Annotated in this window: 60 protein-coding genes and 2 pseudogenes (1 of these 62 cut by a window edge); 30 read left to right on the forward strand and 32 right to left on the reverse strand. The window is 62.8% G+C overall.

The genetic code is table 11. From position 1 onward, the window contains the following. A partial coding sequence (gene istA, locus K2F54_RS15465; protein WP_220606753.1) for an IS21 family transposase occupies window positions 1-1,174 on the reverse strand: 1,174 nt, incomplete at its 3' end. A gap of 174 nt (window positions 1,175-1,348) precedes the next feature. Here istA and K2F54_RS15470 point away from each other — a divergent pair. The 5 genes from K2F54_RS15470 to K2F54_RS15490 all read left to right on the forward strand — a co-directional run bounded on the left by K2F54_RS15470 (window position 1,349) and on the right by K2F54_RS15490 (window position 4,036). Next, complete coding sequence (locus K2F54_RS15470) at window positions 1,349-1,579, forward strand: hypothetical protein (RefSeq protein ID WP_220606754.1); 231 nt, start codon at window positions 1,349-1,351, stop codon at window positions 1,577-1,579. A 10-nt stretch (window positions 1,580-1,589) separates the two neighbouring features. Next, window positions 1,590-2,204: a DUF488 domain-containing protein gene (locus K2F54_RS15475; RefSeq protein WP_308287694.1), complete on the forward strand. Its 615-nt coding sequence runs from the start codon at window positions 1,590-1,592 to the stop codon at window positions 2,202-2,204. A 285-nt stretch (window positions 2,205-2,489) separates the two neighbouring features. Beyond that, window positions 2,490-2,924 carry a hypothetical protein gene (locus K2F54_RS15480; RefSeq protein ID WP_220606755.1) on the forward strand — a complete coding sequence of 145 codons (435 nt, stop codon included), beginning with the start codon at window positions 2,490-2,492 and terminating at the stop codon, window positions 2,922-2,924. Then, the gene (locus K2F54_RS15485; RefSeq protein ID WP_220606756.1) at window positions 2,921-3,214 is read left to right on the forward strand and encodes a transcriptional regulator; all 294 of its coding nucleotides are present in this window, start codon (window positions 2,921-2,923) and stop codon (window positions 3,212-3,214) included. Before K2F54_RS15480 ends, K2F54_RS15485 begins: the two co-directional genes overlap by 4 nt. Before the next feature lie 255 nt (window positions 3,215-3,469). Next, the gene (locus tag K2F54_RS15490) at window positions 3,470-4,036 is read left to right on the forward strand and encodes a TetR/AcrR family transcriptional regulator (protein WP_220606757.1); all 567 of its coding nucleotides are present in this window, start codon (window positions 3,470-3,472) and stop codon (window positions 4,034-4,036) included. 527 nt (window positions 4,037-4,563) lie between these two features. Here K2F54_RS15490 and K2F54_RS15495 read toward each other — a convergent pair. The 4 genes from K2F54_RS15495 to trxB form a co-directional block, all read right to left on the reverse strand. Continuing rightward, complete coding sequence (locus K2F54_RS15495; RefSeq protein WP_220606758.1) at window positions 4,564-5,148, reverse strand: hypothetical protein; 585 nt, start codon at window positions 5,146-5,148, stop codon at window positions 4,564-4,566. After that, window positions 5,148-5,723: a helix-turn-helix domain-containing protein gene (locus K2F54_RS15500; protein WP_255577191.1), complete on the reverse strand. Its 576-nt coding sequence runs from the start codon at window positions 5,721-5,723 to the stop codon at window positions 5,148-5,150. The genes K2F54_RS15495 and K2F54_RS15500 overlap by 1 nt, the downstream gene beginning before the upstream one ends. Window positions 5,724-5,814: 91 nt before the next feature. Continuing rightward, window positions 5,815-6,570 carry an arsenite methyltransferase gene (gene arsM / locus K2F54_RS15505; RefSeq protein ID WP_220606760.1) on the reverse strand — a complete coding sequence of 252 codons (756 nt, stop codon included), beginning with the start codon at window positions 6,568-6,570 and terminating at the stop codon, window positions 5,815-5,817. Window positions 6,571-6,621: 51 nt separating this feature from the next. Next, complete coding sequence (gene trxB, locus K2F54_RS15510; RefSeq protein WP_220606761.1) at window positions 6,622-7,665, reverse strand: thioredoxin-disulfide reductase; 1,044 nt, start codon at window positions 7,663-7,665, stop codon at window positions 6,622-6,624. Window positions 7,666-7,757: 92 nt separating this feature from the next. On the opposite strand from trxB, the gene K2F54_RS15515 reads away from it, so the two are divergent. Further along, window positions 7,758-8,102, forward strand: a complete 345-nt coding sequence (locus K2F54_RS15515; protein WP_220606817.1) for an ArsR/SmtB family transcription factor — start codon at window positions 7,758-7,760, stop codon at window positions 8,100-8,102. Between the two features lie 21 nt (window positions 8,103-8,123). On the opposite strand, the gene K2F54_RS15520 is transcribed toward K2F54_RS15515, so the two are convergent. The 4 genes from K2F54_RS15520 to K2F54_RS15535 all read right to left on the reverse strand — a co-directional run bounded on the left by K2F54_RS15520 (window position 8,124) and on the right by K2F54_RS15535 (window position 11,771). Further along, entirely contained in the window at window positions 8,124-9,497 is a 1,374-nt protein-coding gene (locus K2F54_RS15520) for an arsenic transporter (RefSeq protein WP_220606762.1), read from the reverse strand. Between the two features lie 190 nt (window positions 9,498-9,687). Then, window positions 9,688-10,356, reverse strand: a complete 669-nt coding sequence (locus tag K2F54_RS15525) for an arsenate reductase/protein-tyrosine-phosphatase family protein (protein ID WP_220606763.1) — start codon at window positions 10,354-10,356, stop codon at window positions 9,688-9,690. Window positions 10,357-10,384: 28 nt separating this feature from the next. Then, entirely contained in the window at window positions 10,385-10,795 is a 411-nt protein-coding gene (locus K2F54_RS15530) for an arsenate reductase ArsC (RefSeq protein WP_220606764.1), read from the reverse strand. Window positions 10,796-10,871: 76 nt separating this feature from the next. Then, window positions 10,872-11,771, reverse strand: coding sequence for a metalloregulator ArsR/SmtB family transcription factor (locus K2F54_RS15535; protein ID WP_220606765.1), 900 nt, complete (start codon window positions 11,769-11,771; stop codon window positions 10,872-10,874). Window positions 11,772-11,908: 137 nt separating this feature from the next. On the opposite strand from K2F54_RS15535, the gene arsD reads away from it, so the two are divergent. Both arsD and arsA read left to right on the forward strand, forming a co-directional pair. After that, window positions 11,909-12,319 carry an arsenite efflux transporter metallochaperone ArsD gene (gene arsD / locus K2F54_RS15540; RefSeq protein ID WP_220606766.1) on the forward strand — a complete coding sequence of 137 codons (411 nt, stop codon included), beginning with the start codon at window positions 11,909-11,911 and terminating at the stop codon, window positions 12,317-12,319. Beyond that, the gene (gene arsA / locus K2F54_RS15545) at window positions 12,319-14,175 is read left to right on the forward strand and encodes an arsenical pump-driving ATPase (RefSeq protein WP_220606767.1); all 1,857 of its coding nucleotides are present in this window, start codon (window positions 12,319-12,321) and stop codon (window positions 14,173-14,175) included. The genes arsD and arsA overlap by 1 nt, the downstream gene beginning before the upstream one ends. Here the strand turns inward: arsA and K2F54_RS15550 are convergent. Further along, on the reverse strand, window positions 14,172-14,582 hold the full coding sequence (locus tag K2F54_RS15550; protein WP_220606768.1) for an arsenate-mycothiol transferase ArsC: 411 nt from the start codon (window positions 14,580-14,582) through the stop codon (window positions 14,172-14,174). The genes arsA and K2F54_RS15550 overlap by 4 nt on opposite strands. Window positions 14,583-14,696: 114 nt before the next feature. Between K2F54_RS15550 and K2F54_RS19635 the strand changes: the two are divergent. The 4 genes and pseudogenes from K2F54_RS19635 to K2F54_RS15570 all read left to right on the forward strand — a co-directional run bounded on the left by K2F54_RS19635 (window position 14,697) and on the right by K2F54_RS15570 (window position 16,779). Then, window positions 14,697-15,149, forward strand: a pseudogene (locus tag K2F54_RS19635) (Chromate resistance protein ChrB). Window positions 15,150-15,158: 9 nt separating this feature from the next. Next, complete coding sequence (locus K2F54_RS15560; RefSeq protein WP_220606770.1) at window positions 15,159-15,581, forward strand: YkvA family protein; 423 nt, start codon at window positions 15,159-15,161, stop codon at window positions 15,579-15,581. A 149-nt stretch (window positions 15,582-15,730) separates the two neighbouring features. Then, the gene (gene cmtR / locus K2F54_RS15565) at window positions 15,731-16,087 is read left to right on the forward strand and encodes a Cd(II)/Pb(II)-sensing metalloregulatory transcriptional regulator CmtR (RefSeq protein WP_220606771.1); all 357 of its coding nucleotides are present in this window, start codon (window positions 15,731-15,733) and stop codon (window positions 16,085-16,087) included. Beyond that, on the forward strand, window positions 16,084-16,779 hold the full coding sequence (locus K2F54_RS15570; RefSeq protein ID WP_220606772.1) for a cation efflux transmembrane domain-containing protein: 696 nt from the start codon (window positions 16,084-16,086) through the stop codon (window positions 16,777-16,779). Before cmtR (K2F54_RS15565) ends, K2F54_RS15570 begins: the two co-directional genes overlap by 4 nt. 171 nt (window positions 16,780-16,950) lie before the next feature. On the opposite strand, the pseudogene K2F54_RS15575 reads toward K2F54_RS15570, so the two are convergent. Further along, window positions 16,951-17,097 (reverse strand): annotated as a pseudogene (locus tag K2F54_RS15575) (Cd(II)/Pb(II)-sensing metalloregulatory transcriptional regulator CmtR); the annotation flags it as partial. An 898-nt stretch (window positions 17,098-17,995) separates the two neighbouring features. Between K2F54_RS15575 and resB the strand changes: the two are divergent. After that, complete coding sequence (resB, locus tag K2F54_RS15580) at window positions 17,996-19,687, forward strand: cytochrome c biogenesis protein ResB (protein WP_220606773.1); 1,692 nt, start codon at window positions 17,996-17,998, stop codon at window positions 19,685-19,687. Further along, window positions 19,674-20,669, forward strand: a complete 996-nt coding sequence (gene ccsB / locus K2F54_RS15585) for a c-type cytochrome biogenesis protein CcsB (RefSeq protein WP_066600598.1) — start codon at window positions 19,674-19,676, stop codon at window positions 20,667-20,669. The genes resB and ccsB overlap by 14 nt, the downstream gene beginning before the upstream one ends. Window positions 20,670-20,890: 221 nt before the next feature. Here the strand turns inward: ccsB and K2F54_RS15590 are convergent, their stop codons facing one another. From K2F54_RS15590 to K2F54_RS15600, 3 genes are all read right to left on the reverse strand, one after another. Beyond that, window positions 20,891-21,355, reverse strand: a complete 465-nt coding sequence (locus tag K2F54_RS15590; RefSeq protein WP_084021480.1) for a DUF3093 domain-containing protein — start codon at window positions 21,353-21,355, stop codon at window positions 20,891-20,893. Window positions 21,356-21,465: 110 nt separating this feature from the next. Beyond that, the gene (locus K2F54_RS15595; protein WP_220606774.1) at window positions 21,466-21,648 is read right to left on the reverse strand and encodes a hypothetical protein; all 183 of its coding nucleotides are present in this window, start codon (window positions 21,646-21,648) and stop codon (window positions 21,466-21,468) included. 8 nt (window positions 21,649-21,656) lie between these two features. Beyond that, complete coding sequence (locus K2F54_RS15600) at window positions 21,657-21,947, reverse strand: TFIIB-type zinc ribbon-containing protein (RefSeq protein WP_220606775.1); 291 nt, start codon at window positions 21,945-21,947, stop codon at window positions 21,657-21,659. A gap of 123 nt (window positions 21,948-22,070) precedes the next feature. On the opposite strand from K2F54_RS15600, the gene K2F54_RS15605 reads away from it, so the two are divergent. Next, the gene (locus tag K2F54_RS15605) at window positions 22,071-22,427 is read left to right on the forward strand and encodes a DUF6804 family protein (protein ID WP_220606776.1); all 357 of its coding nucleotides are present in this window, start codon (window positions 22,071-22,073) and stop codon (window positions 22,425-22,427) included. Window positions 22,428-22,831: 404 nt separating this feature from the next. After that, on the forward strand, window positions 22,832-24,373 hold the full coding sequence (lnt, locus tag K2F54_RS15610; protein ID WP_308287701.1) for an apolipoprotein N-acyltransferase: 1,542 nt from the start codon (window positions 22,832-22,834) through the stop codon (window positions 24,371-24,373). Window positions 24,374-24,398: 25 nt separating this feature from the next. Here lnt and K2F54_RS15615 read toward each other — a convergent pair whose 3' ends face one another. Further along, window positions 24,399-26,855: a transglutaminase TgpA family protein gene (locus K2F54_RS15615; RefSeq protein ID WP_308287695.1), complete on the reverse strand. Its 2,457-nt coding sequence runs from the start codon at window positions 26,853-26,855 to the stop codon at window positions 24,399-24,401. Window positions 26,856-26,960: 105 nt separating this feature from the next. Here K2F54_RS15615 and K2F54_RS19640 point away from each other — a divergent pair, with 105 nt between their 5' ends. The 3 genes from K2F54_RS19640 to K2F54_RS15630 all read left to right on the forward strand — a co-directional run bounded on the left by K2F54_RS19640 (window position 26,961) and on the right by K2F54_RS15630 (window position 29,061). Beyond that, complete coding sequence (locus K2F54_RS19640; RefSeq protein WP_220606778.1) at window positions 26,961-27,605, forward strand: hypothetical protein; 645 nt, start codon at window positions 26,961-26,963, stop codon at window positions 27,603-27,605. Window positions 27,606-27,787: 182 nt separating this feature from the next. Then, window positions 27,788-28,444, forward strand: a complete 657-nt coding sequence (locus K2F54_RS19645; protein WP_220606779.1) for a YcnI family copper-binding membrane protein — start codon at window positions 27,788-27,790, stop codon at window positions 28,442-28,444. Then, the gene (locus tag K2F54_RS15630) at window positions 28,441-29,061 is read left to right on the forward strand and encodes a copper resistance CopC family protein (RefSeq protein ID WP_220606780.1); all 621 of its coding nucleotides are present in this window, start codon (window positions 28,441-28,443) and stop codon (window positions 29,059-29,061) included. Before K2F54_RS19645 ends, K2F54_RS15630 begins: the two co-directional genes overlap by 4 nt. A gap of 84 nt (window positions 29,062-29,145) precedes the next feature. On the opposite strand, the gene K2F54_RS15635 is transcribed toward K2F54_RS15630, so the two are convergent. Continuing rightward, window positions 29,146-29,379, reverse strand: a complete 234-nt coding sequence (locus K2F54_RS15635) for a hypothetical protein (RefSeq protein ID WP_220606781.1) — start codon at window positions 29,377-29,379, stop codon at window positions 29,146-29,148. 165 nt (window positions 29,380-29,544) lie between these two features. Here K2F54_RS15635 and K2F54_RS15640 point away from each other — a divergent pair, with 165 nt between their 5' ends. Continuing rightward, window positions 29,545-30,447, forward strand: a complete 903-nt coding sequence (locus tag K2F54_RS15640; protein ID WP_220606782.1) for a cation diffusion facilitator family transporter — start codon at window positions 29,545-29,547, stop codon at window positions 30,445-30,447. Between the two features lie 19 nt (window positions 30,448-30,466). After that, window positions 30,467-30,952: an ArsR/SmtB family transcription factor gene (locus K2F54_RS15645; RefSeq protein WP_308287696.1), complete on the forward strand. Its 486-nt coding sequence runs from the start codon at window positions 30,467-30,469 to the stop codon at window positions 30,950-30,952. A gap of 22 nt (window positions 30,953-30,974) precedes the next feature. On the opposite strand, the gene K2F54_RS15650 is transcribed toward K2F54_RS15645, so the two are convergent. The 10 genes from K2F54_RS15650 to K2F54_RS15695 form a co-directional block, all read right to left on the reverse strand. Next, window positions 30,975-31,892 carry a cytochrome c oxidase assembly protein gene (locus tag K2F54_RS15650; protein WP_308287697.1) on the reverse strand — a complete coding sequence of 306 codons (918 nt, stop codon included), beginning with the start codon at window positions 31,890-31,892 and terminating at the stop codon, window positions 30,975-30,977. Window positions 31,893-31,911: 19 nt separating this feature from the next. Further along, window positions 31,912-33,804: a bifunctional copper resistance protein CopD/cytochrome c oxidase assembly protein gene (locus tag K2F54_RS15655; protein WP_220606784.1), complete on the reverse strand. Its 1,893-nt coding sequence runs from the start codon at window positions 33,802-33,804 to the stop codon at window positions 31,912-31,914. A gap of 78 nt (window positions 33,805-33,882) precedes the next feature. After that, window positions 33,883-35,055 carry a M23 family metallopeptidase gene (locus K2F54_RS15660; RefSeq protein WP_220606785.1) on the reverse strand — a complete coding sequence of 391 codons (1,173 nt, stop codon included), beginning with the start codon at window positions 35,053-35,055 and terminating at the stop codon, window positions 33,883-33,885. A gap of 86 nt (window positions 35,056-35,141) precedes the next feature. Further along, entirely contained in the window at window positions 35,142-35,810 is a 669-nt protein-coding gene (locus tag K2F54_RS15665) for a DsbA family protein (RefSeq protein ID WP_220606786.1), read from the reverse strand. Window positions 35,811-35,835: 25 nt separating this feature from the next. Beyond that, window positions 35,836-36,696 carry a M23 family metallopeptidase gene (locus tag K2F54_RS15670; protein ID WP_220606787.1) on the reverse strand — a complete coding sequence of 287 codons (861 nt, stop codon included), beginning with the start codon at window positions 36,694-36,696 and terminating at the stop codon, window positions 35,836-35,838. A gap of 90 nt (window positions 36,697-36,786) precedes the next feature. Next, window positions 36,787-37,215 (reverse strand): hypothetical protein, encoded by a 429-nt coding sequence (locus K2F54_RS15675; protein ID WP_220606788.1) that lies wholly within the window; start codon window positions 37,213-37,215, stop codon window positions 36,787-36,789. 143 nt (window positions 37,216-37,358) lie between these two features. Continuing rightward, entirely contained in the window at window positions 37,359-38,093 is a 735-nt protein-coding gene (locus tag K2F54_RS15680) for a cytochrome c biogenesis CcdA family protein (protein ID WP_220606789.1), read from the reverse strand. Further along, complete coding sequence (locus tag K2F54_RS15685; protein WP_220606790.1) at window positions 38,090-38,641, reverse strand: TlpA family protein disulfide reductase; 552 nt, start codon at window positions 38,639-38,641, stop codon at window positions 38,090-38,092. Before K2F54_RS15685 ends, K2F54_RS15680 begins: the two co-directional genes overlap by 4 nt. 53 nt (window positions 38,642-38,694) lie before the next feature. Continuing rightward, window positions 38,695-39,348 (reverse strand): DsbA family protein, encoded by a 654-nt coding sequence (locus tag K2F54_RS15690; protein ID WP_220606791.1) that lies wholly within the window; start codon window positions 39,346-39,348, stop codon window positions 38,695-38,697. A 66-nt stretch (window positions 39,349-39,414) separates the two neighbouring features. Then, complete coding sequence (locus K2F54_RS15695; protein WP_374107303.1) at window positions 39,415-41,244, reverse strand: heavy metal translocating P-type ATPase; 1,830 nt, start codon at window positions 41,242-41,244, stop codon at window positions 39,415-39,417. A 24-nt stretch (window positions 41,245-41,268) separates the two neighbouring features. On the opposite strand from K2F54_RS15695, the gene K2F54_RS19360 reads away from it, so the two are divergent. After that, window positions 41,269-41,403 carry a hypothetical protein gene (locus K2F54_RS19360; RefSeq protein ID WP_255577184.1) on the forward strand — a complete coding sequence of 45 codons (135 nt, stop codon included), beginning with the start codon at window positions 41,269-41,271 and terminating at the stop codon, window positions 41,401-41,403. Between the two features lie 122 nt (window positions 41,404-41,525). Here the strand turns inward: K2F54_RS19360 and cmtR (K2F54_RS15700) are convergent, their stop codons facing one another. Beyond that, complete coding sequence (gene cmtR, locus K2F54_RS15700) at window positions 41,526-41,879, reverse strand: Cd(II)/Pb(II)-sensing metalloregulatory transcriptional regulator CmtR (protein ID WP_220606793.1); 354 nt, start codon at window positions 41,877-41,879, stop codon at window positions 41,526-41,528. Window positions 41,880-41,965: 86 nt separating this feature from the next. Between cmtR (K2F54_RS15700) and K2F54_RS15705 the strand changes: the two genes are divergently transcribed. Then, window positions 41,966-42,955, forward strand: coding sequence for an arsenic resistance protein (locus K2F54_RS15705; protein WP_220606794.1), 990 nt, complete (start codon window positions 41,966-41,968; stop codon window positions 42,953-42,955). A 58-nt stretch (window positions 42,956-43,013) separates the two neighbouring features. On the opposite strand, the gene K2F54_RS15710 is transcribed toward K2F54_RS15705, so the two are convergent. Together K2F54_RS15710 and K2F54_RS15715 are read right to left on the reverse strand one after the other, a co-directional pair. Next, the gene (locus K2F54_RS15710) at window positions 43,014-44,030 is read right to left on the reverse strand and encodes a DMT family transporter (RefSeq protein WP_308287698.1); all 1,017 of its coding nucleotides are present in this window, start codon (window positions 44,028-44,030) and stop codon (window positions 43,014-43,016) included. A gap of 35 nt (window positions 44,031-44,065) precedes the next feature. Continuing rightward, window positions 44,066-44,434, reverse strand: a complete 369-nt coding sequence (locus K2F54_RS15715; RefSeq protein ID WP_220606796.1) for an ArsR/SmtB family transcription factor — start codon at window positions 44,432-44,434, stop codon at window positions 44,066-44,068. Window positions 44,435-44,583: 149 nt separating this feature from the next. Between K2F54_RS15715 and K2F54_RS15720 the strand changes: the two genes are divergently transcribed. Continuing rightward, window positions 44,584-44,895: a thioredoxin family protein gene (locus tag K2F54_RS15720; RefSeq protein ID WP_220606797.1), complete on the forward strand. Its 312-nt coding sequence runs from the start codon at window positions 44,584-44,586 to the stop codon at window positions 44,893-44,895. 196 nt (window positions 44,896-45,091) lie between these two features. On the opposite strand, the gene K2F54_RS15725 is transcribed toward K2F54_RS15720, so the two are convergent. From K2F54_RS15725 to K2F54_RS15735, 3 genes are all read right to left on the reverse strand, one after another. Then, window positions 45,092-46,132, reverse strand: a complete 1,041-nt coding sequence (locus tag K2F54_RS15725) for a HAMP domain-containing sensor histidine kinase (RefSeq protein ID WP_308287699.1) — start codon at window positions 46,130-46,132, stop codon at window positions 45,092-45,094. Between the two features lie 83 nt (window positions 46,133-46,215). Continuing rightward, complete coding sequence (locus tag K2F54_RS15730) at window positions 46,216-46,896, reverse strand: winged helix-turn-helix domain-containing protein (protein ID WP_308287700.1); 681 nt, start codon at window positions 46,894-46,896, stop codon at window positions 46,216-46,218. A gap of 145 nt (window positions 46,897-47,041) precedes the next feature. Further along, the gene (locus K2F54_RS15735; RefSeq protein WP_220606799.1) at window positions 47,042-49,474 is read right to left on the reverse strand and encodes a heavy metal translocating P-type ATPase; all 2,433 of its coding nucleotides are present in this window, start codon (window positions 49,472-49,474) and stop codon (window positions 47,042-47,044) included. A 514-nt stretch (window positions 49,475-49,988) separates the two neighbouring features. Here K2F54_RS15735 and K2F54_RS15740 point away from each other — a divergent pair. From K2F54_RS15740 to K2F54_RS15765, 6 genes are all read left to right on the forward strand, one after another. Then, complete coding sequence (locus K2F54_RS15740) at window positions 49,989-51,233, forward strand: IS256 family transposase (protein WP_220606800.1); 1,245 nt, start codon at window positions 49,989-49,991, stop codon at window positions 51,231-51,233. A 70-nt stretch (window positions 51,234-51,303) separates the two neighbouring features. After that, window positions 51,304-51,471: a heavy metal transporter gene (locus K2F54_RS15745; RefSeq protein ID WP_255577186.1), complete on the forward strand. Its 168-nt coding sequence runs from the start codon at window positions 51,304-51,306 to the stop codon at window positions 51,469-51,471. Beyond that, a complete protein-coding gene (locus K2F54_RS15750; protein ID WP_220606802.1) occupies window positions 51,468-53,780 on the forward strand; it encodes a heavy metal translocating P-type ATPase in 2,313 nt (770 codons plus the stop codon). Before K2F54_RS15745 ends, K2F54_RS15750 begins: the two co-directional genes overlap by 4 nt. A 184-nt stretch (window positions 53,781-53,964) precedes the next feature. Then, complete coding sequence (locus K2F54_RS15755) at window positions 53,965-54,357, forward strand: hypothetical protein (RefSeq protein WP_220606803.1); 393 nt, start codon at window positions 53,965-53,967, stop codon at window positions 54,355-54,357. A 91-nt stretch (window positions 54,358-54,448) separates the two neighbouring features. Beyond that, window positions 54,449-55,060, forward strand: a complete 612-nt coding sequence (locus K2F54_RS15760) for a DUF305 domain-containing protein (protein ID WP_220606804.1) — start codon at window positions 54,449-54,451, stop codon at window positions 55,058-55,060. A 129-nt stretch (window positions 55,061-55,189) separates the two neighbouring features. Further along, window positions 55,190-55,756, forward strand: the 5' portion of a protein-coding gene (locus K2F54_RS15765; RefSeq protein ID WP_220606805.1) for a M23 family metallopeptidase. Its footprint extends 276 nt past the window's final position; the window shows 567 of its 843 coding nt (coding positions 1-567); the start codon lies at window positions 55,190-55,192; the stop codon falls past the right edge of the window.

A 55,756-nucleotide genomic window follows, 5' to 3' on the forward strand; every position in this document is an offset into this window, starting at 1 on the left:
CGTTCACGACATGCTCGCCAAACAACAGATGGCTGGTGAGCCGCTCGTGGTTGCGATAGACCTCCAGCAGCCGGGAGGTGACGCGCAGGTCCACGGCCTGTCCGATATGCGCGTAGGGGACAGAGTAGAAGTTCTTCTCCCAGACCACATGCCCGTTCTTCTGCACCCGGCGCCCCATGATCCACCGGCTGATCTCGAAAGGCGCCGACGGCAGCGGACGCAGCAGCGCCTTCTCCTCCGTCTGGAACACGCTCAGGCGGGAGCCGGCGCGTTTCTGGAACGGCTCCCGGTTGTAAGCATCCATCCGCTCCCGGATCGCGACCCGCAGTTCGGGCAGCGTCCCGAAGCTCCGATGACGCAATCCCGCGATCACCCAAGTAGCAACATGAGAAACCGTATTTTCCACGGACGCCTTGTCTTTGGGTGCCCGAGGTCGGCCCGGCAGTACCGCCGCGGAGTAGTGCGCCGCCATTTCGCGGTAGGCGTCGTTCAACACGACCTCACCCTCGCGCGGGTGCTTGATCACGCCGGTCTTTAAGTTGTCGGGCACGATCCTAGGAACCGTTCCGCCGAACCACTCAAACATCGCCACGTTCGCCAACAGCCAGGTGTCTTGCCGCATATCCAGCGCCGGCTCGACGAACGCATACCGAGAAAACGGCAGGCACGCGACGAACAAATACACCCGAGACATCTCCCCGGTGACCGGGTCAGTGAGCTGCATCGTCGGCCCCGACCAATCGACCTCGACCGTCCGCCCGGCCTTGTGGCCCACCCGGGACGCCGCCCCCGTGACCAACGCATGGGCTGCGTAGGACTTGCAGAATCGGTCGTAACCCATCGCCGGCTGCCCCGTCACTGTGCACCGGTCGACGTACTCACCATGGAGCAGCTTCAGCGTCACCCCGACCTTGGCGAGCTCTTTGTGCACCGCCTCCCAATCAGGCTGCACGAACACACTCTCGTGTTCGCCCCGACCCGGGAACAGCAGCGCATACACCTCGGCCTCGCTGCGGCCGGCAAGACCGTCACTGCCAATGCCGGCCTTCGCGGCGGCATCGAACACCGCCAGCACACTCTTGCGCGACATGCCCTGCGCGATCGCGATCGCGCGCCCCGTCCTGCCTTCAGCGCGGAGTTGAAGCACGAGCTTCGCGTTGATCCTTCGTACCATTGTTGATTACTCCTTCTGCCGCGTGCCTATACACGCGGCGGAAGGAGCTAAGCAGATGGCCCCCAACAGCAATATTCAGTGGCCCCCAAGCACGCTACCGGCCAAACCGCCCGGTGGCCCCCAAAGGCAATAACGGTGGCCCCCAGGCGCGCTAATACTCAAGTGTTGCACCGGATGTGTGACGCGATCGGTGACCGTATCCACCGTCACCTCGAACAACGCTGCGGAACCTACGTCATCCTCACCATCCTGCTCGTCACCGGCTGCGACGACCCGCCCCTCCTCGCACACCGCACGTGCGACCGCGCGTTACAGCCTCAGGGCATCGACGCGATCAGTACACTCACCTGGAGGGAAATTGCGCAGAGCCCGATCGGATACACCGCCGCGAGCTATTACGGCTGAAACACGCACCGTGGAGAAGGGACACGATCATGCGAAAAAACCACGGAAAGCCATCGCAATGCGTCCTCGGATGATGAGTAGCCAAGGAGCAGGTCGGACGTTGCGGATATTTACGATCGGCCATTCCACACGGAGCTTCAACGAGGTGCTTGAGCTACTTGATTCGAACGGTGTAAATGAATTAGTTGACGTGCGTTCCTATCCGTCCTCACGGAAGTTTCCCCAGTGGGACCAGGCAGCGATCGAAGAAGCGTTGCCTGGCAACATCGGCTATCGGTGGATCCGGGACGTGGGCGGACGCAGACATTCGCCGAAGGGGTTCAACAGCCCGAACAACGGGTGGAGAGTCAAGGCATTTCGAGACTACGCCGACTACATGGCCACCGAACAGTTCCAAACCGGACTCGCCGAGCTGATGCAGGTGGCAAACGAGTCCGTCCCGGTGATCATGTGCAGCGAAGCTGTTCCGTGGCGGTGCCACAGACGGCTAATAACCGACGCACTCATCGTCGCCGGGGTGAGTGTTTTCAACATCATGTCAGCGACCTCGACTCAACGAGCGGAGATGACCCCGTTCGCGAAAGTTCAGAACGGGAACATCATCTATCCCGAACCCGAAGCATGAGAGGCCGGGCTTCAGCTTCGAGCTGATCAAAAGAACCCGGGCAGGAGCAATCGCGATCCAGTCCAGCCGTGTGAGGATCAACGGTTGATTGGGTACGTGGTGAGTACTCCTCGTCGACAGGTGGGACGAGGCGACAGCGCCGCTGGGCCAGCGGTACCTCATGGTGGCGAATCGAGCCAATGGTGTCAGGCCAATGCAAGTTGCGCACAATGCATCTACTTGCGTAAATGCCAAGTAGTTGCGACACTTGCAATTACCACATCCGCACTGGCAAGGAAGCGACGCATGAGTTCCCATGAAGTACATCCGCAGGACGCCGCCACAATACTCGCGGAAACCGCACGGCTCGCGGCAAAAATGAGCAAGGACGTCTACGCGATGCGTGTCGCAATGGTGGGCTTGGCCGCCGCAACTGTCTTCGGGCTGCTCATCATCGGGCTGGTCCCGTCGATCGGGGCGATTATCGCCAGTACAGTCGCGATCGTGGCCGCATCCATTCCAGTTTCGCTCGTCGGAGCAACCGCACGAGCACGCGACCGGGCGTTCTCTCACCGGTACCTCCTCACCATCGGCTGCTGGGCGTTGCTCTTTGCCGTGACGATCGTTATCGGCATGTTTCTCTTCCTTCAGGTGTGGGGCTTCTGGATCCCCGCCGCAATCCTGTGTGCAATCCCGCCGGTCGTTTTCGTCATCACAGGAAGTCGAGCGGTCCGCCCATGACACATCCACGTTCCGAGCTGGATAAGGAGCTCCTCTCGCCCCTCCGCCTCTCCGTCCTCGCCGCTCTATCTCGCGTAGGTGAGGCCGAGTTCGCCGCCATTCGGGATGCAATCGAGACGAACGATGCCGAGCTTTCGCGACAACTCACCAGACTGTCGGAGGTCGGCTACCTCCTTATCGAGAAACAGCGCTCCGGCCGCTACATGAAGACATGGCTCTCGCTCACAAAGGCGGGTCGCGCCGCCCTCACTGCACATATCGCGGCGCTCAAGCGGATCACCGACAGCTAAGACTTCAAACTTGTTTAGCCACGCCCGGTGAGGTTTTTCTGGCCGGCTTCGACGCCGCCACCGAGTGATCCCGGAAAACCGTCACTGTGGAGTTGATTGCTTTCTGGCGGTGTTCTGTGATCGCTTCTTGACGCCCTTGGCTGCAGTCGGTCTTCGAGGGACTCGCGCTACAACGGCGCTTCTCTGCCGGCATCCAATATTTACCAATCTGTTCGTTTTTCTACCGTTATGGTTGATTTGGGTTATGGTGGTCGCATGCCCCGTCAAACAACAGCTGAGATCGACGCTGAGATCGTCGACCGCGCCGCCGCCCTTTTCGCCCGTCATGACGTCAGTCGCACTTCGCTGCAGCAGATAGCCGACTCGGTGGGCTACACCAAAGCGGGGCTGCTGCACCACTTCCCCAGCAAGCAGGCGATCTATGATGCGGTTGCTGTGGCCGTCAGCGACCTGACAGCTGGTCTCGTCTCGTCGGTCGAAGAAATGAGCCGGGGCGCGGAACGTGATCGCGCCGTTGTCACGTCACTCGTCGCCCTCTCCGAGCGATGGCCCGGGATCTCCGAGTTCACCACTGTGCTGGCTAACGACGGCCGGGCCACGCAACCCGAGCTCGAGCAGGCGGGGCTTGCGGTCTTGCGCGCCTTTGGGGAGGACCTCGAATCGCTACAGGACGAGCGACTCATCCGCATCGCGGGAGCAGCTTCGGCCCTGAACACAACAGTTCTGCAGGCAATCCGAGCCAACCTGACTCACGAGTGGCGAGGAGCCATCGTCGAGATGACCATGAATGCACTCGGCCACCCGGCCGCCCCCTCCCGCTGAGCTCGCCACCAAAACCTGCGTTGTCACGTCCATGCCCAGAAGGTGTGCGGGCTCTACCGTGAGTCGCCCGCGTGGGCCGGGATAGACCCGTATTCGTCGGGACAGTGTGGGGTTCCGATACCCGCAAATGGAGTATCTGGTGTCTTATCTGGTAATTCGACCCGTTTCGGGCCTATTCGGGAGGAGGGGCGATGGGCTGTTTCGCCGCGGAATCCTGCGCCTGTTACTGCTGGGGTACCTGGACTCGAACCAAGAACAAATGATAGGCGTCTCGGCCGTGCCACTCCCCCGCAGCTGGGGCGGAATCCCGCGGATTTCCGCGGTTTTCATGGGTCTAGTGTACGCGCTGGCACGGACTGATACGGGCTCATTCTGGTCACGGAGCGAGGTATCTGGTTCGTTTCTGGTCACAGAATCGAGACCATTTGGTTGACCAGGGCAGCCGCTCGCGGCGCCCGGCTAACCTGCACTCTTCGTCGCTGGCGTTGTCGAGTGACGAAGACGCTCGCTCCGAGCATCGGCCCGGATCAGATGTTGATCGGACCGGGCGAATCCGGCGCTGTCGTGGGTTCGCCGTCGAGAATGGCGTTCACGATCTTCTCGGCACGTGGCGTGAGAATGTCGCCGGGGTAGAACTGCTCGTAGAGATCGCCCGCGTCCTCGAGCGTGTGGACCTCACACAGGGCGAGGAGGAGTCGGATATCGCGGGTGTCGCGCCCGGGGCGGTTCGCTCGGAGTTTCATCACCAGCATCGCCTCCTTGGACGCCACCTCAATGACGATGCCGCCCCGATCGTGAATGGTCTCCCACTCAACGGCGCGGCCGAGAGTGGGGATAGCGTCGGCCCTCGTGACCTCGAAGTTCAGCCACTTCGCATCCCACCCATGCTTGTAGGCGACTCTCTCGGCAGCGGCGGCAACGGACTCGTCCGACCCGGGATTAATGTGAAGGACGTCCAGGTCCTGTGTTGTCCCCCGGTCGAAGTAGCGGAGAGCGAGCGCCGCACCGCCCACGAGCCGGATGCCAGCAACCTCGCCCGCATCGCGAAGCTCGGCGACGAGATCTCGAAGGCCATTGATGATGGCGCCACGATCGAGCGCAGTCGCTGTCATCACACGCTCGCGAAGGTATCCGCCCAGGCGAGGACGCCGTGTTCGGCGAACTCGTTCGGCACGTCTTCACGCTCGGGCGCCGGGTCGGCTGGGTCGATCCGAAAGACGACAGGGACGGTCAGTGTGCGATCGGGGTTGTTGACCCATTCAGGGAGCGGGATGGCTTCCTGGTTGAGTCTCCACGCCACCAGAGCCGCAATCGCCGCATCCCACACACGATCCCCGGTGTGTGCCGGCTCCGTCAGCCCCAGGATTCCTCGGACGAGTCCGTGTTCGGCGGTGAGGTTGTCATTCAATTGGAGGAGCGCCCGGAGGGCTCGGTCTGTGTCATTGGCGCGGAGATGTTCACGAATCGCCTCCGCCGCGCTCGCAGCGTCGTCCCGTCGCGTGGGAGCGGCGTACAGGCGGTGTCCGGTACCAGCGAGTAGCCGGTCAACTGTGCTGTAAGCGGCGTCTCGCCCTCGTTCATGATGAGAGACGCTTGCCTGATCGATGCCGGTCAACTCTGCAAGTCTCGCCTGAGTGAGACGACGGCTCCGGCGGGCAGCCCTGACCAGGGTGGATGACGCTGCCATGAAAATCACCTCACCTTCCAACAATATGACTCCTACGTCATATTATAGAGGCACTTCAGATATAGCAGAGCGTCAGCTGGGCACACTCGCCTTAGCCCTTGATTGCCTTCACGATGGCTCCGTGCATTTCGGGAGCGACCTCGTGGGTGTACTCGACGCTGATGTCTAAGAATCCGGCCTCGGCGAGAGTATCGAGGTATTCCTGCTTCGACAGTGCCCCGGCGATGCAGCCCGCGAAACTGCCGCGCTGGATGCGGTCCTGTTCGCTGAGGTGGTCCTCCGCGACGACATCGGAGATCCCCAGACGGCCACCCGGTTTGAGCACTCGGTACATCTCGGTGATGACCGCGTTCTTGTCGGCGGAGAGATTGATCACGCAGTTCGAGATGATGACGTTGATCGTCTCATCGGCCAGTGGGATCTGTTCGATTTGTCCCTTGATGAATTCGACATTCGTGGCGCCGGCTTTGCTCGCGTTGGCGCGGGCGAGGGTCAGCATTTCGTCGGTCATGTCGAGGCCGTAAGCGAATCCGGTGGGGCCGACCCGTCGGGCGGAGAGGAGCACGTCGATGCCGCCGCCGGAGCCGAGGTCGAGCACGGTTTCTCCGGCGCGTAGCTCGGCGACCGCGGTGGGGTTGCCACAGCCCAGGCTGGCCAAGAGGGCTTCCTCGGGGATTTCAGCACTCTCGCCACCCGTGTAGAGGATGGAGCCGAAGACGTCACCATTGCCGAGGTCGGTGGGCACGCAGCACGAGGCGCTGGAGGTATCGGAAACGTCGGTGAGCTGCAGGGCGGCCGCGGCGTAGCGCTCCCGGACAAGCTCGGTAATGTCGGACTTCTCGGTCATGAGTTCTGCCTTTCCATGGGTGACGCTTCTATAGTGATTTTTCGTGGCGCGTTAGTGCGTGACCGCGCCGTCGAGCTGCGCCGTCTCGTTTTGGGCGTAGGTCGCGAGCCCGGAGGCTGCCAGGAAGTGTTCCGCGTCGGCGGCGGCGGCGCAGCCGGTGCCGGCGGCGGTGATCGCCTGCCGGTAGCGGTGGTCGACGAGGTCACCGCAGGCGAAAACGCCGGGCAGGTTCGTCGCGGTGGTGGGATGGTCGACGAGCACATAGTTGTCAGCGTCCACGTCGACCTGGCCGAGGACGAGTTCGCTGCGGGGGTCATGGCCGATGGCGATGAAGAGCCCGGTCGCGTCGATGGAGGATTCCTCGCCCGTGATCGTGTCGCGAAGCTTCAGAGTGGTCAGTTGTTCATCGCCGACGGCTTCGACGATCTCGCTGTTCCAGCGGGGAAGGATCTTGGGGTTGGCCAGGGCCCGGTCTTGCATGATTTTCGACGCCCGCAGGGTGTCGCGTCGGTGCACCAGGGTGACGGTGTTGGCGAAGCGGGTGAGGAACATGGCTTCTTCCAGTGCGGAGTCGCCGCCGCCGCTGACGGCGATGTCCTGGCCTCGGAAGAAAAAGCCGTCGCAGGTGGCGCACCAGGATACGCCGCGGCCGGTGAGGCGTTGCTCGCCCTCGACGCCCAGCTTGCGGTATGCGGATCCCATAGCCAGGACGACGGTTCGTGCCCGGTAGGTGGTTCCGCTGCCGGTCTCGATGGTTTTCACATCTCCGGTGAGTTCAAGCGCGGTGGCGTCGTCGAAGACGATCCGCGCACCGAACCGCTCAGCCTGTTGGCGCATGTTCTCCATCAATTGTGGGCCCATGATGCCGTCGATGAAGCCGGGGAAGTTTTCGACTTCGGTGGTGTTCATCAGTGCGCCGCCGGCCTCGACGGAGCTGGTGAGCACGATGGGGTTCAGGCCCGCCCGCGCGAGGTAGATCGCTGCCGTGTAGCCGGCAGGGCCGGAGCCCACCACGACGACATTCTCGACGGCGCCGCCCTGTGCGGCATCATGGACGAGCAGGTTGGCCGGGTCTGTCGAAATAGGGGAGGTCATGCGGCTCCGAATTCGTTACAAATATTGATCGATGTCGATATAGCGTACTGATGGATATCGATACTTGTCAATTTAGATGCGATGATATTTATATGTCGTTCACCGGTCTCCTCCCCCTCGCCGATGTCACAGCCTGCTGCGCGCCGCTGGGCAAGGAAGCGCTCAGCGCCGACAGTGCCGACAAGCTGGCTCGCACGCTTAAGGCCATCGCAGACCCGTCCCGACTACGCCTCATTTCGATTGTCGCCGGGCAGGATGAGGCGTGCGTGTGCGACCTCACGGAGCCTCTCGGCCTGGGCCAGCCCACGGTGTCTCATCACTTGAAGATCCTCGTTGATGCGGGCATTTTCACGCGCGAGAAGCGAGGCACCTGGGCCTATTACAAGATCGTGCCCGGCGCCTTGAATGCGATCGGCAATCTACTCATCACGGTCTGATCTGCAGCGCAACGCCTCACGCTAGACGCCGACGATCATGAGCCAGCCCGCGAGAGTGACGAGGCTAATCAGGAGTACGGGGATGGTGAGCACGATGCCGGTTCGGAAGTACTGGCCCCAGCCGATGTGCATTCCCTTCTTGTCGAGCACATGAAGCCAAAGCAGCGTAGCCAGGCTGCCGATGGGGGTGATCTTCGGGCCGAGGTCGGATCCGATGATGTTGGCGTAGACCATGGCCTCGTGGGTGATTCCGGTCGCGCCGACGGCGCCGATCGCCAGGGCGGCTATGAGCACGGTTGGCATGTTGTTCATCAGTGAGGCGAGTACCGCGACGACGATTCCGGTGCCGAGGGCAGCGACCAGGACGCCCTGGTCACCGAAGGTGCCGAACACCTTGGCGAGCTCATCGGTCAAGCCCTGGTTGCGGAGGCCGTAGACGACTAAGTACATGCCGATGCTGAAGAGCACGATCTGCCACGGCGCATTCTTCACTACCGTGCGCACCGAAATGCGCTTCTGCAGTGTGACGCCGGGTTCTGCCGCTAGCGCCGATCGCTCAGTATCGGCGATGATGCGGCGGAATAGGAATCGGGGCTGGCGCGCTGCGACCAGGATGAGCACGATCGCTGCGCTGCCGGCGATCACGGAGAGTGGGATGCCCAGAGGGTCTGCGGTGAAGTAGCCGATCAGAAGCAGCGCCAGAACAATCCAGCCGGCCCGGAACGTGACCACATCGGTGACGGCAGTCGACGGGGCGGGAAGGTCGGACGCGTCGTACGTCTTCGGAATCGACTTGCGGAAGTACAGGAACAGGACGGCCAAGCTCGCGATCACTGTGACGACACCGACGGGCACCATCACCAGGGCGTATCGGGCGAAGCTGATGTCGAAGTAGTCGGCGGAGACGATGTTGACCAGGTTGGATACCACCAGTGGGAGGCTGCCGGCATCGGCGATGAATCCGGTGGCCATGACGAAGCCCAGGGCTGCGGCGGGTGGGAACTTGAGCGCCAGGAGCATCTGGATGACGATGGGCGTGAGGATCAGCGCCGCGCCGTCGTTGGCGAAGACGGCTGCGATGACTGCGCCCAGCAGGACGATGAGGGCGAAGAGGAGTCGTCCGTTGCCTCTCCCCCATCGGGCGACGTGCAGTGCGGCCCATTCGAAGAAGCCGCTTTCATCGAGGATCAGTGAGATCAGCACGACCGCCACGAAGGCCAGGGTGGCGTTCCAGACGATGTTGATGACGGTGGGGATGTCCGAGAGCTGCACGACCATCGTTACGAGGGCCAGCACGGCGCCGCCCAGGGCGCTCCATCCGATTCCCAGGCCTCGGGGTTGCCAGATGACGAGGGTGAGTGTGAGCACGAAAATGAGAATGGCGACCACGGTCATGGTGGAACTCCTGCGGAAGGGCTCGGTGGGCGAATTGCGCGCACCGATGCGCGAGACGGCAGGATTGTGCTGCCTTGAGTGGATCGGACAGGGCCTCAGCCCGGGTCGACTTTTGAATCCTGCCCGATATATCGATGAGAGTCAATGTGGCGGCGGGTGTGGGGTGTCCACTCCCGCCGCCATCGCCGGTTCAGGCGGGGAGAGCCTCTTGTTCTACGCCGACGCTTTCCAAAAGCGCGAGGACGTGCGAACGGATGTCATCGCGGATGCCCCGCACGACGTCCAGTGTCTGTCCGGACGGGTCGGTCAGTTCCCAGTCTTGGTATCGCTTGCCGGGGTAGACGGGGCAGGCGTCACCGCAACCCATAGTGACGACGACGTCGGCCGCCTGCACGACGTCGTCCGTGAGCGGCTTGGGAAATTCTTCGCCGAGGTCCAGACCGATCTCGCGCATGGCCTCGATGACGGTGGCGTGGATCTCGCCTGAGGGCAGGGAACCGGCGCTGCGTACGTGGACGCGGCCGCCGGAGAGGTGGGCGGTGAGCACCGCGGCCATCTGAGATCGACCGGCGTTCTGCTCGCAGACGAAGAGCACCTCGGGCACTTCCCGCGCGATCGCACCCTTGGCCTGAGCGAGCGCGGTCAACCGGTCGGTGGCGAACCGCACCGTGCGAGCAGCGACGTGTGCGCGCACCGTCGAGCCGCGCAACAGGCTGGTGTAGGACTCGAGCACGTACCGCTCCACGGTTTCGAGACCGAAGATGCCGGAGAACTTGAGCGAGAGCTCATCGGAAAGGCGGTGGAGATATGCCTCCGGGTAGACGAGCCCGGGAAGGGGGCGACGGTCCGAAACATCCATGGTCTGTGCCTTCGTCGAATGTCGGTGACTAGACGGCGACGGGGAGAAGCTCGGCGAGCAACTTCTCGATGCGCGCCTTGATGTCGTCCCGGATCGGGCGCACCTCGTCGATGCTCTTGCCCTTGGGGTCAACCAGATCCCAGTCCTCGTAGCGCTTGCCGGGGAAGATCGGGCAGACGTCGCCGCACCCCATGGTGATCACGACATCGGAGTCGCGGACCTGCTCCGTGGTCATGAGCTGGGGAATGGCCTGGCTGATGTCGATGCCCTCTTCGGCCATCGCGGCGATGGCCATCGGGGTGATCTGATCGCCGGGCTCAGAGCCGCCCGAGCGCACCTCAACGGCGCCACCGGACAGAGCGCGCATGTAGCCAGCGGCCATCTGCGAACGGCCGGCGTTGTGGATGCAGACAAAGAGAACGGTGGGCTTGTCAGTCATGGGAGAGGTCCTCACTAGTGGTTACCCAAAGCATAGACCGTCATCTATGGGTTGGGCTACTGGGTCCCGGTGACGTTCATGAGGCGTTCACGTTGAGGGTGGCAAGCAGCTCGCGAACGCGGGCTTCGATGTCATCGCGAATCTCTCGCACTCGGGTTAGCGATAATCCAACGGGGTCCTCTAGGTCCCAATCGAGGTAGCGTCTACCGGGGTAGACCGGGCAGGCATCGCCGCACCCCATAGTGATGATCACGTCGGCGGCACGCACGACGTCGTCCGTGAGGGGTTTGGGGTACTCGCCGCCGATGGGCACGCCGATCTCGTCGAGGGCGGCCACGATGATCGAGCGCACGGTGCTGGCTGGTGCCGAGCCGGCCGATCGCACGCTGACACTGTCACCGGCGAGGTGACGGAGGATGCCGGCGGCCATTTGAGATCGGCCGGCGTTTTGCACGCAGACGAAGAGGACCTCGGGCACGCCCCGCCCCGCGGGCAGGGCGGCTGCGGAAAGAGCGGACAGCCGATCGGACGCGAACCGGGAGGTGAGGGAGGGAAGATAGCGACTAATGCGAGCTTGTTCGGCGAGCAACGCATAGCTTTCCCGCACATACCGGTCAACCGTTTCGGCCGCGAAGGACCCAGCAAATCGCACGGCGAGGTCCTTCGAGATTCGCTCTAGCACCCCATCCTCGAGTGTGGATTGCCGGTCATCCTGGAGCACATCCGTCACGCGGTCGATCTGGGCGGGGCTAATGGAGTACCAGACATTGCGGCCCTCTGGTTCGCGCTCAAGCAGCCCCTCCTCGAAGAGGGCCTTGACGTGATGGCTCACCGTCGGCTGCCGCAGCTCGAGCTGGGCGGCGAGGCCGCCAACCTGAACCCTGCCGTCGTCGCTGTCCATAATGAGCGACATGATGCGCGCCCGCGTCGGGTCTGCGAGAAGTCGCAGCTCGTTTGTCGATCCCACAATTCCCATAGATGGCAGTCTATGCTTGGGCCCCGCTGGAGGGCGATACTCATCCGCTTTATCGAAATATCGATAATGATCGATATGCTGGGATGGCCGGAACAATCGACACCGCGTCGTCCCAACCGGCGGACTATGAGGCTCCCATGACGAACATCCAGATTTTCGAACCCGGCCTGTGCTGCGGCACCGGCATCTGCGGCGTCGACGTTGACCAACAGCTTGTTGACGTCTCTGCCGACATCGACTGGGCCACCTCCGCCGGCGGTTCTGTCAGCCGGTTCAACCTTGCCCAGGAGCCCCTCGCGTTCGCGGAGAACGAGACCGTCCGCACCTTCCTGCACACCGTGGGCCAGGAAGGCCTGCCCGTCACCATGGTCGACGGCGCCACCGTTCTCACCGGTCGGTATCCGTCCCGCCCCGAGCTGGCGAAATGGGCCGGACTGGGAGCCCCCGCCGTCGAGGACCGCCCGTCGCTGCTCTCCCCCGATACGGCGGGAGAATCTACTGCGTCCGACGCCGGATGCTGCGGTGGTGCCAGCGGAAGCTGCTGCTAATGACACCCGGCAGCGACACTCTCACCGGAACTGGCACCCGCAGCGACCTAGCATTTCTTACCGACACGCCTCGGTTCCTCTTTTTCACCGGCAAGGGCGGCGTAGGCAAGACTTCGATCGCCTGCGCGAGCGCGATCCATCTCGCTGAGGGCGGCGCATCCGTGCTGTTGGTCAGCACCGACCCGGCCTCGAACGTGGGCCAGGTGTTCGGCGTGACGATCGGCAACACCGTCACGCCGATTGCCGCCGTGCCCGGGCTCTCCGCCCTGGAGATCGACCCTGAGCAGGCTGTTGAGAAATACCGCGAACGCATCGTCGGGCCCGTGCGCGGGCTGCTACCCGCCGCTGAGGTCGCCTCGATCGAGGAGCAGCTCTCCGGCGCCTGCACCACCGAGATCGCCTCGTTCAACGAGTTCACCGATCTACTCACCGATGCCGCCTGGACCGTCGCCTATGACCACATCATCTTCGACACCGCCCCGACCGGGCACACCATCCGGTTGCTGCAGCTGCCCGGCGACTGGACCGAGTTCCTCGAGACGGGCAAGGGCGACCCCTCCTGCCTCGGCCCGCTGTCGGGTCTCGAAAAGCAGCGTGCCGTTTATGCTCAGGCCGTGGCCGCGTTGGGCGATCCCGAGCGGACTCGCTTGGTTCTCGTGGCGCGAGCTCAGCAGTCCACGTTAGCCGAGGCCGCCCGCACCTCTGGCGAACTGGTCGCGATCGGGATGGAGCGGCAGTACCTCGTCGTCAACGGCGTTCTGGAGAGCGATGGGGGCGACCCGCTGGCCAGTGCCATCCGAGGTCGTGAGCAGCGGGCGCTCGGCGCACGTGGCGACGCGCTGAGTGCGTTGCCGACCGATTTTCTGCCTCTCAAGGCCGGCAACATGGTCGGGCTGGCTGCATTGCGCGGGCTTCTTTCGGTGGACGAAACAGCGACCGTCGAAGGTGATGCGGCCGGCCTCTCGGCATTCGCGTCGAGTCCCCTCAGCGCCCTCGTCGACCAGATTGCCGCTGACGGTCACGGCCTCGTGATGCTCATGGGCAAAGGCGGGGTAGGCAAGACGACTATGGCCGCCGCCTTCGCAGTGGCACTGGCAGAACGCGGATTTGAGGTGCACCTCACGACGACAGATCCTGCGGCCCACCTGACCGACACTCTGGCCGGCGACCTCGAAAACCTCGAAGTATCCCGAATCGACCCCGCTGTCGAAATCGAACGCTATACAGACCACGTACTGGCGACCAAGGGCGCCCACCTCGATGAGCAGGGTCTGGCCATGCTGCGGGAAGACCTACGCTCGCCCTGCACCGAAGAGATCGCCGTCTTCCAGGCGTTCTCCAGAGTGACCCGGGAGGCCAAGCACAAGTTCGTCGTGCTCGACACCGCCCCCACCGGGCACACCTTGCTCCTGCTCGACGCAACGGGGTCCTACCACCGCGAGGTCTCCCGCCAGATGGGTAGCACGATGCACTTCACCACCCCCATGATGAAGCTCCAGGATCCGACCCAGACCAAGGTGCTACTGGTGACCCTCGCCGAGACGACACCTGTCCTCGAGGCCGCGGGGCTGCAGGAGGACTTGCGCCGCGCCGGAATCGAGCCGTGGGCGTGGATTGTGAACAACTCCATCGCAGCGGCAGACCCAGCATCCGCCCTTCTGCAGCGACGGGCCGCCAACGAGCTCCCCGAGATCGACGCCGTGCGCAGCCGCTACGCCACTCGCGTTGCCCTCGTACCGCTTCTCGCTGTGGAGCCGATTGGAATCCCGTCATTGGAAGCCCTACTCACAGGGCCAACATCTGACAAGACGGGCGGGCCCGAGGAACCGCACCCTAGAGCTCAGCTCCAGAGCTAAAGGCGGGCGCGGAGCTCCTCGACGCGGGTGCGAATGTCGTCACGAACCAGTCGCATCCGCTCAACGCCCTCGATACCGCGCTCGGACGGTTCGTCAGTAGTCCAGGTCTCGAATCTCGTCCCGGCAACTTCATCAACCTGCGCCTCGGACCCCAATACGATGACGACATCCGCGGCGGCGATCATCTCTGCGGTGATGGCTTTCGGGTGTTCATCCCCGACGCCGATGCCCAGCTCGGCAAGCGACTCCACCGACTGAGCGTTCAGAGCAGTTCCAGGCTTGGTTCCCGCCGACTGCACCGTCACACTGTCCCCCGCTGCCGCGCGGAGGAGAGCTGCCGCCATTTGTGACTTGCCCCCGTTCTTCTGGCAGACGAACAGAACGCTGGGGATATGTGTCTCGGTCATGGCGCCATCGTACCGACCGCGGGGCCTGACCTTGTGGCGTCCTTGAGGGGCTCGCGCGTTGGACAATAGTCCTGGCCGCTGGCCACGAAACCTGCCTAGTGGTGTGCGGCCAAGGTGGGGACATGGGCGCTTCCGGCCGGTGCCGCGTTTCAGCCGACTCTTGATCGGGCCGCCGAGTTGAGTTCCGCAGGCGGTGGCACGTTCGCAGTGATCAATGCAGCTCCTCGCGACGAGGCGTCGACGGCTCTGATCCGAGATGCGTTCACTGCCGACGGGGTAGACGAGTGGGCTGAGTTCGAGGCGGACTGCGGCAAGTTCGAGGTCGAAATTGCTCGGGAGCACGCGAAGCAGACGTACACCTTCGGAGAGCTCGAGTAGGAAGCACAGAGCCTCGATCGCATGCGCCGCTGGTACCGGGACTTGAAGAAGCGCGACGTATTGCAGCTTCCAGCGGCAGTGTCAGCAGAGGCACGCCTGCAGCATTGCTCCGACGTGCTCGACGAGTACGCCGAGAAGGTCTACGCAGTGATGCATGCGAACAGCCCGGCGCTCGACTCCTCCGAATAGCAGCGGGCAATGGACCACCCGTGGTCGATCATCGTGGGTGTCGCCGTCGGGCTCGTTCTTGGATGGCTGGTGCTCATCGTCGTCATGACAATAAGTGCCCGTCGACGATCCGAACGACTTTCGCTCGTGGCGGCTCTGCGGCTGGCGCCCGACGTGTTGCGCCTGGCCGGCCGTCTGGCCGCTGACCGGACCGTGACCTGGTGGGTCAGGGCTCTGGTTGCCCTTCTCGGCCTGTATCTGCTCAGCCCGATCGATCTCGTTCCTGACTTCATCCCCGTCATCGGCTACCTCGACGACGCGATCATCGTCGTCCTGGTAATACGACTGGCGATACGACAAGCAGGATCGTCAACGATTGCCCGGCACTGGCCGGGTACGCCCGTGGGCCTGAGTGCTGTGCTCACACTCACCGGAGCGGGATCCCGCCAGTAGTTCATCCTCGGCAGGATCGTGAACAGTCCCTTTGGGTGGTGGGCTGACGCGATCGCAGGACCGGTCATCGTGGCCTTTGCAATCCGTGAAGGAATCGCAGCATGGCGCGGCGACCCCGCTTCATACAGTGCCGGGTGTATAGTCATCGGATGCTGACTATTACTACTCGTATCGATGTGATGAACAGGCTTGGTCGCGCGATGGCCGACCCGACCCGTTCACGCATTCTCATGACCCTACTGGATGGGCCGAGCTACCCGGCGGTGCTGGCCCGTGACCTCAGCCTTAGCCGTTCCAACGTGTCGAACCACCTCACTTGCTTGCGCGATTGCGGCATCGTTGTGGCGGAACCTGAGGGGCGCCAGACCCGATATGAAATCGCTGACCCCCACCTGGGTCGTGCGCTCACAGCGCTGGTCGACGTGACGCTTGCCGTTGACGAAAGCGCACCGTGCGTCGACCCAGCCTGTTCTGTTGCCGGCTGCTGCAGGGAGACGACCCGATGACCTCCGCTGTTACCGACGCGCGCCGCGCAGTCCTTCACCGCCGGGTAAGATTCATCGTCGCTTTCACGATCACCTACAACGTGATCGAAGCTGTCGTAGCAATCTGGGCCGGCTCATTGGCGTCCTCCGCTGCTCTGATCGGATTTGGCCTCGATTCGATCGTGGAAGTACTCTCGGCTCTAGCCATAGCGTGGCAGTTTACGCGGAAGAACCCGGAGAGTTGGGAGAAGGCAACAGTACGCGCGATCGGAATCGCGTTCTTCGCCTTGGCTGCGTACGTAATCACCGACTCAGTGCTCTCGCTATCCGGCGCCCAGGACGTGGACCACAGCCCCCTCGGTATCGGCATTGCAACCCTGAGCCTGCTGGTCATGCCCCTGCTGGCCTGGTTCGAATTCCGAACCGGCCGCGAACTCGGCTCGAAGAGCGTCATGGCCGATGCCAAGCAACTCGTGCTGTGCATCTATCTCTCCGGCACCGTCCTCATCGGCCTGCTGCTTAATAGCCTGTTCGGCTGGGCGTGGGCAGACTCCATCGCAGCCTTAGTCGTTGCGGCACTCGCGATCCGGGAAGGCATCGAAGCGTGGCGCGGCGACGTCGAGTCACCATTCGAAGTTCTCAGCGAAATGGTTGAGGATGACGACGACAACAACGAGCATCACGAAGACAAAACCATCGACCGACCCAGGTAGGCCGATTCCGGCCGGCCGTCAGCCAGATAGAAAGCATCACAAGCCCGATGGAAACCATCACAGTTGAAGACCATGACCAAGAGGCGGTCGAGGACGGGCAGGAGGTCGCCGCGGTCGAGGGCGCGGGAGCGGGGCGAGAAGCCGAGGCGACAATCAACTGGGGTGGTGCCGGGAGCGGCTGAACTCGAGGTCGCGGGAGAGGACAGCCGGGTAGCTGGTAGCCTCCAGCAGGCTCATGAGGATGCGCGAGCGAGTTGGGTCGGCCATCGCACGTCCCAGTCGGTTCATCACATCGAGACGATTCGTAATGGTCAGTATCGGATGACCATACAACGAGTGCTGTACTAAATGAAGCTGCAGAGTGCAAGCAAAACCGGCCCACGCTGGCGCTCTCGGTTTCAGGTAGCCTGTGGGAGGAAGTGTCGGCAAACCTCTTGACCGAATCCCGAACAAAGGTGAAATGGCCTTGAACGGCAGCACAAGAACGGATCGCACCCCGAGGGATGCCTTACTCTCTGCGATCGTGTCGATGCTGGCCATGGCCGCAATCTTGCTCAGCCTGCTTGCCATCCACTCGGCGAGGACCGGTCCTGAGTTCGGCGTTGCGCTTCCAGTCGCATCTTCGTCCGAGGTACAGCCAAGTAGCTCCCTCGCAATCGAGGCCGTTACTGCAGGCTCGGCTGTGACGGTTGCCGTCCACACTGCCAGAGCGTCGACCGCTTGGGCAGTAAACGGAATGTTGGGCTGCGCTCTCATCGCGATGAGTTGCGGACTCTTGCTGGTTCTCGCATGTCTGCTGCTCCGGGCACGATCGGCCGCAGTGCATGACCGTCTGCTAGATGACGTTGGGCCTCCTACCCAATCAACCTACGGCCCCCCGTTACACACATTTCGGCCCAATCTGACTCTTCTTTCCGTTAGTCGCGTCTAAACCGACCCCCTTGCGCCCGCACCGGGACGCAGCGCACACCCACGTCCAAGGGACGACTCGGTTCAAGACAAACTCGACGATGAATGGAACAAAGATGCTCAGAAAACGTGCGGATGGCGACAGCCCTCGAACGCAGGCCGTGAATCGACGCACTGCCGGGAACGTATCGGCAAGAGATCACGTCGTTGGAGAGGGGACCGTCACTCAGCGAGCCCACGAATCGGCAGAAGCAAATGGACTTTTTCGTGCAGTCAAAGGATTTGCCGTGACCGAGCAGGGTCTTTAGTGTCGCGCCCGCTCGACCACCACGACTCCAAGCCGCCCGCCGATGGTGTCATCCAACCGGCACTTGACTTCAGAGGCTGGCTGCGCTGGTTCTGGCGCCAGCTCACGAGCATGCGCACGGCGCTGCTACTGCTCCTGCTGCTCGCGATCGCGGCAGTCCCCGGCTCTCTCGTACCCCAACGCAGCTCCGACCCAAACGGTGTCACCCAATACTTCACCGACAACCCCGAACTCGCTCCTGCCCTCGACAGCATCCAAGCCTTCGATGTTTACTCCTCTGCTTGGTTCTCCTCGATCTACCTCCTGCTGTTTATCTCGCTCATCGGCTGCGTGATCCCACGCACACGGCACCACCTCCAAGCGCTTCGGGCAAAGCCACCGAAAACACCGGCACGTCTGAGCCGTCTGGCCGGCTTCACCACGCGCAACGCCCCTGCCGGCACGGATGCGGCGGCGGCCGTTGAATCTGCACAACACCTCCTAAAATCCAAGGGATATCGTGTCGCGCTCTTCGACGCAGGCCCTGAGCCCTCGGTCTCCGCCGAGCGCGGTTACCTCCGCGAAACCGGTAATCTCGTCTTCCACTTGGCCCTGGTCGGCATCCTGATCACCGTCGGTTTCGGCAGCGGGTATGGATTCAGCGGGCAGCGGGTGCTCGTCGAAGGCCAGAGCTTCGTCAACACGCTGCTGGCCTATGACTCGTTCAACCCCGGTCGCTTCTTCAACGATGAGAGCCTTGACCCGTACAAGCTCACGCTGGACAGCTTCGACGTCGAATACGAGACGCAGAACCTCAGCGCCTACGGCCAGCCGGTGGACTACATCGCCGGGGTCACAGTTACGGAGCGGGAACGGTCGGCGCAGTCCGATGAGGTGAAAGTTAACGCCCCGTTGCGTGCCGGAGGAACAGACATTTTCCTGCTGGGCAACGGCTACGCACCCACGATCACCGTCAAGGATCCGGACGGCACAATTGTTTTCACCGACTCGATTCCCTTCCTGCCCCAGGATTCAAACCTCACGTCCCTCGGAGTGGTGAAAGTCCCGGACGGTCTCGCAGAGCAACTGGGCATGATTGGTTTCCTCTACCCCACCCAGGCCGAGGCCAAGTCTGGTGCTTACTTCTCCTCATACCCTGACCTTGCGTACCCGCTGCTCACCCTCAACGTGTTCTCGGGCGACCTCGGGCTTGACAAGGGTGTGCCCACATCCGTCTATGCGCTCACCACCGACAACATGACTCAGCTAACCGGCGGCACCACGGGGTCCAAGTCGCTTGAGCTGAAGCCGGGCGAGACTCAGCAACTGCCCAACGGGCTCGGCACGGTTACTTTCGAGGACGCCGACCCGGGCGCCAAATCCGGCGATTTCTCTGGCTCCGTCTTGAGGTTCGCTTCCTTCGACATCAACAGGGACCCGGCGCAGGGCTGGGTGCTCCTCTTCTCCGTGTTCGTGCTGCTGGGTCTGCTCACTTCGTTGTTCGTCCCGCGCCGCCGGGTGTGGGTGAGAGCAGCCCGCCGTGTTGACGGGTCGATACGCCTCGAGTACGCGGGTCTCGCTCGCGGCGATGACCCTGCCCTCGAAGCGGCGGTGGCAGACCTCGCCGACCGCCACAGTGCGGCGTTTACGCTGCCGATCACGTCCACCGAGAAACCGAAAAGCCACGGAGGCCAATCTAATGAATCTCAATGATCTCTCGATACTGAGCCTGTACTCCGCTATGGGCGTGTACATGCTTGCGTTCATCGCATTTTCGATTGACCTAGCCAGGCGCTCTTCGGCTGTCGATGCCGCGCCCGCCGCCGCGCAGTTCGCTGCCACGGCCGGCAACCCTACCTCGACTGAATCCGGCGGCACGAGGACCCTGACCCGGATCAGCGCCGGCATCGCAAACGATGCTGCCATGCCGTATGGCCGCTCGGCCAGCTTGCGCGTCGGCGTCTCGCTCACCGGGCTCGCCTGGGCGCTACACCTGGTCGCCACGGTGCTCCGCGGAATCGCCGCAGAACGTGTGCCATGGGCAAACATGTACGAGTTCGCGATGATTGGCACCCTGCTCATCATGACGGTGTTTCTGACCGCGCTCACTCGAGCGGACCTGCGCTTCCTCGGTACCTTCGTCACCGGATTGGTGCTGATCTTGCTGGGCATCGCCGCTCTCAGGTACTACGTCGAGATTGCCCCGCTACCACCGGCGCTGCAATCGGTGTGGCTGGTCATCCACGTCTTCGTCGCATCACTTGGTACCGGCTACTTTGCGCTCGGCTTCGCCCTGTCCGCCGTGCAGCTGATTCAGTTCAGGCGAGAGCGCCTCGTGGCCGAGCATCGGCCGACACGGCTACGGTTCCTGGCCACGCTGCCCTCGTCTGCGACGTTGGAGAACCTCGCTTACCGAAGCAACATCATCGGCTTCGTCCTCTGGACATTCACTCTCATCGCCGGATCGGTCTGGGCAGAGCAGGCGTGGGGTCGCTACTGGGGTTGGGACACCAAGGAAGTCTGGACCTTCATCATCTGGGTCATCTACGCAGGCTACATCCACGCCAGGGCGACCCGCGGGTGGCGCGGCTCGCGATCGGCGTGGCTCTCGATCATCGGCTTCAGCGCCGTGCTATTCAACTTCGGCATTGTGAACGTCTTCTTCACAGGCCTCCACTCGTACTCCGGCCTGTAGCCCCGCCGGAAAACACACTGGCCCCGGCAGGCGGCCCCTGTCGCAATCGCAGCGCTTTGATCGCCTGCTTCGTGTCTTTGGCATCGGCGTGAGCACTGCCCTAAACGCCCGAGGACTAGCTCAGGTGGGGAAAGTTGGCCCGGACATTTCTGATCCGCCGCAACTTGAATCCTCGCCGGTGTTGGTCCGCTGAGGCTTGTTGGCGCCGTCGTGTTGGTTTCCTACGTCACGTCGGGAGTTGTGGCGGCCGAGGCAGATTTTAGTAGAGCATCGGCGACTCGCTGCGGGTGCCTGGTGGACAGGAGCCAGTAGGGAGCGGGGTCTTCTGGGTCGGTGAGGGGGATCTTGATGACGGGTGATACCCATCCTCGGAGCAAGAGCCAAGCGCGTGCGTCTAGGCGTTGGCCTCGCTCGAGAGTGGCTTGCTCGGCTAGGAAGACCTGTGGCGTACCGATGTGCTCAATTGGAAGTCGCGCTGGTCCTGCGATGAGGTACGAATCAGTCACAGCTATTGTCGGGGACGCGAGAACGAGCACAGCGATTATGCCGGTGTAGAGAACGGCTGCGGTCAGTACGCCCACGGTTGGGTTGATGGGGAGGAAGACGAGCAGGCTCGCGGGGATCACAAGCGCAGTGAAGATGAATATAGAGGGTGATGGCCACAGACGTTCCCGGTGGTAGTACATGGCTATGAGACCCGAGCTTCCGCGCTGAAGTGCGCATAGAACAGCGAACGTTTAGGTGGGACGTCGCCCACAATCTGATCCGCCAAGTTTACGGCCATCACACGACCCAGCTACCTCAGGTCGTCCGAGAGAGCAGCAAGGGCGGCGTCCACGCTTTCATATACGCCGCGGTTCATATCCGCTGCATCTATGACGACGTATCCTTCCGGCGTCCTAGCGATGGTTCCAACATATTGCTGGTCGCGCCTGACCGTGAGAACGTCCGGGGTTGCTTCGTCAAACGAGAGCACCACGACAACGCTTAGTCGAAAAGCTCACCCAACCAGCCCTGACGTTTTCGCTTCCGCCCATCGGAATAGCCGCCGTGACCTTGCCCATGACTGGAGCCGTGGTCACCCTCGCGGGGACGATTATCGTTCGAACGGTAGTCAGTCGGCTCTGCTTGGAACGGCTGGTTCACAATGGATCGCTCGACTATCTTGTCAATTTCTCCGCGGTCCAACCAGACACCGCGACACTGCGGGCAATAGTCAATCTCGATGCCTGCTCGCTCTGTCATGACAAGCTGGGCGTCATCAATAGGGCACTTCATGCGGTGATCGGTTCCATGCCACGAACATATCGACCGATACTGACAACACGCCGCGAACGGAGCCGCCGTGGTGGGGAAGAAAGCTGCCGCTAATTCCCTGTTAGCTCTCGCTAGGGTTAGAGAATGCGCACCGACAAACGCCCAACAGGAACTCCTGTGGATCCTCCGTTCACGCGCTCCGCCCTCGCTCCCGGCCTACTCGGTGCAATCGTCCTGTTGGCTGGCTTAGCGCTGCTCGATGTCGAAAGTTACCTCATCATTCGCTATGTCGTCAGCATCCTGGCGGTTATCGTGTGTGTCTTCACGATCCAGGCAAAGGCGTGGTGGTGGCTGATCCTACTGGCGCCGATCGCCGTTCTCTGGAACCCGGTCATCGTCATCGAGTTGCAAGGCCAAGGGTGGGCGTCCGCACAGTTCCTTGCCGCGCTGGCGCTCATCATCGTTGGCGTGAGGCTCAAGGTCCCAAACCATCGAGATTAGCGAGAACCCGCGAATGGCTCACAAGAACGCACCCCCTGTCGGTCAACCCCAGCAGCGCAGGCAAGTGTGTGTCAGCTGCTCCGTGCACCGCTCGTGTGCGCCATCCAAGTGGGAACTTACTCCGCCCCGTTGGCAGCCCCCTAAAGGGCAACCACGCATATCCGAGTGCTTCAATACCTGCCCTTGCCATCAACATTTCCTGGCCGACAGGCGCCCTGTCGCACCGTTCTGGAGACAACCTTGCTCAATCACTTCGCCAGCGTTCAGAGCCGCCTCAGCGCGCAAACCGCACTGAGGAACCGTTGCTAACTGAAACTGGCACCGCTGGAACTCGGCTGCGCCCTCCGCGCACACCTCCGCTCAGGAACGGTCAGCCACCGTTCTGGCTTGCCCTCGTCCTGGCGGTGAGCGGCGGGATAGTGAATGCCTTGGCCTTTCCAGGTCTCGGCTGGTGGCCGCTGATCTTCATTGGCACTCCTCTCATACTCGGATCTCTTATCGGCCGCCGGGTCCGAGGTGCCCTCGTAGTGGGTTTCCTCGGGGGGTTCGCTTTCTGGGGAACTCACATCCTGTGGCTCACCGTTTACCTCGGCCCGGTTCCGTGGCTCGCCCTCGCAGGCCTCGAAGCGGTCTTTTTCGCCGCGGGCTGCGCGCTCATCGCCGTGGCTTGGCGATTCACCGATCGAGCATTCCGTGGCGACTTCGGACGGTACGGTTTTACACCGATTGTCGTCGCCTGCCTGTGGACCCTGCGAGAGTTTGTCACCAGCAACTGGCCGTATGGCGGATTTTCGTGGGGCCGGCTGGCCTTCTCTCAATCGGAAAGCCCCTTCGGCGAGCTGGTGGCATGGGTCGGAATATCCGGGCTCTCCTTTCTGCTCGCCTGGGTGGGAGCGCTATTCGTCCAAGTCTTGCGTAGTCGGACTTTCCGAAGGCGGGCAGCCCTGGCCGTCATCCCTGTTGGGCTCATTACTGTGTTCCTCGCCGTGCCGCCGGTTGCTATAGCTGAGGCGGGCACCATGCGCGTCGCCGGGGTTCAGGGCGATTCGGATGCAGGTCTGTTTGGGGAGTACAAGCCCGGGGAGATCCTTGGCGACCACGTTGCCGCTACGGAACCTCTCTATGGAGAGGACGTCGACGTCGTCGTCTGGCCGGAGAACGCGGCTGACCTCAACCCGCTCAAGAATGGCCAGGCCGCAGATATTCTCGACGACGTCACGGAACGGATGAACGCTCCGTTGGTGACTGGAACGATCACGTCCGACGGCGACAAGACGTTCAATAGCCTGCTGCTGTGGAACCGCGGCTCTGGAGCTGTCGATCAGTACGACAAGATGCATCCGGTGCCATTTGCCGAGTACATTCCGGACCGTGATTTCTGGTTTCCACTTGCGCCGGGATTGCTCTCGCTCATTCCCCGCGATTACACGATTGGGACCCGGGACAATATCTTCGAGTTAGAAGAGGTGAAGGCGGGCCTTGCAATTTGCTTCGATATCGTCGATGACAACCTCATCCGCCAGATGGTAGCTGGTGGGGCCGAGCTCATTCTGGCTCCCTCAAACAACGCTGACTTTGGCCGCAGCGACGAAAGTGTCCAGCAACTGGCCATCGCCCGCCTGCGCGCCATTGAGTACGGTCGCAGCGTCGTGAACGTATCAACTGTGGGCACATCAGCAGTGATCGCCCCCGATGGGAGCACGATCGATCGCCTACCCGCATTCACGCCCGGGTCCATGGTCGAGGATGTTCCACTGAGCACGACGATCACACCGGCCGCACTCCTCGGTGCCGGGATCGAATTGACGCTCTCGGCCTTCGGATTGGCTGGTCTCGTCCTCGCTCTGATCGTTGGCCGAGGTATCGGCGCCCCCCAGGGAACCGGCGGCAAATCTGGAAAACTCTCCCCGTCGCGGCTCACTCGTGACGAAGAGCCACACACCTGACAGCGCGGACGAAAACAGATGCGGTCTACCCCGGCAAGGTCGACGACTCTTCACGCCCGCGCCGCTTCATGGCGCGCCACAATGAAGCTGGCATGGCGACGGCCATGGCTCGAGTCCGTAGGTTGACGCCAGTGCGTATCGCCCGGACGACCCGGTCGACATCGTCCGCGAGAAGAACCGGATTCCCGGGCCCTGCGTCCTTGCCGGCGGGGGCGTAGCGGTCTCGTTCCTCGACGACAACAAGCCGGTGCAGTGAGGCTTCCGCGGTTGCGGATATCGATAGGCAGTCGGCCCATTTTCGCGGCGTGTCCGTGTTACGCAGCGGGACGCCATGGTCCAGCGCGGTGTCAGTGATTTCGGCCCAGGCCGCGGATGCTCCGCCGCGCCCGGACCGAATGCGGCGTCTGCGCCGCTCGCGGACCAATAGCCGAACAACGCCGGGCGTTATCAGAATCACCGCCACCAACGCCGAGATGAGTCCAAGGAGAGACAGAGAGCCGCTGTCCTGTAACTGGCTTTCCGGTCCCACGAGCCCATCCAGTTCGTCGGTTGGGTTCGCTTGACTGGACGATGGCCCGCTCGTTGGCTGGCCGGAGAGGGGTGTGGATCCCGAGGATACGGCGTCCGGACGCGCGTAGTCGGGGACAGTCCCGCGGCCTGGGGTCGGTTCGAATGGTACCCAGCCGATGCCGACGAAATACAGTTCTGGCCACGTATGGAGATCATCGGAACTGATCTCGTAGCGTGCCTTCTCTGAACCTGTTCCTGGCATGCGCGTTCCGGGACCATAGCCGAGCGCGACGCGTGCCGGAATGCCCAGCACACGCGCCATGACGGCCATTGCCGAAGCAAACTGGACGCAATACCCTCGCTTCACCTCCAGGAATCTGCCGATGACGTCCACTCCCCCGCCGTCGAAGCCTTCTTCGACCGGCGCTTCTGTGTCGTAACGAAAATCGTCACTTCGCAGGTATTCCTGAATGGCGACCGCGGCGTCATAGTTCGAGGTGGTTCCTGTTGCCAGCACACGTGCTGTTTGGTCGACGACCTCTGGGCGCGGCGTGGGCAGCTCCAGATTGTTCAAGGCCTCGGCGGGGTAGTCGGTGCTGGAGTTGCGTAGCTGTTGGACTGTCGGTTTGAGTTGCAGGGACGTGACGGTGTATTCCTGTCCGCGCGTGCTGGAGCCCAGGCTCGATATCGTCCGGGCCGTATCGCCCCAGCGCCAGTTCCCGGACAGCCCATCAACACGCGTGGGCGCGGTCGGAGCTGGCAGCCAGCTGATGTCGAGCCGGTCGATGACGACCGACGTGACCATCTCGCTGGTTGGGACATCCGCTGAAACTCCGTCTGGCTTTCGGATGTCGTCTAGCGTATTTTCTTGGCGGGGCGGATCCGGCCGCGCGGTCCAATTGGTTTCGATAAATCGGTCCAGCGTGAGGATTTTGAGGTACGGCGGCTGATCGGCCGTCGTTACGTAGTGCAGCGCCGGGCGAGGTTTCGGCTGCCTCAGGTCCCTTCCGAGGTCGATCATCGGGTTGATTCCGGAACCGTAAGACAGGGCGCCCAAGCTACCACCCGCAGATCCCCCGTCGGTCAGCGGCGGAGTGACAGCGCTCAACGTCAGCGCTCCACCGATCCCGATGCTGGCAATCGCAACGGAGACCCACACCGGCCCTGACCGCAGCGGCTGGCGTGCTGCGTCCTGGTCCGGGCCGGTCAGGTGGGTTGCTCCATTTTCGTGGATGCGGGCGTCGACCCGAAGGAGGACGAAAAACGCGGCGGAAGCGACCACGAGCGCAGCAACATCCGCCCCCTCATCAAGCAGCAACCCGGGTGCGGCGACCGGTACGAGAACCGGCACACCAGCTGCCGCAGGCCACCGCAGGGTGATGGCTAAAACATCCATCAGGATCGCGATCAGCCCTGCACCGGTTGCGAGGAGGAAGACGATACCGGCGGTGGCTTCCGCCGGGGTGCCTTGTTCCTGGATGGACATGACCCCGGAGGTGAAGAGGGTCTGGAACCGCTTGACTGTGTCTCCGGTTGGGATCAGCCACAACACTCCACTCCCTCTCCCGAAGAGAAGGGTGAGAGTGAGGAGAAGGACACCCCCGATCATTGCCGGCACCAGATATCGGGGTATGCCGAGACTTCGTAGAGCGCCCGCAGCGACGAGAACTACACCCGCCGTGACCGCCATCGCCCACCACCACGCCGTTCCGTGCAGAAGCGGCCCGAGCGCCCCACATCCTGTTAGCAGCAGCAACAGAAGAGCAAATGTGAGCGGCCATCGCGCGTCGGTCCGAGGCGCAAAGCGCATGCGCCGGAACAATACACGCGTTGGTCCCCGTGGGTTCACCGTCACACCCTCCGTCGGCTCTTCACGGTACAGACACATCTCGTCCGGGTGGCCGGCGCTCAGGCCGCGGTGAGCACCGGTTTCAATCGAGTGTCTTGGTCGTATGCGAAACTGTTCAGACATAGTACGCACCACACAAGCCGTGGAGCTTCGTTCATTCTGAATGAGGCTTGACGTCGGCCAGCCTGCTCAGTCCCGCGATCAGCGGCCTAGCCAGACTTGTCGCGAGTGGTTGCCATTCAGGAGGTGACGCGTATGAGAACTCGAGGTGCTCGTACTGTGCGCGGCCTGGTCGTGGCGTTCGGTGCGGTGTTCGTGGCGGTCTTCTTTCACTCCGTCGCTGACGGCTGTCCGCCGAGCCTCATTGGCGTGGTCGTGGCTCTTCTGTTCGCGATTCCGGTGTGCGTGCTACTGGCGGGAAAGACCTTGTCCCGCGTGCGGCTGGCGTTTTCAGTTGCTTCGAGCCAGGCAGTTTTCCATGTCACCATGAGCATGGGAAACTTCACCGCTGACGCGATCACCTCCGATTCCGAGGGGCTGAGCCATCATGCTCATGCCGCTGCGACGACACTTTTCAGTCTCGGAGCGGGATCCGCGACCGATCATACCGGCGACGATTCTGGCATGTGGTTGGCTCACCTGTTCGCTGCCGCTCTCACCTTCTTCGCCCTGCGCCGCGGGGAGGCAACGTTTTGGGCATTGCTCACCCGCACTGGTCTTACTGTCGCTGCCGCATTGTTTGCCGTCACCGAAATCCTGCCCAGTGCACCATCTCGCTCAACCGCAGTTTCTTCCTCGTGTGGGTGGGTGCAGGCGCGGCTCGTTGTGCTCGGTGCGATGCGCCATCGGGGCCCGCCGTTCGTCTGGGCGTAAACCCACCTCGCACTGCACCCCCACTTACCTATCGAGCGCGTTATGACGGCCTGCCGCGTGCGCGCCCGCGACCAACGAATAGAGACCTTCTAGTGAAGAACCGCACCCTAGCCACCTCCCTGACCGCCGTCGGCGCCGGCATCGCTCTCGCGATAGCCGCGCCACTGGCGGCTTCCGCGCACGTGAGCATCACCCCGAACTCAGCCGACCCCGGCGCCTCCCAGAACTTCGTCTTCCAGGCAGCGAACGAATCCGCCACAGCATCCACCATCAAGGTCGAGATAGCGCTACCCACGGACACCCCGATCGTCAGCGTGCGCTATCAGGCAACGCCCGGGTGGACCACCGAAGTCATTACCAGCACGCTTCCCGAACCTGTAGAAGTTTCCGGCAATACCATCACCGATGCTCCGACGAGCATCGTCTTCACGGCAGATGAGGGCAACGGCATCCGCCCAGGCTCGTTCCAACAGTGGACTGTCTCACTCGGTCCGATCCCCGAAACGGGAAGCCTTCTCTTCCCTGCCGTTCAGACCTACGATGACGGCGATGTCGCGAACTGGACCGCTACCGCCGAGGATCTCGAAGCCGACGAGACGCTCAAGGCCGCTCCGGTCTTGTTCGTTGAAGACGACGTCGTGGCCGACGGCCACGGGGGTTCCTCCTCCACCGATCACTCGGCGACGGAGACCGACGCCGAAGTCGCAACAACGTCGACCGCCACCGGGGCCACAGATTCAGGTCTGCCCCTTGGCCTGAGCATCGCTGCGCTCATCCTCGCCGCCGTGGGGACGATCCTCGGGGCCGTATCGCTGTTCGGTAGGAAGCGTTCCGCATGACCTCACCACTGCGCAAGTTGTGCGGGGTCGTCGGGGTATTGGGTGCCGCCGGGATCTTTATCTTCGGCGGCACCGTCGGACCAGTGTCCGCGCACGACTCACTTCTGGCCGCCTCGCCCGAGGCCGGTGCGACGACAACAAGCATGACCGAAGTAGAACTGACTTTCAGCGACAACCTTCTGAACGTCAGCGGGATGAGTAATGCATTCGCAGTGCAGGTCATCGGTCCCGACGACCGGTACTACACCGACGGCTGTGTCACCCTCGCGGGAGCAACAATCACGGCCCCAGCTACCCTCGGCGGTGCTGGCGAGTACGAGGTGCTGTGGCAAGTGGTCTCGGCCGACGGGCACGCTATCTCAGAGTCGTACGTCTTCGACTACGCGCCGTCAGCCGGATCGGCGGCCGCGGCGGGCACGGCCACTGCCCCGGTTTGCGGAACGGCGTCGTCTACCGACGGGGCCGCTGTCGGGAGCGATGCTCCGTCAACAACAGCTGATGCCAGCGCTGCTGACGCCGCCGATCTTGGTGCGGGGTTGACGATCGGCGCTGCTGTGATCGCGCTGACGGCTGCCGTGACCGTTTTTCTCGTCTACCGCATGCGCCGCTCGCGCTGAGAATGCACAGGAGGGGCCGCCTACCCAGCGCCCCTCCTGCGCTTCAGTCTCCGGTCATTCGAAGAGTGTTAGGCGCCAAATACTTCAGCCTTTCGGGCGCTTTTGGGCGCCCGGTGACGACTTGTTCGCGTTTCCCAGCCACAACAGGTGCGCTCGTAGCGACATCGCTCCCCCGGCCACCAACGCCACGATCGCATACGGCAGGAGCATTCCCGAGAACTCCATTCCAGTCAACGCATTGATGATGAGTGCGGAGATGCTGGATGCGCTCAGCACGAAAGCGATAACTGCAACGGTGGTGAAGGACCACTTCTTCATACTTACTCAATCTCTGTCTCGCTGGTGACGACGCGTGCTGTTGCGCGCAATGAAAAGTATGCAAGACTGCTCATACATGAGTCTAAGGGACTGCCGGCGGTGCGCACGTTCGATCCTGCTGTCGCGGCGTCGAGCCCTCAGACTACCTACACGAGAGGTTTTTTGATGGGTTCTGATCACACACACGCCTCGGCAGCCAGCGCTGCCGGCCGGCATCGTAAACCGCTCGTCATCGCCTTTGCACTGACAGCGATCTACATGGTCGTCGAATTGGTCGTCGGTTTCTCGGTGAACTCGCTGGCCCTGATTTCTGATGCAGCGCACATGGGAACCGACGTCCTGGGACTCGGCATGGCACTGACGGCCATCACCTTGGCCTCCAGGCCGACGACTTCGCAGCGCACCTACGGTTTCTACCGCCTCGAAGTTCTGGCAGCCCTGGCGAACGGACTTCTCCTCTTCGCCGTGGCCGGCTACGTCCTCTTTGAAGCCGTCCAGCGTTTCGGGAACCCCCCAGACGTGCCCGGCCTGCCACTCCTCGTCGTGGCAAGTATCGGACTTGTGGTGAACCTGATCAGTTTTCGACTCCTCCTGGCCGGGTCCAAAGAGAGCATCAACCTCAAGGGCGCCTACCTGGAAGTGTGGGGAGATCTCCTCGGTTCAATCGGCGTCATCGTGGCTGCGCTGATCTTGTACACAACGGGTTGGCAATATGCAGATCCGATTATTGGCGTGGGTATCGGGCTGTTCATCCTCCCGCGCACCTGGAAACTCACCCGACAGGCCCTCCGCATCCTGATGGAAGTCGCCCCGCCGCACCTAGACCTTGCCGAGATCAATCGGCAGATCCTGGCGATCCCTGGCGTGGTCGGCGTCCACGATCTACACGTGTGGACAATCACTTCCGGGATGGAAAGCGCCAGCGGCCACGTCGCGATCGACCCCGACAGCAGGTATCAGGACGTCCTCGATTCCGTGCTCAGCTTGCTCCAGGACAAGTACCAGATTTCCCATGCAACCATCCAGTGTGAACCGGCCGAGCACACCGAAGCGACCAACGCCATCTAAGTCACTGCTGGAGGAACCGGTGAAAGAGTACGCTGTTGAAGACATGAGCGCACGAAATGAAGGCCGAAGCGCCGTTCCCTTTGAAACGTCAACGGTGACGCCCGTGGCGCGCATGGTCGACGTGGAGCAGGTATTGGCTGCCCGTTCGAACATGCCCGCCGAAAGCGACGTTGCCGATCTGGCGGATGTGTTTGGTCTGCTGGGTGAACCGAGCCGAGTGCGAATCCTCATCGCCCTGCTCAATGGCCGCATGTGCGTGCGCGATCTCGCCGCGGCAATCGATCTGAGCGAATCAGCGGTGTCTCATGCGCTGCGTCTCTTGCGCGCCCATCGAGTTGTCGAGGTCCATCGGATTGGGCGTATCGCCTACTACGAGATCGCCGATTCCCATGTGCGAGTTCTGCTCGAGCTCGGACTGGAGCACGTCGGCCATACAATCCTGCTGCACCCGGCAACGCCCACATCCGACGGCCAGAATGCGTGCGAGAGGCACCCCGCTCCTTAGCCGAGCTCCAAATCGTGCGGGTTCAGCTCCGCTCCCCGAGCCGATTCAGGTACTCGTTGTACGAGTCAAGGGCGGCATCGTCGCGCGCCTGGGTTCTGGCTGCTCGGACGGTATCCCGGCGCTGCCAGCGTGCAAGCGTGACAATCAGAACGATAAGCAGCGGAAGCTCGCCGTAGGTCCACGCCAGCGCGCCGGCCATCGCCTGGTCTTGCACAGGATCAATCTCCCACGCAGCCGGCGCATCCGCGAAGAACGAAACAACTGGGCTCAGGGTCAAGATCATGACCAAGCCGAAAGCAGCATGGATCTGCATCTCCAGAAAGACCTCAAAGAGGCGCCCTATGTACGACGTCGGTCGCGGAAGCGGATCGGCGGACATCAGGGGCGTGGCGGAGAGGATCCCCACGGCCAGGAACGCAATTTCGAGACCGATGTGGCCGGTCCAGGTCGCTAGCAGCGCGCTGGCCGCACCGCTGAGATAGAGGCCCACGAAGCTGAAGAGAACGAGCGGCACGACGAATGCCGGGTGAAGTGCGACGCGCGCCGCTCGTGACCGGAGTCCGGCGTGCGCCACTCGCAGAACGGTACGGCCTGGACCCTGGTGCGGTGTCGCCCTCAGGAGGAGCGTGCCGGGTGAGCCGAGAACAAGTAACGGCGGAATGATCATCATCAGGCTCAGCTGTTGAAACACGAAAACAGAGAACATCCTGAGGCCGTAGCCTTCCAGGCCGGCACCGGTCACCACAAGCAGGAGCGCGCACCCGGTGAGGAAGGAGACGGTGCGGATGACCGACCAGCGACGGCCGAGGGCCCACAGCCGGATGGCACCTGCAAGATACAGGCCGGCCAGGATCAGGCCGATGATCGGCAAAACGGGAATCGGTTGCAGGTTGGGTGCGAGGAATTGGTCGATACTGGGCGGCAGGCTGGGAGTCCACACGGGCCCCTCAACACCCGCACTAGCGAACATTGCTGCGCACAAGTCGGATAGAGGCCAGGCCGGCAATGAGTACGGCCGGAATGCCCATGGCCAGCACCACCCGACCTGCAAGGTGTTGTTCGGCGAGTGGATCGGTACCCCACTCAACACTGATGACCCCATACCAATCGGGAAGAAGTGGCTCGGCGGCGCCGATAAAGCTCAGCCCGAGAAGAGCGACTGCACTCGTCACACCCGCTAACGCAACCACGAGGCGGAGAGCGGCGCGGGGAGAATTCGGGTCCACCCCGGCGAGGGCGCGGATGAAGAGAGTTCCGACGATGAGGAAGTGCGCAATCATCCATTGATGGCCGACCGGGTTTTCGATCGCCCAGGCGAACAATGGCGTGTAGTAGAAGGCGAAGAACGACCCGCCAAGGAGCACTCCCGCCACGATGGGGTTCAGTAAAACCCGCAAAACTGAAGAACGTTGGAAGAGGAGAATCCACTCTCGTCCGCCGCGGCTCCCGTCGCCTCGGGCCACGATTGCGCGCAGCCCCAGGGCGACCGGTCCACCCAGAACCAGCAACACCGGCACAACCAACGCGAGGCTGAGGTCGCCGAGAACGTGGGCGCTGACCAGGTAACTGCCATACGTGTTCGGGGCCCCATTGGTCGTGTAAAGGAGCACGCCCAGTCCGGTGACCCAGCTGAGTGTGCGCAGGGCTGGCCAAGATTCGCCGCGAGCGCGAAGGCGATGGATGCCGGCGACGTAAAGGAATATCCCGAATCCGGCCGCGAGGAGCCAGACGGGATCCACGGTCCAGCTGCTGACCACGGTTTGCCAGCTCAACGGGGCGGGCAAAGGTTGGCCGGTGAGGCGCTCCGCCGCGGTTACGGCTATTTTGTCGAGGATAGGCGGAGGCGTGCGGGCCAGGACCACCGCGACACCGGATGCCAGCCCCATCAGGAGGACCTCCGCCCCGACCAGCCGCCAGAACAGGCCCTCCCAACGCACCCGGCTGATGTCGGCGAGGCGTTTGAGCAGGAGCCTGCGGTGGCCGACGCCCACTGCGCCGAGCGCGATGAGCGCCAGCACCTTGACCACGAGGAGTAACCCATAGGTGGTCGAGACGAGTTGGCTGAGCTGTTCGACACGGAGCGCAGCGCTCACCACGCCGGACACGGCGACGATGACGAAGCAGATCAGGGCGATGCTCGAGTAGCGTCGGAGCGTGATGACGAGGGTCTTCCGGTCCGTTTTGCGATGGAGGACGGCGATGAGAACCAACCCACCGATCCAGGTCGCGGCGCCGATGGTGTGCAGCCAGATTGCCGTTGTGGCAGCGGTGTGACCGCCTGCTCCAGCCGCGTGGCCCTGAAGCGCCAGCGGAACGAATGCTGCGCCTGCGAGTGCTGTGACTGCGCCAATCGCTGTCACGCCCCGCACAGCGAAACACAGGACGGTGATACCAGCGCTCAGCAGCATTGTAGCCAGCCAGGCCTGACCGAGCCCAATATCGGTGAGGAATAACATGAACGCTTGAATGAAGATTCCGGGCGAGGACACCGGCCCCGCGAGACTCATAAAAGTGAACACAGCGCCGGCGGCGGACGTCACGGCCCACGCGCCAGCGCACCCGGCCGCGATGTCGAGCGTCCTGCCGTACAAGCTGGACACCGGGGTCAGAGCGAAGCATGCCAGCACGAGTGCGCCCAGCGTTCCGGCGCTCGACAGGTTCATCAGGACCTTCGCAAGGGGTATCCCGTAGCTGACTACCGGGCCTTCGGCGATGAGTAATTCCGGCTGTGTAGGCAGCGTGAGCAGTGTCGCGCCAACGACAGTGATCAGCGCAAACGCGAGGAGCAGCGCCGGGGCGAAGATCCAGGCGATCGACTGTCGACGCGTGACGCGGGTTGCAGTTCGCACCATCACAAGGCAGCTCCCGTTCTGATGCTCAGGGTCGATTCTGTCGCGCGTTTAGCTGGCGCGCCGTAAATGCACACGTAGTCAACCGAGTGGGGCGCCTCGCGCCCCCATAAACGGTTCCGGGTCGATACGAGCGCCATTGACGCGCACCTCATAGTGGAGATGACAGCCGGTGGATGCCCCAGTTGTTCCTGCCAACGCAACGACCTGGCCGGCTTGAACATTGTCGCCATTGTTGACCAAAATCTGGCTGGTGTGCGCGTAACCGGTCTGGACGCCTGAACCATGATCGATTTGGAGCCAGTTACCGTAGCTGCCCATCCAACCGGCGTAGGAGACCCGGCCGCTACTCGCCGCGTAGATCGGGGTTGAGCATCCTGCACTGAGATCTACCGCATAGTGATACGGGTTGACCCCGGCCACGGGTTGTGCCGGTCGCGGCCCAAAGTTGTCGGTAATCCGCCCGGGGACAGGGCGCGCCCAGCCCTGGCCGCTGAGCTGACCGGAATCCAGACTCGGCCCGGCCGAACCTGCGGCAGCGGAGGCTGCAGCAGCGGCAGGGGCAGCCGCCGCGGCTGCAGCCGCTGCGGCCGCCGCCTGTCCGCGTTCGAAGTCGGATTCAGTGGCCGCGCGGTCCTCAACCAGCACGGCCAACTGCGCTTGGAGCGTCTCGGATACCTGCTGCTGTTCGGCGACCTTCACTTCGGCGGCCGCATTCGCCTCCGCCGCTTCGTTGAACGCAAGCTGCGCCACCTCGGCGAGCTTCTCTCGTTCCTCCAGGGCAACCTGCGCTTGGTCCGAAAGCGCAGCAGCGGCGTTCCGATCGGTGGCGGCTGTCGAGTACAACCTGTCGATCGTGTCGGAGAGTTTACTAAGGGAGCCGAGACGAGAGAGGAGGTCGTCTGACTCCTCACCGGAAAGGAACACCTGCAGGCTCATCTCAGCGCCCGATCCGCCGCCCTTGGCCATTGTTGCGGCGAGTCGCCCGACCTTCAACGTTGACTCGTCGGCCTCGGCCTGAGCTGCTTCCGCCTGGGACTCGAGAGTAGTGGCCTTCAACGCCGTAGCGTCCAGGCTGGATTGAGCGGTGTCGAATTCGGCCGATCGCCGAGTGGCGAGCTCACGTGCCGTCTGAAGCTCAGCATCCAGCCCCTGGATGAGCACGGCGATTTTGTCCATCTCGCCGCGCTTGGCCGTCTCGTTGCTTCGGGACGCTTCGACGTCCGCCCAAGACGGATAGTCCTGGGCGGCCACAGCTGGGGCAGCCGGAACGGTGGACGCGAGTAGCGCGAGTGCCGCGACTGCGGCGACGGAATGTCGAAGAGTGCGAATTCGAAAGATCATTCCCGAACAGCCCCTTCGATGGCTGCCCTGAATGCTTCTAACGTGGAGAGCTCGAGTTGCTCGCCATTAAGGAAAAATGTCGGCGTGCCCTGGACGCCAAGTGCCATCCCCTCACGTTGGTCCTCCATCACTCGCTCGAGCACAGCGGGGTCCTGGATATCAGCGTCGTATCGCTCCAGGTCCAGGCCGATGTCTTCGGCGTAGGTGCGGAAGAGATCCGCGCGTGACTCGGACTGCTCCCCCCATTGCGTCTGCGTCGCGAACAGTTTTGAGTACATCGCTTCGAACTGGCCTTGACGGGCCGCTGCCTCTGCGGCCACCGCGGAATTCACCGCGTTCGTGTGGCTGGGGATCGGGAAGTAGCGAGTGACGAAAGTGACTTCGCCGTCGAACTCTTCTCTCAGGTCTTCGACGACGGGGTAGACGGCCCCGCACGCTTCACACTCGAAATCAAGGAACTCGACCACAGTGACTTTTCCATCGGCGGCGGTGCTCAGACGATGGCTGTTCTCTCTCAGAACCTGCGGTGCGGATGCCGATTCGGTGCTCGACGGCGGCGTAGGTGTGCGTGTAGCAAATAGGACAATGGCGATCATCACCGCGACACCGATCACCACACCTACGTTGATGAGAATTTTGGTGCGGGTGGACAGTGGTTTCTTCATCTCAGCCTTGGGTTTTTGTAGACGGTTACTTCGCGACACGTGAGCTCAACCAGGTGTAGGGATCGGTCGGAGTTGATCCGTTGAGTAAGAGCTCAAAATGCAGGTGCGGTCCGGTGCTTTGGCCGGTGTTGCCGACCTGGCCGACCGGCTGGCCGACTTTGACGGGCTGGCCCTCGGCGAGACGGAGCGAGCCGAATTGCATATGGGCGTAGAGGCTGCTGACCTTTTCGCCGTCGACGACGTGATCGATGATCGCGTACACGCCGAAGCCGGAATCTGACTCACCGGTCTCGCGCACCACCCCGTCGGCAATCACCTGAATCGGCGAACCCTCTCCCGGGGTCATGTCGAGGCCTTTGTGCATCGTGGAGCAGCCAGCGCACGGTGACGCACGGGGTCCGAAGTCATCGCTGATCGGGACCCCGACAACGAAGGGCCACTGCACCGGCGACGTGATGCTGTTGGTGAACGTTGACGACGTTCGGGTGTAGCCGGCCGCGGCGATTTCGGCGTTACGACTGGCCTCGATCTCGGCTGCCGACGTAGCCGAGAACACATCGCTGGCGCCAATGATCGGGGCTGCACCCGTCGCACTAAACGTCTGGGACGGTGCATCTTGGTGGACATCCGGCGCCATCACAAACACTCCGGGGTTGCTCGCCACCGCTCCGGCCGGCGTGGATGTTGCGAAGAGGAGCGTCGCCGCGAAGATGGCAGCCGCGGCAGTGACCACACGAGACTTGGCGCCGGTTCTTTGCTGGGCGCGAGGCGGGCGCGAGTCTGTACCAGGTTCAGTTCTGCGTCGTGCTTGATGCTTGGTTTTCGGCGCCCGATTGAGTGATTCGCGCCGGGTCAACGCAGGGCGGGATAAATAATCGTGTTCCATTGCTGCTCTCTGGACATGCCGAATTGACGGCAAAGACGGTCGAAGAAAAGAACGGGCCGGTCAGTCCCAGACGGGAGTGACGGCGTCGTTCTACGTTCGACTGACGCAGAGAACAGTGAGAGACAACGAGAGGGGCGGGGATTCCCGGCGCGTGACAATAGCCGCGAGTCGTTCAAGACCGGTGCGTATCAGTACCAGGGGCGACTGACGCATCATGCGAATAAGAACGACGAGAAAAGCGATTCCGCAGGCGAATGCCAACGCGGCGCACAGCGCCAACGCGCCGGCAAATGCTTCGTCGTTGACGGCGGAGCTGCTGGCGCCCTGGCCGTCCTCGGCGATAGCAGGCGACAAAACGCTGTTGGCAGCGGAGCTGGTCCCCGTCGTCTCGCCAGGATGACTGTTTTCAAGCGAATGCGCCAGAAGAAGTGAGATGACCGTTCCGAGCACGACGAGGAGAGTGATGATGATCCGCTGTAGTTTGCGCGTGTTGAGCGCTGCCTGCGAACTGATTACCATTTCTCTCTCCCTTCTCAACTAGCTGCCGCGCCGGTCACCGAACTGGCACATTCGACTGCACGTGGCCGACGGTCGTCAGTCCACGCGCGTTTGAACACTAACAGACACAATTCCGAGAAGTCTGCGCCGGTGCGGGCGAGGTCTCAGATGGGGGTCACGAAGCCGTTGATCAGGCCCTGTAGGCGGTAGATCCAGTCGGTCCAGAGCCCGGTGGTCATGCTCGCACCGATGAGGATCAGCACCGTCCCGCCGATGAGGTTGATGGTGCGCACATGACGTTTCAGGAAGGCCATCGCGTCGGTGGCCCAAGAGAAGCCAAGCGCGATCAGGAGAAAGGGGATTCCCAGACCCAGACAATAGAACAGGCCCAACAAAGCACCGCGACCAGCCGACGCGGTGTCGAGGCTCAGGGCCGAGATTGCGGCCAGGGTCGGGCCGAAGCACGGGGTCCAGCCCAGCCCGAAGACCACGCCCAGAAGCGGGGCGCCGGCCAGTCCGGTGGCGGGTTTCCAGCGGGGGCGAATGGTCCGCTGCAGGAAGCTGATCTGACCGATGAACACGACGCCCATGAGCATCACGAAAATCCCCAGGAATCGGGTCAAAGTCCCTTGCCAGCGAATGAGCCAGGTTCCCATGGTGCCGAAGGCAGCGCCATAGGCGACGAAGACGATCGCGAAGCCGAGCACGAACAACGCAACGCCGAGGACGAGTCGGCGTCGGCCGCGGTCGGCGATCTCGGGGTTACCGCCGATATAGGCCAGATAGCCGGGTACCAGAGGCAACACGCAGGGTGAGGCGAACGAGACAAGGCCCGCGAGAACCGCGATGGGGATGGCAAGTAGTAGTTGTCCGCTGAAGACGGCTTCTCCCCAGCTCACGGCGCTGTTTCGGCGAGAGTGTCGGCAATGAGCGTGCTCAGTATCGACTGTGATTCGATTCGGCCGAGAATCCGAGCGGCTGGCCGGCCTTCGGCATCAACGACGATCGTGGTCGGTACCGCGTTCGCCGCGAATTCCCCCGCGAACGCAAGGCTGACCAAACCATCGCTGTCGATGATGGAGGGGTAGGTGACCTTGTAGGTGTCAGCGAATGCGATGGCGGTGTCAGCTTGGTCGCGGATGTTCACGCCGAGAAATTGCACTGCCTCGCCAGCGTATTCCTGGTTGATCGCTTCGAGGTCGGGTGCCTCGGCGCGACAGGGCGCGCAGGCGGCGTACCAGAAGTTCACGACGAGGACCGAGCCCCGGTAGTCGGCGGCATCGACCACGGTGCCCTCTTCAAGGGTTCCCGTGAATTCCACCGGATCACCCCGGTTCTCCATCGCCCATTCCGCGACCGTGCCGTCGCCGGCGATGTAGTTCTTGTTAGACCCCTCGCGGTACTGCTCGGAGAGTCCGCCTTCGGGCGCGCACGCGGCGAGGACCATTGCGGCAAGCCCGAGGGGCAGCGCAGTACGGAGGACCCGCGGGCCTGAACGAGTCACTGGGCGAGCGCGGCGTCGAGGGCTGCCGTAATGTCCTCTGGATTCTCCAGCAGGATCTTCTCGTCGTTAACGAAAATCGTAGGAGTTCCTTCCACTCCGAGTTCGCGACCGGCATCGAAGTCCGACTGCACGCGCTCGACGGTGGCTCGGTCGGCGACATCGGCGTCATACTGTGCCATGTCCAAGCCGAGTTCCTCCGCGTAGGTGCGGAACAGATCCGCTTTCGACTCCTGGCTCTCGCCCCAGGAAGCCTGCGTTTGGAACATTTTGTTATACATGGCCTCAAACTCATCCTGCTGGGCGGCAGCCTCCACCGCGACCGCCGAAGTCTGGGAATTCCGGTGTCCCGGAATCGGGAAATACCGGGTAGCGAAAGTGACCCGGCCCGCGTAGTCCTCACGAGCCTGCTCAATGTAGGGGTAGACAGCACCGCAAACCTCGCATTCGAAATCGAGGAACTCTACGAGGGTCACTTTCCCATCCGGCGCGACGTCGAGGCGATGGGTGTTCTCTTCTAGCACCGAGGTGGGGGCCGCAGCCGACGTGCCCTTGGGTGCGGCCGCCGGTTGAGCAGCCACCGCAATGACGGCGGCCACTGCGATGAGGACGGCGGCACCGACGCCGAGGTTGATTTTGGTTATGGTCTTCATGGGTGGTTCTTTCTGTCAGGCCGATGGTCGGCAGAAGTGTGTCGGGCAGTACGGCGGAGTCGGGTCCTACGTGGCGGTCGCCTCCAGAGCCGGGCGGCGGCGAGCGGCGCGGATTCCATTGGCGATGATCACAACTTCCGCCAGCTCATGCACCAGAACCACCCCGGCCAACCCCAGCACACCCGTGAGCGCGAGGGGGAACAGGACAACGATCACGCCGATCGCGAGAGCAATATTCGCGGTCATGATTCGACGGCCCCGTCGGGCATGCACAAGCGCGGCGGGAATCAGGCGAAGGTCGGTGCCGGTGAAGGCAACGTCTGCGGACTCGATCGCAGCGGCGGAGCCGGCTGCACCCATCGCAATGCCGACATCCGCTGTCGCCAGCGCAGGCGCGTCATTGATACCGTCGCCAATCATCGCGGTGTGCCGATGCTTCTGAAACTCGCGGATCGCCGCGGCCTTATCGGCCGGCTTCTGCTCAGCGCGAATCTCCGAAATACCGACCTGTCGCGCCAGGACCTGAGCCGTTCGGGTGTTGTCGCCCGTGAGCATCGCGGACCCGATGTGATGTCGTTTCAGCTCCGCGATGGTGTCAGCAGCTTCCGGTTTGAGTTCGTCCCGAATCCCGATGATGCCAACAACGGTGCCTGCGCGCTCGACGACGACAACGGTCATCCCGTTCTCTTCCATCAGGCCTAACCGGTCAGCGAGCGCACCGGCGGACACCCAACGTGGGTTTCCGATCCGCACAGGTTGGCCATAGAACGTCCCCGTGACACCGTCTCCGGGATACTCGGTAACGTCAGTGGCGCGCTCAACGGCCGGGACTGCGGCCAGGATCGCGGCCGCGAGGGGATGAGTGCTGTGCGCCTCGAGTGCGGCTGCCACGTGGAGGACTTCGTCACGATCGACCGAGTCGATGGTCGCCACGTCGGCGATCTCAGGCCGATTGCGAGTAAGCGTGCCGGTCTTATCGAACGCGATCAACTGAACAGTCCCAAGCCGTTCGAACGCTTCACCGGACTTGATGATCAGCCCAAATCGACTTGCGGCACCGATGGCCGATATAACTGTGACAGGTACAGCTATCGCCAATGCGCACGGCGACGCCGCGACCAGCACGACCAATGCACGCTCGGTCCAGGTCTCGGTGTCTCCCACCAGAACGCCGAAGAGCGCGATAAGACCGGCCGCGATCAGCACCGCCGGCACGAGAGGCTTGGCGATCCGGTCCGCAAGGCGAGCCCGGTCGCCCTTACGGGCATGCGCCTGCTCGACCAGTCTTACAATCGTCGTGAGGGAGTTGTCGGTACCGTCCGCTGTCGCTTCGACCATCAGTGCTCCGCCACCATTGATCGACCCGGCCGCGACGCTGTCCCCCGGTCCCACCTCAACCGGGATCGACTCGCCCGTGACCATTGAGGTGTCCAGGCTGCTTCGCCCGGAAACGACGATGCCGTCAGTGGCAACCCGATCGCCCGGACGCACGACGAGGATGTCCAGCTCGCGCAGGGCGCGCGCAGGAATTGTCACTTCGCCGCCAAGCCGGGACACGATTGCCGTGTCGGGCAGGAGAGCGAGCAAAGCTCGCAGCCCGCCACGAGCCTTGTCCATCGCCCGGTCCTCGAGCGCCTCTGCGATCGAGAAGAGGAACGCCAGCGCCGCCGCTTCGCCGATGTGACCGAGTAGGACTGCGCCAACCGCAGCGATCGTCATCAACAGGCCGACACCGAGCTTCCGACGCAGGAGCCTCCGGACGGCCCCGGGCACAAACGTCGAGGCCCCGGCCACCAGGCTCGCCCCCAAAACGATCGTCCCGACCAGCTCGAGGCCGGCCCATTCCATCAGGTAGCCGATCAGCAACAGGACGCCGGCCGCTACTGGAATGAGCACGTTCAGGTCTCGCAGCCAGGGAACGTGCTCCTCGGCGTTCGCCTGGTCGTCGCTACCTTCGCCCTCAACGTGCCCACCCGCTCCGGGACTCGGCTCGAGCCGATCTTCCCCGTCGTGATTGTGAACGCTGGCAGACGCCCCGACCGGGCGTACACCTAAAGTCAGTGCGGCCGGCGCGTCTTCCGCCGCGCAGCATCCATCGTTCTCCCGGCGGGGCCTTACGACCAAAGTTCGTCGTGCAGGAGGCGCGGAGGTCTCGTCGTCATCGCAGCATCCGGCGCTCATGCCGACGCCTCGCAACAGAACGGCACGTCGCAGTTCTCGTCTGCGCACTCGGCACCGTCGTCAACGGCCAGTACGACGTCAAGCATTGCCAGCACAGCTTTCGACAGGTGCGGATCCGCGATCTCGTATCGTGTGCTGCGTCCCTCAGGTGTCGCGGCAACGATCCCGCATCCGCGGAGGCAGGTGAGATGGTTGGAGACGTTGGAGCGCGTCAATCCCAATGCTTCGGCGAGCTCTCCAGGGTGCGCGGGTTGCTCATTTAGCGACAACAGTATCCGTGACCGGGTGGGATCAGCCATCGCCCGGCCTAGGCGGTTCATCACATCAAGACGCGAGGCAACAGTGAGCATGACTATGACATTACAGTCGTCGCTGACGTGAAGGCGAACGGCAGCGGCGAATGCACAGGCTGCACAGGGATCCCTAAGCTGGCGTGGTGCGCAAGGTTATCGAGTGGTGGGACAACCGTCAGATCGCGCTGTACCTGGTGGCGATCGCTGTCGGCGCGGCGGTCGGACTTCTCGCGCCGCTGAGCGCACCCGGCTTGACGCTCGCGATCAACCCCGTGCTTGCGTTACTGCTGTTTGCCACGTTCCTCGGTGTGCCGCTGATCGAAGTCGGCCGCTCCTTCCGAGACATTCGATTCCTCGGAACGGTCCTCGTCGTCAACTTCTTGGTGGTGCCACTCGTTGCGTTTGCACTGTCCAGATTCGTCGCTGACGACCGCGGACTCCTACTCGGCGTCTTGCTGGTTCTACTCACGCCCTGTGTGGATTATGTGATCGTCTTCACAGGCCTTGCCGGCGGCGCCAAAGCACGCCTACTCGCTGCCGCGCCGCTCCTGATGTTGCTCCAGATCGTCCTGCTTCCCCTCTACCTGCTGCTTTTCGCCGGACCCGAAGCCGTTGGTCTCATCGACCTGCACCCCTTCGCGGAAGCGTTCGTGATCCTGATCATCATCCCTCTCGCGGCCGCAGCACTCGTCCAGGCCGCCGGCCGGAGATTCAGAGCGGGACGCGTGATCGAGGATGTTATGGCCGCCGGGATGGTGCCGCTGATGATGGCCACACTAGCCGTTGTCGTCGGGTCACAGATCACCGCCGTTGGAGCGCAGGCGGAAACGCTACTCCGCGTCGTACCGATCTACGTCGCCTTCCTCGCCATCATGGTCGGCATTTGCCTGGCCGCCGGCAAGCTCGCCAGACTTGACGTGAGCGCCGTTCGCGCGGTGATCTTCTCCGGGGCCACCCGGAATTCCCTGGTGGTCCTTCCCCTGGCGCTGGCACTGCCGGCATCGCTCTCGATCGCACCGCTGGCGGTCGTGACACAGACGCTTGTTGAACTCGTCGGAATGATTATCTTTGTACGCCTGATCCCCCGCCTCACCCGCCACACCCGCAGAGGCGCCGAGAAGATCGCAACGTAGGCGCACCCGTATCGGAGCCACGTCGCGAACCGCCAGTATCCACCACAGCACAGTGAGGTCAGTGGGAATGCCGATGGTGGCTGTCGGGGTAGTGCTCGTGGGTGTGGGTGATTGGTTCGTGGGTGTGAACGTGCTTGTGCCAGCCGTTCGCGCCGACCTCCTGAGCTGGTTCGTCGTGGTGCTGGTGGTGCTCGTCGTGGGTGTGCCGGTGGTCATGAGTGATCACCTCGTGGGTGTGCTCGTGCTGATGCCGCTCGGTCAAGTGCAGCCAGACGCCAACCGCCATGAGCAGGCCGGCAACGATCACGGGCCAACTGAGCGCATCTCCGAGTGCTATCGCGAGCACCGCACCAAAAAAGGGGGCAACGGAGTAATAGGCACCGGCCCTGGCTGTGCCTAGGTGGCGCATCGCGACAATGAAGAGCACGAGGCTGATGCCGTAGGCGAGAAGGCCGACGACCATAGCGGCCGCGATGCTGAACGCACCGGGCAGCTGGGCGCCGAGTGAGAACGCGAGGATGAGGTTGACGGGTCCGGCGACCCCACCCTTAACCGCGGCGAGCCAGGTGGCGTCGTTGAGGGCGATCTTTCGGGTGAGGTTGTTGTCCAGTCCCCAGCTCAGGCAGGCACCGAGAATCGCCAGGGCCGGCCAGGGACTGCCAAAGTTTGCACCCAACGGAATGCTGAGAATCACCGCGCCGGCGACGATCGCGAGCATGCCGAGCGCTATTCGACGGTCGAAGTTCTCCTTGAACACGAACCAGGCCAGCGCCGCCGTGAACACTCCCTCAGCGTTCAGAAGCAGTGAAGCGCCGGACGCCGGCATGTTCGACAAGCCCATCATCAGCAACACCGGCCCGGCTACACCGCCGAAGAACACTGCCCCTGCGAGGGGCATCACCTCAGGGCGCGTGATGCGCACCCGAGGGGCACGACGGATCAGCCGGTACAGACCGAGGCCCAACCCCGATCCGCAGTACAGAAGCCCGGCGAGTAGCCACGGGCTCACGTCATCGTCGAGAAGCAGCTTGGCAAGCGGTGTGCCGGCACCGAAGAGCACCGCTGACAGCAACACAGCTCGAACACCGACATTCGTGAACGCGCGCAGCATCAGCCGGTCACCCGGCCATCCATGCCCTGGTGATGGGCCGGCGTGTTACTCAGGGCGTGTTCGGCCTGGAAGATCGCGTCACTGACCAGTCGGCTCGCGTGCTCGTTCGCGAGCCTGTAGAACACCCGCGTTCCCTCGTGTCGGGTCGAGACGATCCGGGCCAGCCTGAGCTTCGCGAGGTGCTGCGACACGGCGGCCGGAGTCTTGTCGACGATGTCGGCCAATCGGTTGACGGGCAGCGCTCCGTCTCGCAGCGCAAGGACGATCCGTACCCGGGTGGCATCGGCGAGCATCGAGAATATTTCGACCGCGAGCTCCACACACGGGCCCGCCGGGTCACGACCGCACGTCGACTTATCTGCATCCATACGCAGATTCTTACATACCAATCGTTTGAGCGCCCCGTGCGCCTCCACAGCTCGAGATTGCGGACTCTCCCCCGACCATCGCCAACGGCCAGCGAGGATCGCTGCCCCCGGCCACCGCTCGACCGCCACTTTGGGAGGATGATTGATACATGAAGATCGAAGTCCTATACATTGATGACTGCCCGAATTGGGTTGAGGTTGGCCGCCGACTTGAAGATGCGCTTGCCATGGGCGGGTACTCACGCACGCCGATCAGCTACCGGCTTCTTCGGACGCCCGACGAGGCAGCCGAAGTATCGTTCGCCGGCTCCCCCACAATCACCCTTGACGGGGAAGACCTATTCGCTACAGATGGCCGAACGACAGATCTTGCCTGCCGGATCTATTTCACGCCCTCGGGACTCGCGGGGCTCCCTACTACTGAGCAACTCACGAAAGCAATCGCTTCTCGTGGCGTCTGACACGACCGCAGTTTGTTCCTGCTGCGAAAGGACTTTGCAGCGTCACCAAGTGCACGCTCTGGCGGGTACAGTTGGCTTCGTCTGTCGACGATGCGGCCTCTGGATAGCCCTACGGCTGCATCGCGACAACTGACGATGCGTGCTCGTCCACAACGATTGAGACACTCGGACACGGGGAAACGCGGTGTCATCGGCGTTACTGGCTGAGTAAAGAGAACTCGACCGTGAAGGTAGCGCCACGGCCGACACCCGCGCTCTCAGCTCGGATACTTCCGCCGTGGGCCTCGGTGATGGACCTAGCGATCGCCAGACCCACGCCCGAACCACCATGGGCGCGGTCCCTGCTGGCGTCCACTCGGTAAAACCGCTCGAAAACATGCGAAATGTGCTCGGCCGGAATTCCATCCCCCTCGTCGGACACGGCCATCACCACCTTGCTACCGATTACCGCGGCAGAGATATTCACCTCGCGCCCGGACGGGGTGTGTCGAACCGCGTTGTCGAGGAGATTTGTCAGGACCTGACCAATGCGATCGCTGTCCCCACTGATAGCGGCGTCCCGGGCACCTCCAGCCATAGTGACCATCAGCGTCACGTTTTGGGCAGTGTATTGCGCCGTCGCCTGGGCCACAGCATCAGCGACTACCTGGGCGACAGGCAGGCATCGTCGGCGCATGGTGAGCCGGCCTTCCTCTGCAGTGGTCACGATGGCGACGTCCTCGCTCAGCCGTGTCAGACGAGTAACCTGGTCCCCCAGTATCGTGAGAGTTGCCGGATCAGCTTCCTGGACGCCATCGGCGATGGCTTCAAGGTAGGCGCCGATCGTGGTGATCGGAGTACGCATTTCGTGCGCCAGGTCGCCCAGCATTCTCGTTCTGGTTGCTTCGATCCGGCCGAGATCGGTGGCCATCGAGTTGAAAGCCGAGATCAGGTCGTCAAACTCCGCGCCGAGGCCCACAGCGGGGATACGCGCCGTGTAGTCCCCGTCCGCAACCCGGCCAGCCGCTTCAGTGACCGGTGTCAGGGACCGCGTGATCCGGCGCGAGAGAAACAGGCTGACGCCGACCGAGGCTGCCATGGCGGCGACGAGGGCCACGGCCAGGGAGACCATTGATGCGGTTCGGAAGGCTTCTTCGGCATGTTGAGTCGAGCTGGTCCCGGAACCTCCCATGCCCATCATGTGTGCGTGGAAAATGGCTGGGCCGATCCCAACAACCACGACCCAGGCAGTTGCCACCCCGACGAGTACAACGACGAGGATGGCGCCGAGCAGGCGCGCGCTGAGATCCCTAGGGCCAGGGACCCGAGTGCCTGTTCTGCTCACGCTCCGACGCCCATCTGGTAGCCAACTCCGCGCACTGTCCGGATGAAGACCGGTGACGATGGATCATCACCGATCTTGCGCCGCACATGCCCGATATGCACGTCCACCAAATGCGGATCGCTCATCCAGCCGTCTCCCCATACGGCATCAATGAGTTGCTGCCGCGAGAAGACAATTCGAGGTTGGCCGGCCAACGCCACCAGCACCTCGAACTCGGTGCGGGTCAGGTGCACCGGTTCACCGCTTCGGTGAACTTCGCGGCCGGCGACGTCGATTTGAAGGGAGCCAAAGACAAGAGGCGGTGTGCCGAGCGCGGCGGCTTGTTCGCTGGGGCGCGGTCGGCGGAGCATAGCGCGCACTCGAGCCACGAGCTCTCGGGGGCTGAATGGTTTGGTCAGGTAGTCGTCTGCTCCGACAGAGAGACCGACCAGCTTGTCGATCTCCTCGACCCGCGCGGTCAGCATGATGATGTAGCAATCAGTGAAGGTGCGCACGGTACGACAAACCTCAATGCCATCCATCCCTGGCAGGCCCAGGTCGAGAACGATGATGGCGGGGGCCCAATCTCGTGCCTTCGTCACGGCGGACTGGCCGTCGGCCGCCGTCTCAACGTCGAACCCATCTCGCTCCAAGTAGCCGGCCACCAACTCGAGCAGCGGTACCTCGTCGTCGACCACCAAGACTCTCGGACGCGGCTCCGCAGTGGCCTGTGGCCTGAAGGTCGTTGACATCATGGTCTCATTGTCCCTCCGGGTTGATCCCGGAGCGCTCTCATGAGCGGCTGCAGCCCATATCCCCAGTCAATCTTTGTCAAAAACCTGACTAGTGGGTTTCGCTCACCGCCGGTTGTTTCGTCATTGCCGCTTGGGTGTCAGCCGAGTCCGGCAGGTGCAGCCTTTTCAACAGCAGTGCATTGACGGCGACGATGACGCTTGAGCCTGACATAGAGATCGCGGCGATCTCCGGGCTGAGCTTGATACCGAACCCTGGGTAAAAGATCCCCGCTGCGATCGGGAGGGCGATCACGTTGTACCCGATGGCCCACCCGAGGTTCTGACGCATCTTGCGAACGGTTCCTTTTCCGATGCGCAGGGCGATGGGTACGTCGAGCGGGTCGGAGCGCATGAGGACTACGTCCGCGGTCTCGATGGCGACGTCGGTCCCCGCTCCGATAGCGATTCCTAAGTCAGCTTGAGCCAAAGCGGGAGCGTCGTTGACGCCGTCACCGACCATAGCAACTCGCCTTCCCGCCTGCTGTAGCGCGGCGATCTTCGCTGCCTTTTCCTCTGGCAGCACCTCGGCGATGATCGTGTCGATCTTCAGCATTGACGCAATTCGCTGGGCGGTGGCCTCGTTGTCGCCGGTCAACATCACGACTTCAATTCCTGCGTCATGAAGCGCTTCTACTGCGGAGGACGCGGTCTCTCGGACGGCATCAGCAAGAGCTACGACCCCGACCGCCCGGCCGTCGACAGCAATAAGCACTGCCGTTCGCCCCGTCGCCGCCAGCTCGTCGCGTTGCGGGATGACTGGTTCTACATCTACTCCCTGATCGAGAAGAAGTTTGCGGTTGCCCACGAGCACCCGGCGGCCGTCTACCGTGGCTCCGGCACCGTGGCCTGGAACGTTTCGGAAATCCGACGCGTTTAGAATCGGCACGTTCCTACTGGTGGCGTAGTCCACGACGGCACCGGCAAGGGGGTGCTCAGATTCCCTCTCGACGGCGGCAACGAGAGCCAGGAGAGCTTGCTCGTCGTAGCCGATGGTGAGGAAGTCTGTGACCTCTGGCTGGCCCTTGGTGAGGGTGCCGGTCTTATCCATTACTACCGTGTCGATTCGAGCCGCGATTTCCAAGGCGGTGGCGTTTTTGAACAGCACGCCACGCTTCGCTCCCAGTCCGGTGCCGACCATGATTGCCGTTGGCGTGGCCAATCCGAGCGCATCAGGGCAGGTGATGACGACCACTGTGATTGCAAAGAGGATGGCGGTCGGGAGGCTAGCCCCCGTGAAAAGCCACGCCGCCAGTGTGAGCCCTCCGCCGATCAGGGCGACCAAAACGAGCCAGAACGCGGCTCGATCAGCCAGGCGTTGGCCGGGTGCCTTAGAGTTCTGGGCTTCCTGAACCAGGGCGACGATTTGGGCCAAAGCGGTATCTGCGCCAACTTTCGTCGCCCTCACCCTGAGTGTTCCGGTGGTGTTGACCGTTGCGCCGATGACGGCCGATCCGACGGACTTTGCCACCGGCAGGCTCTCGCCCGTCACCATGGACTCATCGATGTCCGAATCGCCCTCCTCCACGACTCCGTCGGTCGGGACCTTGGCGCCAGGCCGCACCATCATCAGGTCGCCGGGAATTACTTCAGCGGTGGGCACTTCGATCGCCTCACCATCACGGAGGACGATCGCCATGGAAGGTGCGAGCTCTAACAGCGTGCGAATGGCATCGTTCGCTCCACCGCGTGCCCGCATTTCAAACCAGTGGCCTAACAGCACGAAGCTGGCCAAGACCGTGGCCGCCTCATAGAACACCTCGCCGCCGCCGGTCAACGTGACGATCACGCTGTACAGCCACCCGGAGCCCACTCCCACCGCAACGAGCACCATCATGTCCAGAGTTCGAGCTCGCAGCGCTCGGAACGCACCATCGAAGAAGATCCAGGCCGCGTAGAAGATCACCGGGAGAGACAGAATCAACGAAAAGACGTCATCCCGAAGGCCAAACGGTGCCGGCACCGTGAAGCCGATCACGTCCCGTCCAATCGGCGACCACAGAATGATCGGTATCGACAATATCGCCGCCACCAGGAACCTATTGCGCATGTCCCGCACCATGGCATCCATCGACATGCCTGCGTGGGCCCCGCCATGGCCCATCGTGTCCTGAGCTGTCCTTATGGCGTGCCCCTCGTGGGTCACGGCTTGGCCGTGCCCCTCATGCGGCATGGACGAGATGTGAGTCATGCCCATCGACTGAGACTTGTCGCTCGCCCTCTGGGAGCTCTCTTGAGGATCGCATATGTGATCAGGAACCGAACGGCCCGCGCAGTGATATCCGCAGTCTCGGACCCAGCGGGTTAGCTCAGCTACGGACGTCTGACCGGGGTCATAGGTGACTACCGCGGTCTGGGCGACCGGATTTGCCTCCACGCGAATGACTCCAGGTCGGCGGCCCAGCATGGATTCGGCGACTGCTTTGGATGACGCCCACTGCACGCCGCCAACCTCCATCACTGCTGATACCCCTTCGGTGCTCATGGGCAGGTTCCCTTCTTTGCGCTTTCGAGAGATGACGGTCGCGTCCCACAGGGCCGACGTTATACCCCCCTAGGGTATCTGTCAACAAAGGCCTGCGGGCCGGTTGGTTCCACGTCTTCGAAGTGCAGCTTTCAGGCGATCGGGTGGACTTGATACCCCAAGGGGGTATAGTTCGATGTACCCCCCAGGGGTAGACGTGGCGGAACAAACCGTCAGCAACGAAGGGAACTTCTGATCATGCTTATTGGTAGAGAAAATGACCTCGGCCTCACGGACTCATCCTGCGCGTGCGCTCACGGCTCACATTCAAGCGTCGCCGACGTTTCACCCACCGCTACTCCGGGCTTTTCGAGCAGCTTCCGGGTTGCAGGGATGACCTGCTCTCACTGCGTCGTGGTTACGTCCCTGTGAGTGGTGTGATTTCCCGCTCTTGAGCGTTGCCTCGCCAACGTGAAGAGCCACCGTGGGATGGTCAGTGAGTACCGATCAAAGAACTCACAAAGGACACCACACGATGGCTCTAGACCAGTCTGCCCTGCTCGACCTGCTGGGAGAACTCAAACTCACCGATGTCACCGACCGAATCCGCGTCGCGACCGAAACTCTCTACCAAGAACTCATCGATGCGGAAGCGACCGCGTTCATCGGCGCCGCCCCGTTCGAACGCTCCGGCGACCGCACCACTCACCGCAACGGCACCCGGCCGAGGACGCTGTCGACAACGGCCGGGGACCTCGATTTGAAGATCCCCAAGCTCCGCGCCGGGTCGTTCTTCCCCGCCCTGCTCGAGCGGCGTCGCCGGGTCGACCAAGCGTTGTTCGCCGTCGTGATGGAGGCCTACGTCCACGGCGTCTCGACCCGAAAGGTCGACGACCTGGTCAGAGCCCTCGGCGCGGACACCGGGATCTCCAAGTCCGAAGTGTCCCGAATCTGCGCCGGCCTGGACGCCGAAGTCGCCCAGTTCCGCGACCGCACCCTCGCCGCGCAGGACTTCCCGTACGTGTTCCTCGACGCGACCTACTGCAAGGCCCGCGTCGGGCACCGGATCGTGTCCCAAGCCATCGTCGTCGCGGTCGGCGTTGCCGCCGACGGCCGCCGTGAAGTCCTGGGCTTCGACGTGGGCGACAGCGAGAACGAAGGCTTCTGGACGTCGTTTCTGCGGTCTCTGAAGACCCGCGGCCTCGACGGAGTCAAGTTCGTCATGTCTGACGCTCACACGGGCCTGAAGAAGGCCATCGGGACCGTGTTCCAAGGCGCCGGCTGGCAGCGCTGCCGGGTGCATTTCATGCGCAACGTCCTCGCCGTGATCCCGAAAGGCTCCCAAGACATGGTCGCGTCGATCATCCGCACCATCTTCGCCCAGCCCGACCGTGAGCACATCGAGAAGCAGTTCCGCGAGGTCACCACCATGCTCGCCCGCTCGCACCCGAAAGTCGCCGCGATGCTCGTCGACGCACAACCCGACCTGCTCGCCTTCGCCGCGTTCCCCAGGCGGCACTGGCGCCAGATCTGGTCCACGAACCCGCTCGAACGGGTCAACAAGGAGATCAAACGCCGCACCGACGTCGTCGGCGTCTTCCCCAACGCCGCCGCCCTGCTGCGCCTGGCTGGGTCCGTGTTGATTGAGCAGCACGACGAGTGGGAAGCCGGCGAACGACGCTACTTCTCCGAAGCCTCGATGCTCGAGCTGGCCACCATGAACAACCCCGTCGAGGTCCTCGACGAGGCGGTGATCCTGCCCGAACTCGCCGCCGCCTAGACTAGAACCACTGACCTGCATGGTGTTGAGAAATTCCACCACTCAGCGGGACGTGACCTGCGTCGTAAGCGTGACCACCGAATTAGGCAAAGTAGCGGGTACTGACAGCGTCAGCGTCGACCTCGCTCCCGGCGGCCTCTCCCTGGTGACTGTGTCCAGCAGTAGCCCGGTCAACCCGGCGGCAATTGCCGCCGCTATCGATGAAGCGGGCTACGAACTGGTCCTCGAGACACCATGAGTGACATGCAGGTGAGTGGCATGCAGGTCGATCTTGTCGTCAGTGGAATGACCTGCACTTCGTGTGCAGCACGGATCGAAAAGAAGTTGAATCGGATGACGGGCGTTGAAGCCACAGTCAACTACGCGACGGAGAAGGCGAGCGTGTTCATTCCGGACGGGACGTCCGTTGAGGATGCCATCGCCACAATTGAGGCAACTGGATACACGGCCGTTCTCCCCCGTCCCGTGAGCCCCACGCCTGACGGGACAGCACTGCCCACCGAGGCCGATAACGAAGTTGAAAGTCTTCGCCAGCGGCTCGTGATTTCCGCGGTGTTAGCAGCACCGGTCGTGGCGCTGTCCATGATCGCCCCCCTCCAGTTCTCGAACTGGCAGTGGCTTGCCCTGGCACTCGCCGGCCCCGTAGCGATCTGGGGTGCCTGGCCGTTCCACCGCGCTGCCTGGGTCAACCTGCGGCACGGTGCCGCGACTATGGACACCTTGATCAGCATGGGAGTGCTCGCGGCACTCGGGTGGTCGCTTTACGCTCTGTTCTTCGGTACCGCGGGGATGACCGGAATGACGATGAGCTTCAGCCTCACGACAGAACCCGGCGGCGCTGCGCACGAAATCTACCTCGAAGTTGCGTCGGCTGTCACGGTCTATATCTTGGCCGGGAGATACTTCGAGGCGCGCGCGAAGAAGCAATCGGGCGCAGCCCTCCGTGCTTTGCTCGAATTGGGCGCCAAAGAGGCAACACTGCTGCGTGACGGCGTCGAAACAACTGTGCCCACGTCTTCTCTGACCGTCGGTGACCATTTCGTGGTGCGGCCCGGTGAAAAAATCGCCACGGACGGCACCGTCGTCGAGGGTAACTCGGCGGTCGATGCGAGCATGCTCACCGGAGAGTCCGTTCCGGTCGAGGTCGGCCCCGGCGATGCAGTGGTTGGTGCCACTTTGAACTCCGGTGGCCGTCTCGTGATCCAGGCAACGCGTATCGGCTCCGATACTCAGCTGGCCCAGTTGGGGCGCTTGGTCGAACAGGCCCAGACGGGCAAAGCGGAGGTGCAACGACTCGCTGATCGAGTATCTGCCATTTTCGTGCCCATCGTGATTGCCCTCGCCCTGGGCACCCTCGTTGTATGGCTTCTGGTCGGGGCCGGCCCCGTGGTGGCATTCACCGCAGCGGTGGCGACACTAATCATCGCCTGCCCCTGTGCCCTCGGGTTAGCCACGCCAACGGCTCTGCTCGTCGGAACCGGTCGGGGCGCTCAACTGGGCATCCTCATCAAGGGACCGCAAATTCTCGAGTCGACTCGACGAGTCGACACCATCGTTCTCGACAAAACCGGCACCGTCACAACCGGGCAGATGACCCTCGTTGCTGTCCACCCGAATGGAAACGTCACCGACGAGGAACTCCTCGTTCTCGCCGGCGCTGCAGAGTCGGGATCAGAACACCCGATCGCCAAGTCGATCGTGACCGGAGCGAGGGCGCGTGTGCTGACCCTTCCGACGCCGGAGTCGTTCTCGTCTACCGATGGTCTCGGTGTGCAGGCCATTGTGGACGGACGCGTCGTGCTGGTGGGACGCCCCAGCTGGCTCAGTGAGAATTGGTCAATCGAGCTCCCCAGCGAGCTCAAGCTCGCCTTGTCCTCTTGCGAATCGCACGGGCAGACAGCTGTAGCCGTCGCCTGGGACGGGCAGGCGCAAGGCATCCTGGCGGTATCAGACGTCGTCAAGGACTCCAGCGCCGCCGCAATCGAAGAATTTCGTCGCCTGGGTTTGCAGCCCGTGCTCCTCACCGGTGACAACGAGACCGTGGCGCGCGTCGTCAGTGCTGAACTGGGCATCGCCGATGTTCGCGCTGGCGTCCTCCCGGCCGAGAAAGCCGAAGTGATTCGGGAACTCCAGCGAGCCGGCCGGGTGGTGGCCATGGTCGGCGACGGAGTGAACGACGCAGTGGCGCTGGCTACCGCAGACCTGGGCATCGCGATGGGTACCGGCACCGACGTCGCCATCGAAGCCAGCGACCTGACCCTGATACGAAGCGACCTGGTCGCTGCCGCCGACGCCATCCGGCTTTCTCGACGCACCCTGGCCACCATCAAGGCCAATCTCTTCTGGGCTTTTGCGTACAACGTGGCCGCGATCCCTCTTGCGATGCTGGGCCTGCTCAACCCGCTGATCGCCGGTGCCGCCATGGCGCTGTCGTCGGTCTTCGTCGTCAGCAACAGCCTGCGACTGCGCGGCTTTCGAGGGCTCAACTTACGTGTGACGAAGACCACCTCCCCCAGCCTGAAGGCTCACCCGGTCGAGATCAGCTGACCTGCACTCCGGCATTCCCAGCTTAACTTTGTCAAGTGCCGATACGTTTTTGGGATATCAGCGTTTGCTACCTGGTTTGATTGATACTGGAGGTGACATGGACCCGCACGGCAATTCCGTAGCTGGCCGTCGCCACAGGCCCGTCCTCGCACACGCGTTCACGGCCGTTCTTGTCCTGGGAGCCATGCTGCTGGGCATCCTGGCCATGCACTCCATGATCGGGGAGCACGGCGTAGCGTCGGGGGCAGCCGAGTCCACCGCACATTCCGACACCATCGCGAGTGGCCCTGACTTCCGAACTGACGTGGCGGTCGCGGCGACAGCGGCGATGATCCCCCTAGTGGCGCACGCCGAGGTCGGACTGTTGGGCTGCGCCGACTGCATGCTCGAATGTGCCATGTGGGCGATGACCTGCGCCATCCTGCTGGTCCTTGCTGCTCTCATCGTTCTCGCACGCTCCCCGGCCACGCATCGGCGCCTGCTCGACGCGGGCGGGCGCGTCGTCTCCCTATTCCAGGGCCCTGCGCTTCATCTTTTTCGGCCTAGCTTGGTCGTTCTTTCCATCAGTCGCACCTAAAGCCGGCATTGGCCTCGCGTCACTTGACGCCTGCCTTCACGACGCCGTATGGCGAACCGGTTTCTTACGTTTGACTCTGAATGGAACAACAATGCCCAAGCCACGTACATACCTCCTTACTGCCGCGGCCATCGCGACAGCACTCACTCTCAGTGCCTGCGCTGGCGGAACCACGGACACCGGCTCATCCGCCGCCCCCAGCTCCGCCGAGTCCTCCGCCTCCTCGGTCGATTTCGCCGACGCGGACGTCGAGTTCGCCCAGATGATGATCCCCCACCACGAACAGGCCGTCGAAATGAGCGACGACCTCCTCGCGAAGGACGGCATCGACCAGCGGATCGTGGACCTGGCCACCGAGATCAAGGCCGCCCAGGAACCCGAAATCAAGCAACTCGATTCCTGGCTCACAGCATGGGGCATGGATGACACCAGCTCCAGCGAGATGGACATGTCCGAGATGGATCACGGCACGGACGGCATGATGTCTGACGACGACATGAACGCCCTCAAGTCCGCGCCCTCAGAAGACGCCGGGAAGCTCTTCCTCGAGCAGATGATTGTTCATCACCAGGGCGCCATTGCGATGGCGCAGACCGAGGTCGACGAGGGACAGTTCCCAGACGCGGTGGACATGGCCACGAACATCGTGGATAGCCAGACCGCCGAGATTGCTGTCATGAACGACATCCTCGCCACCCTTTAGAACTCCCACTTAGGATCGGGGCCGCGCATCGCGGCCCCCATCCGCGGCGTGCCCATCGCGGATTCCGTCTCCTCGCCTGCCTGAGGCGCAGATGGAGCGCGCCATCGTGATCGCAAGGACCCTCTCTTCATGACCGCATCACCCGATTTCTCCCGCAAACAACTGCGCCTGGCCGAGAAAAACCCGCACAGGCGTCGTCGAGCACAACGGCCACTCCCCGTGACCCGTCGACCAGCCCGCCGCATGAAAGTCAGCGTTCGCAAACAAGTGTCTTCCGCGGTCGCATTAGCGTTCGCTGCCCTCCTCGCCGTCAGCGTGTCCCTGCCAGCTCTCGCCGTGAACCCCTACGCGCAGACCCTCGCGGCGCCGACTGAACGAAACGATGAGGCAGTGCAGAACTTAACGACGTCGGAGAGCGGAACCATCACTGTCGCCCAGGACTCGTTCACTTCTCAAGCCATCCAGGAGACGCTGCGGACTGAGGACTCGCTCCCGGGCGTTTACTCCCAGACCGCCAACACCTATACAAATGATCTCGGCTCTGCGATCCAATGGCCCTTCCTCGTTGGCGTGCCGATCTCTACTGACTTTGGCCCGCGGATTCCACCGTGCGACGGATGCTCTAGCTTCCACAAAGGCTTGGACATGAATCCGGGCGTGAATACCCCGATCCAGGCGGTCGCGGACGGCGTCGTG

This window comes from Cryobacterium inferilacus (assembly GCF_019599185.1).
Classification (GTDB): Bacteria; Actinomycetota; Actinomycetes; order Actinomycetales; family Microbacteriaceae; genus Cryobacterium; species Cryobacterium inferilacus.

Coding starts and splice junctions, on each gene's coding strand:
- K2F54_RS15470 (WP_220606754.1), top strand. CDS start 1,349: ATGTGTGACGCGATCGGTGACCGTATCCACCGTCACCTCGAACAACGC.
- K2F54_RS15480 (WP_220606755.1), top strand. CDS start 2,490: ATGAGTTCCCATGAAGTACATCCGCAGGACGCCGCCACAATACTCGCG.
- K2F54_RS15485 (WP_220606756.1), top strand. CDS start 2,921: ATGACACATCCACGTTCCGAGCTGGATAAGGAGCTCCTCTCGCCCCTC.
- K2F54_RS15490 (WP_220606757.1), top strand. CDS start 3,470: ATGCCCCGTCAAACAACAGCTGAGATCGACGCTGAGATCGTCGACCGC.
- K2F54_RS15495 (WP_220606758.1), bottom strand. CDS start 5,148: ATGACAGCGACTGCGCTCGATCGTGGCGCCATCATCAATGGCCTTCGA.
- K2F54_RS15500 (WP_255577191.1), bottom strand. CDS start 5,723: ATGGCAGCGTCATCCACCCTGGTCAGGGCTGCCCGCCGGAGCCGTCGT.
- arsM (WP_220606760.1), bottom strand. CDS start 6,570: ATGACCGAGAAGTCCGACATTACCGAGCTTGTCCGGGAGCGCTACGCC.
- trxB (WP_220606761.1), bottom strand. CDS start 7,665: ATGACCTCCCCTATTTCGACAGACCCGGCCAACCTGCTCGTCCATGAT.
- K2F54_RS15515 (WP_220606817.1), top strand. CDS start 7,758: ATGTCGTTCACCGGTCTCCTCCCCCTCGCCGATGTCACAGCCTGCTGC.
- K2F54_RS15520 (WP_220606762.1), bottom strand. CDS start 9,497: ATGACCGTGGTCGCCATTCTCATTTTCGTGCTCACACTCACCCTCGTC.
- K2F54_RS15525 (WP_220606763.1), bottom strand. CDS start 10,356: ATGGATGTTTCGGACCGTCGCCCCCTTCCCGGGCTCGTCTACCCGGAG.
- K2F54_RS15530 (WP_220606764.1), bottom strand. CDS start 10,795: ATGACTGACAAGCCCACCGTTCTCTTTGTCTGCATCCACAACGCCGGC.
- K2F54_RS15535 (WP_220606765.1), bottom strand. CDS start 11,771: ATGGGAATTGTGGGATCGACAAACGAGCTGCGACTTCTCGCAGACCCG.
- arsD (WP_220606766.1), top strand. CDS start 11,909: ATGACGAACATCCAGATTTTCGAACCCGGCCTGTGCTGCGGCACCGGC.
- arsA (WP_220606767.1), top strand. CDS start 12,319: ATGACACCCGGCAGCGACACTCTCACCGGAACTGGCACCCGCAGCGAC.
- K2F54_RS15550 (WP_220606768.1), bottom strand. CDS start 14,582: ATGACCGAGACACATATCCCCAGCGTTCTGTTCGTCTGCCAGAAGAAC.
- K2F54_RS15560 (WP_220606770.1), top strand. CDS start 15,159: ATGGACCACCCGTGGTCGATCATCGTGGGTGTCGCCGTCGGGCTCGTT.
- cmtR (WP_220606771.1), top strand. CDS start 15,731: ATGCTGACTATTACTACTCGTATCGATGTGATGAACAGGCTTGGTCGC.
- K2F54_RS15570 (WP_220606772.1), top strand. CDS start 16,084: ATGACCTCCGCTGTTACCGACGCGCGCCGCGCAGTCCTTCACCGCCGG.
- ccsB (WP_066600598.1), top strand. CDS start 19,674: ATGAATCTCAATGATCTCTCGATACTGAGCCTGTACTCCGCTATGGGC.
- K2F54_RS15590 (WP_084021480.1), bottom strand. CDS start 21,355: ATGTACTACCACCGGGAACGTCTGTGGCCATCACCCTCTATATTCATC.
- K2F54_RS15600 (WP_220606775.1), bottom strand. CDS start 21,947: ATGAAGTGCCCTATTGATGACGCCCAGCTTGTCATGACAGAGCGAGCA.
- K2F54_RS15605 (WP_220606776.1), top strand. CDS start 22,071: ATGCGCACCGACAAACGCCCAACAGGAACTCCTGTGGATCCTCCGTTC.
- K2F54_RS15615 (WP_308287695.1), bottom strand. CDS start 26,855: ATGTCTGAACAGTTTCGCATACGACCAAGACACTCGATTGAAACCGGT.
- K2F54_RS15630 (WP_220606780.1), top strand. CDS start 28,441: ATGACCTCACCACTGCGCAAGTTGTGCGGGGTCGTCGGGGTATTGGGT.
- K2F54_RS15635 (WP_220606781.1), bottom strand. CDS start 29,379: ATGAAGAAGTGGTCCTTCACCACCGTTGCAGTTATCGCTTTCGTGCTG.
- K2F54_RS15640 (WP_220606782.1), top strand. CDS start 29,545: ATGGGTTCTGATCACACACACGCCTCGGCAGCCAGCGCTGCCGGCCGG.
- K2F54_RS15655 (WP_220606784.1), bottom strand. CDS start 33,804: ATGGTGCGAACTGCAACCCGCGTCACGCGTCGACAGTCGATCGCCTGG.
- K2F54_RS15665 (WP_220606786.1), bottom strand. CDS start 35,810: ATGAAGAAACCACTGTCCACCCGCACCAAAATTCTCATCAACGTAGGT.
- K2F54_RS15670 (WP_220606787.1), bottom strand. CDS start 36,696: ATGGAACACGATTATTTATCCCGCCCTGCGTTGACCCGGCGCGAATCA.
- K2F54_RS15675 (WP_220606788.1), bottom strand. CDS start 37,215: ATGGTAATCAGTTCGCAGGCAGCGCTCAACACGCGCAAACTACAGCGG.
- K2F54_RS15685 (WP_220606790.1), bottom strand. CDS start 38,641: ATGGTCCTCGCCGCGTGCGCGCCCGAAGGCGGACTCTCCGAGCAGTAC.
- K2F54_RS15690 (WP_220606791.1), bottom strand. CDS start 39,348: ATGAAGACCATAACCAAAATCAACCTCGGCGTCGGTGCCGCCGTCCTC.
- cmtR (WP_220606793.1), bottom strand. CDS start 41,879: ATGCTCACTGTTGCCTCGCGTCTTGATGTGATGAACCGCCTAGGCCGG.
- K2F54_RS15715 (WP_220606796.1), bottom strand. CDS start 44,434: ATGGATGCAGATAAGTCGACGTGCGGTCGTGACCCGGCGGGCCCGTGT.
- K2F54_RS15720 (WP_220606797.1), top strand. CDS start 44,584: ATGAAGATCGAAGTCCTATACATTGATGACTGCCCGAATTGGGTTGAG.
- K2F54_RS15735 (WP_220606799.1), bottom strand. CDS start 49,474: ATGAGCACCGAAGGGGTATCAGCAGTGATGGAGGTTGGCGGCGTGCAG.
- K2F54_RS15740 (WP_220606800.1), top strand. CDS start 49,989: ATGGCTCTAGACCAGTCTGCCCTGCTCGACCTGCTGGGAGAACTCAAA.
- K2F54_RS15750 (WP_220606802.1), top strand. CDS start 51,468: ATGAGTGACATGCAGGTGAGTGGCATGCAGGTCGATCTTGTCGTCAGT.
- K2F54_RS15755 (WP_220606803.1), top strand. CDS start 53,965: ATGCTGCTGGGCATCCTGGCCATGCACTCCATGATCGGGGAGCACGGC.
- K2F54_RS15760 (WP_220606804.1), top strand. CDS start 54,449: ATGCCCAAGCCACGTACATACCTCCTTACTGCCGCGGCCATCGCGACA.